The organism is Streptomyces sp. NPDC041068 (genome assembly GCF_040647455.1).
Lineage (GTDB): Bacteria > Actinomycetota > Actinomycetes > Streptomycetales > Streptomycetaceae > Streptomyces.
The window spans coordinates 210,017-263,766 of record NZ_JBEZCG010000016.1; the positions used below are offsets into that span (position 1 = coordinate 210,017).

42 protein-coding genes, 1 tRNA gene and 1 riboswitch are annotated in these 53,750 nt (G+C 71.2%); of the genes, 30 read left to right on the forward strand and 13 right to left on the reverse strand.

The genetic code is table 11. The features are described from left to right. The 3 genes from AB0B50_RS33075 to AB0B50_RS33085 all read left to right on the forward strand — a co-directional run. Positions 1–1,269 (forward strand): SUKH-4 family immunity protein (locus AB0B50_RS33075; protein ID WP_362339494.1); only part of this gene is annotated, 1,269 nt, incomplete at its 5' end. 166 nt (positions 1,270–1,435) lie between these two features. Beyond that, on the forward strand, positions 1,436–2,425 hold the full coding sequence (locus tag AB0B50_RS33080; RefSeq protein ID WP_362339495.1) for an LCP family protein: 990 nt from the start codon (positions 1,436–1,438) through the stop codon (positions 2,423–2,425). A 119-nt stretch (positions 2,426–2,544) separates the two neighbouring features. Further along, positions 2,545–3,447 (forward strand): cellulose-binding protein, encoded by a 903-nt coding sequence (locus tag AB0B50_RS33085; RefSeq protein ID WP_362339496.1) that lies wholly within the window; start codon positions 2,545–2,547, stop codon positions 3,445–3,447. On the opposite strand, the gene AB0B50_RS33090 is transcribed toward AB0B50_RS33085, so the two are convergent. The 3 genes from AB0B50_RS33090 to AB0B50_RS33100 all read right to left on the reverse strand — a co-directional run bounded on the left by AB0B50_RS33090 (position 3,444) and on the right by AB0B50_RS33100 (position 7,126). Continuing rightward, positions 3,444–5,024 carry a cation acetate symporter gene (locus AB0B50_RS33090; protein ID WP_362339542.1) on the reverse strand — a complete coding sequence of 527 codons (1,581 nt, stop codon included), beginning with the start codon at positions 5,022–5,024 and terminating at the stop codon, positions 3,444–3,446. The genes AB0B50_RS33085 and AB0B50_RS33090 overlap by 4 nt on opposite strands. A 17-nt stretch (positions 5,025–5,041) precedes the next feature. Then, entirely contained in the window at positions 5,042–5,473 is a 432-nt protein-coding gene (locus AB0B50_RS33095) for a DUF485 domain-containing protein (RefSeq protein ID WP_362339497.1), read from the reverse strand. Positions 5,474–5,584: 111 nt separating this feature from the next. Further along, complete coding sequence (locus AB0B50_RS33100; RefSeq protein WP_362339498.1) at positions 5,585–7,126, reverse strand: MFS transporter; 1,542 nt, start codon at positions 7,124–7,126, stop codon at positions 5,585–5,587. Between the two features lie 396 nt (positions 7,127–7,522). Here AB0B50_RS33100 and AB0B50_RS33105 point away from each other — a divergent pair, with 396 nt between their 5' ends. Further along, on the forward strand, positions 7,523–8,311 hold the full coding sequence (locus tag AB0B50_RS33105; RefSeq protein ID WP_362339499.1) for an ABC transporter ATP-binding protein: 789 nt from the start codon (positions 7,523–7,525) through the stop codon (positions 8,309–8,311). Next, on the forward strand, positions 8,308–10,896 hold the full coding sequence (locus tag AB0B50_RS33110; protein ID WP_362339500.1) for an FtsX-like permease family protein: 2,589 nt from the start codon (positions 8,308–8,310) through the stop codon (positions 10,894–10,896). Before AB0B50_RS33105 ends, AB0B50_RS33110 begins: the two co-directional genes overlap by 4 nt. Positions 10,897–10,988: 92 nt before the next feature. Here the strand turns inward: AB0B50_RS33110 and AB0B50_RS33115 are convergent, their stop codons facing one another. Continuing rightward, positions 10,989–12,473: a DUF2079 domain-containing protein gene (locus AB0B50_RS33115; protein WP_362339501.1), complete on the reverse strand. Its 1,485-nt coding sequence runs from the start codon at positions 12,471–12,473 to the stop codon at positions 10,989–10,991. Between the two features lie 102 nt (positions 12,474–12,575). Between AB0B50_RS33115 and AB0B50_RS33120 the strand changes: the two genes are divergently transcribed. Beyond that, positions 12,576–13,778: an RNA-guided endonuclease TnpB family protein gene (locus AB0B50_RS33120; protein ID WP_362339502.1), complete on the forward strand. Its 1,203-nt coding sequence runs from the start codon at positions 12,576–12,578 to the stop codon at positions 13,776–13,778. Between the two features lie 214 nt (positions 13,779–13,992). Further along, the gene (gene mfd, locus AB0B50_RS33125) at positions 13,993–17,523 is read left to right on the forward strand and encodes a transcription-repair coupling factor (RefSeq protein ID WP_362339503.1); all 3,531 of its coding nucleotides are present in this window, start codon (positions 13,993–13,995) and stop codon (positions 17,521–17,523) included. Between the two features lie 6 nt (positions 17,524–17,529). Here mfd and AB0B50_RS33130 read toward each other — a convergent pair whose 3' ends face one another. Next, complete coding sequence (locus tag AB0B50_RS33130) at positions 17,530–17,970, reverse strand: nuclear transport factor 2 family protein (protein WP_362339504.1); 441 nt, start codon at positions 17,968–17,970, stop codon at positions 17,530–17,532. 134 nt (positions 17,971–18,104) lie between these two features. After that, complete coding sequence (locus AB0B50_RS33135) at positions 18,105–18,290, reverse strand: antitoxin (RefSeq protein WP_362339505.1); 186 nt, start codon at positions 18,288–18,290, stop codon at positions 18,105–18,107. Between the two features lie 150 nt (positions 18,291–18,440). Here AB0B50_RS33135 and AB0B50_RS33140 point away from each other — a divergent pair, with 150 nt between their 5' ends. From AB0B50_RS33140 to AB0B50_RS33150, 3 genes are all read left to right on the forward strand, one after another. Next, the gene (locus AB0B50_RS33140; protein WP_362339506.1) at positions 18,441–19,142 is read left to right on the forward strand and encodes an MOSC N-terminal beta barrel domain-containing protein; all 702 of its coding nucleotides are present in this window, start codon (positions 18,441–18,443) and stop codon (positions 19,140–19,142) included. Between the two features lie 62 nt (positions 19,143–19,204). Next, the gene (locus AB0B50_RS33145; RefSeq protein ID WP_362339543.1) at positions 19,205–19,876 is read left to right on the forward strand and encodes an HNH endonuclease family protein; all 672 of its coding nucleotides are present in this window, start codon (positions 19,205–19,207) and stop codon (positions 19,874–19,876) included. A 121-nt stretch (positions 19,877–19,997) separates the two neighbouring features. Continuing rightward, on the forward strand, positions 19,998–20,747 hold the full coding sequence (locus tag AB0B50_RS33150; RefSeq protein ID WP_362339507.1) for an N-acetyltransferase: 750 nt from the start codon (positions 19,998–20,000) through the stop codon (positions 20,745–20,747). Positions 20,748–20,754: 7 nt separating this feature from the next. On the opposite strand, the gene AB0B50_RS33155 is transcribed toward AB0B50_RS33150, so the two are convergent. After that, positions 20,755–21,549, reverse strand: a complete 795-nt coding sequence (locus AB0B50_RS33155) for a hypothetical protein (RefSeq protein WP_362339508.1) — start codon at positions 21,547–21,549, stop codon at positions 20,755–20,757. 175 nt (positions 21,550–21,724) lie between these two features. Between AB0B50_RS33155 and AB0B50_RS33160 the strand changes: the two genes are divergently transcribed. The 15 genes from AB0B50_RS33160 to AB0B50_RS33230 all read left to right on the forward strand — a co-directional run bounded on the left by AB0B50_RS33160 (position 21,725) and on the right by AB0B50_RS33230 (position 40,713). Beyond that, positions 21,725–23,860 (forward strand): N-6 DNA methylase, encoded by a 2,136-nt coding sequence (locus AB0B50_RS33160; RefSeq protein ID WP_362339509.1) that lies wholly within the window; start codon positions 21,725–21,727, stop codon positions 23,858–23,860. 100 nt (positions 23,861–23,960) lie between these two features. Continuing rightward, entirely contained in the window at positions 23,961–24,596 is a 636-nt protein-coding gene (locus AB0B50_RS33165; RefSeq protein WP_362339510.1) for a hypothetical protein, read from the forward strand. A 47-nt stretch (positions 24,597–24,643) separates the two neighbouring features. Then, a complete protein-coding gene (locus AB0B50_RS33170; protein ID WP_362339544.1) occupies positions 24,644–26,167 on the forward strand; it encodes a serine/threonine-protein kinase in 1,524 nt (507 codons plus the stop codon). A gap of 202 nt (positions 26,168–26,369) precedes the next feature. Next, the gene (locus tag AB0B50_RS33175; protein ID WP_362339511.1) at positions 26,370–27,038 is read left to right on the forward strand and encodes a SurA N-terminal domain-containing protein; all 669 of its coding nucleotides are present in this window, start codon (positions 26,370–26,372) and stop codon (positions 27,036–27,038) included. A gap of 111 nt (positions 27,039–27,149) precedes the next feature. Beyond that, positions 27,150–28,169 (forward strand): nucleoside triphosphate pyrophosphohydrolase, encoded by a 1,020-nt coding sequence (locus tag AB0B50_RS33180; protein WP_362339512.1) that lies wholly within the window; start codon positions 27,150–27,152, stop codon positions 28,167–28,169. 42 nt (positions 28,170–28,211) lie between these two features. Next, positions 28,212–30,020: a hypothetical protein gene (locus AB0B50_RS33185; protein ID WP_362339513.1), complete on the forward strand. Its 1,809-nt coding sequence runs from the start codon at positions 28,212–28,214 to the stop codon at positions 30,018–30,020. Beyond that, positions 30,017–31,318: a cytochrome P450 gene (locus AB0B50_RS33190; protein WP_362339514.1), complete on the forward strand. Its 1,302-nt coding sequence runs from the start codon at positions 30,017–30,019 to the stop codon at positions 31,316–31,318. Before AB0B50_RS33185 ends, AB0B50_RS33190 begins: the two co-directional genes overlap by 4 nt. Positions 31,319–31,467: 149 nt before the next feature. Continuing rightward, entirely contained in the window at positions 31,468–32,577 is a 1,110-nt protein-coding gene (locus AB0B50_RS33195; protein WP_362339515.1) for a transglycosylase family protein, read from the forward strand. Between the two features lie 194 nt (positions 32,578–32,771). Further along, positions 32,772–32,920: riboswitch (cyclic di-AMP (ydaO/yuaA leader) on the forward strand. A 4-nt stretch (positions 32,921–32,924) separates the two neighbouring features. After that, entirely contained in the window at positions 32,925–33,653 is a 729-nt protein-coding gene (locus AB0B50_RS33200; RefSeq protein ID WP_362339516.1) for a transglycosylase family protein, read from the forward strand. 345 nt (positions 33,654–33,998) lie between these two features. Further along, the gene (eno, locus tag AB0B50_RS33205; RefSeq protein ID WP_306338692.1) at positions 33,999–35,285 is read left to right on the forward strand and encodes a phosphopyruvate hydratase; all 1,287 of its coding nucleotides are present in this window, start codon (positions 33,999–34,001) and stop codon (positions 35,283–35,285) included. A 119-nt stretch (positions 35,286–35,404) separates the two neighbouring features. Continuing rightward, the gene (locus AB0B50_RS33210; RefSeq protein ID WP_362339517.1) at positions 35,405–35,884 is read left to right on the forward strand and encodes a septum formation initiator family protein; all 480 of its coding nucleotides are present in this window, start codon (positions 35,405–35,407) and stop codon (positions 35,882–35,884) included. Between the two features lie 23 nt (positions 35,885–35,907). After that, positions 35,908–36,441, forward strand: a complete 534-nt coding sequence (locus tag AB0B50_RS33215; RefSeq protein WP_362339518.1) for a DUF501 domain-containing protein — start codon at positions 35,908–35,910, stop codon at positions 36,439–36,441. After that, the gene (locus AB0B50_RS33220; RefSeq protein WP_362339519.1) at positions 36,438–37,379 is read left to right on the forward strand and encodes a Ppx/GppA phosphatase family protein; all 942 of its coding nucleotides are present in this window, start codon (positions 36,438–36,440) and stop codon (positions 37,377–37,379) included. The genes AB0B50_RS33215 and AB0B50_RS33220 overlap by 4 nt, the downstream gene beginning before the upstream one ends. 380 nt (positions 37,380–37,759) lie before the next feature. Next, positions 37,760–39,163: an NAD(P)/FAD-dependent oxidoreductase gene (locus tag AB0B50_RS33225; protein WP_362339520.1), complete on the forward strand. Its 1,404-nt coding sequence runs from the start codon at positions 37,760–37,762 to the stop codon at positions 39,161–39,163. Between the two features lie 239 nt (positions 39,164–39,402). Then, positions 39,403–40,713: a cyclopropane-fatty-acyl-phospholipid synthase family protein gene (locus tag AB0B50_RS33230; protein ID WP_362339521.1), complete on the forward strand. Its 1,311-nt coding sequence runs from the start codon at positions 39,403–39,405 to the stop codon at positions 40,711–40,713. Positions 40,714–40,775: 62 nt separating this feature from the next. On the opposite strand, the gene AB0B50_RS33235 is transcribed toward AB0B50_RS33230, so the two are convergent. Further along, positions 40,776–43,295 (reverse strand): FtsX-like permease family protein, encoded by a 2,520-nt coding sequence (locus AB0B50_RS33235; protein ID WP_362339522.1) that lies wholly within the window; start codon positions 43,293–43,295, stop codon positions 40,776–40,778. 114 nt (positions 43,296–43,409) lie between these two features. Next, positions 43,410–44,180: an ABC transporter ATP-binding protein gene (locus AB0B50_RS33240; RefSeq protein ID WP_362339523.1), complete on the reverse strand. Its 771-nt coding sequence runs from the start codon at positions 44,178–44,180 to the stop codon at positions 43,410–43,412. Positions 44,181–44,567: 387 nt separating this feature from the next. Here AB0B50_RS33240 and AB0B50_RS33245 point away from each other — a divergent pair. Next, a tRNA-Leu gene (locus AB0B50_RS33245) sits at positions 44,568–44,650 on the forward strand. A gap of 92 nt (positions 44,651–44,742) precedes the next feature. Here AB0B50_RS33245 and AB0B50_RS33250 read toward each other — a convergent pair. Beyond that, positions 44,743–46,497 (reverse strand): IclR family transcriptional regulator C-terminal domain-containing protein, encoded by a 1,755-nt coding sequence (locus tag AB0B50_RS33250; RefSeq protein WP_362339524.1) that lies wholly within the window; start codon positions 46,495–46,497, stop codon positions 44,743–44,745. A gap of 167 nt (positions 46,498–46,664) precedes the next feature. Here AB0B50_RS33250 and AB0B50_RS33255 point away from each other — a divergent pair, with 167 nt between their 5' ends. The 3 genes from AB0B50_RS33255 to AB0B50_RS33265 all read left to right on the forward strand — a co-directional run bounded on the left by AB0B50_RS33255 (position 46,665) and on the right by AB0B50_RS33265 (position 50,246). After that, complete coding sequence (locus AB0B50_RS33255; protein ID WP_362339525.1) at positions 46,665–47,852, forward strand: 4-hydroxybenzoate 3-monooxygenase; 1,188 nt, start codon at positions 46,665–46,667, stop codon at positions 47,850–47,852. 15 nt (positions 47,853–47,867) lie between these two features. After that, complete coding sequence (locus tag AB0B50_RS33260; protein ID WP_362339526.1) at positions 47,868–49,244, forward strand: MFS transporter; 1,377 nt, start codon at positions 47,868–47,870, stop codon at positions 49,242–49,244. Positions 49,245–49,310: 66 nt separating this feature from the next. Continuing rightward, positions 49,311–50,246: a Bax inhibitor-1/YccA family protein gene (locus tag AB0B50_RS33265; RefSeq protein WP_362339527.1), complete on the forward strand. Its 936-nt coding sequence runs from the start codon at positions 49,311–49,313 to the stop codon at positions 50,244–50,246. Between the two features lie 134 nt (positions 50,247–50,380). Here AB0B50_RS33265 and AB0B50_RS33270 read toward each other — a convergent pair whose 3' ends face one another. After that, entirely contained in the window at positions 50,381–50,611 is a 231-nt protein-coding gene (locus AB0B50_RS33270) for a DUF4287 domain-containing protein (RefSeq protein ID WP_362339528.1), read from the reverse strand. A 102-nt stretch (positions 50,612–50,713) separates the two neighbouring features. On the opposite strand from AB0B50_RS33270, the gene AB0B50_RS33275 reads away from it, so the two are divergent. After that, positions 50,714–51,025: a hypothetical protein gene (locus AB0B50_RS33275; RefSeq protein WP_362339529.1), complete on the forward strand. Its 312-nt coding sequence runs from the start codon at positions 50,714–50,716 to the stop codon at positions 51,023–51,025. Positions 51,026–51,113: 88 nt separating this feature from the next. On the opposite strand, the gene AB0B50_RS33280 is transcribed toward AB0B50_RS33275, so the two are convergent. Together AB0B50_RS33280 and AB0B50_RS33285 are read right to left on the reverse strand one after the other, a co-directional pair. Continuing rightward, the gene (locus AB0B50_RS33280; protein WP_362339530.1) at positions 51,114–51,962 is read right to left on the reverse strand and encodes a hypothetical protein; all 849 of its coding nucleotides are present in this window, start codon (positions 51,960–51,962) and stop codon (positions 51,114–51,116) included. 271 nt (positions 51,963–52,233) lie between these two features. After that, the gene (locus tag AB0B50_RS33285; protein WP_362339531.1) at positions 52,234–53,454 is read right to left on the reverse strand and encodes an acetyl-CoA C-acetyltransferase; all 1,221 of its coding nucleotides are present in this window, start codon (positions 53,452–53,454) and stop codon (positions 52,234–52,236) included. Positions 53,455–53,750: the final 296 nt, after the last annotated feature.

Sequence of the window (53,750 nt, forward strand, 5' to 3'; positions counted from 1 at the left end):
GTGCACCATGCCGCGACGATGCTCGCCGACCCGAGCCTCGGCGGTGGGCTCAAGCCGCCGGGTGCGCCCGGTGCTCCGCAGCCGCCCGGTCCCCCCGGCGCTCCCGGTGGCGGCGCCACGCCGCCTCCCGGTGGTGGTGTCCACCACGCTGCGACGATGCTGGCCGGACCCGCGGTCGGCGGTCCCGGCGCGCCCGGCATGCCTCCGCCGCCCGCTCCGGGGCAGCCGGGACCCGGTGCTCCCGGCGCTCCCGGTGGTCAGCCGCCGTACGGCTATCCGCAGCCGCCCACCGGCCAGCCCACCGTCGGCCCCGGCTACCAGGCCGTGCTGCGCTACCGCGCGGCCGACGGCTCCGAGCAGCAACTCATCCGCCGCTCGGCGCCCGGTACCCCGCACCCGGAGTGGCAGATCCTGCACGAGCTGCGCGGCATGAACGTGCCGCCGCAGCAGGTGCTCGAACTCCACACGGAGCTGGAGTCCTGCGAGCTGCCGGGCGCGTACTGCGCCCGCATGATCCGCGAGACCTGGCCCCAGGCGCGGATCACGTCCATCGCCCCGTACGGCAAGGACCACGCGTCCCGCCAGGGCGGCATGCAGCAACTCCTGGCCCACCAGGGCGAGTTGCACCAGGTCGCGGACGGTCCGGCACGCCCGGCCCCCGTGCGCGCCCCGCTGCAGCAGGTGCCGCCCGCCCCGGCGATCCCGCCGGAGGGCATCGCGCAGGAGCTGGCCGCGGCCTTCGGTCCCGGCATCTTCCGCTTCGACCAGCGCGCCGTCTCCCGCCAGGGCGTGCCGGACATCGTGGCGCACACCCTCGTGGTGGCGGGCCTGCCCGTCGACTTCGGCCCGTTCTTCTGGGCGCAGGCCCAGCCGGGACGCCCGGTGCCGACGCTGGCCGAGCTGGCGCAGGAGCGCGGTGTGCAGCCGGCGTCCGACGCGGGCTCGTACCTGGTCATGGGCAGCGACTTCGGCCGCGCGCTCTGCGTCCAGTACGGCACGGCGAACATCGTGGCCGTGCCGGTGGAGGAGGGGCCCGGCGGGGCGCCTGTGCCGCCGCAGTTCGTGAACACGGGGTTGCCCGAGTTCGCGCGGTGCATGGCGTTGCTGGGTCGTATGTGGCGTCTGCGGTTCGGGTTGAACCAGGAGCAGGCGGGGCGGTGGACGGTCGACTTCCAGAGTCAGCTGGCCGCGCTGGACGCTGCCGCGTTGGCTTCGCCGGAGAGCTGGTGGTCGGTGTTGCTGGAGCAGATGTGGGACGGGTTGCTGTAGGTCTTCGGGCGCGGGTTGCCTGTGGCTGGTCGCGCAGTTCCCCGCGCCCCTAAAGACCTGCGCAGTTCCCCGCGCCCCCGAAAAGATTGCGCAGTTCCCCGCGCCCCTTGGGCAGGGGCGCGGGGCTCGAGCTGCGTGAGAGTCTTCGTGGCACGATCATGCGGGCATGGCAGACAGGGGTTCGAGGACGGGTAGGCGGCGGTGGCCCAAGCGGCTCGCGCTGAGTCTGCTCGCGTTGGTTCTCGTCGTCGCCGCATACGGAACCGGCCTGTATTTCTGGGCCGGTTCGCGGGTGCGGACCACCGACGCGTTCACGGAGTACGAGAGCAGGCCCGGCCAGGGCAAGGGCACCGACTGGCTGCTCGTCGGCTCCGACAGCCGCTCCTCGCTCACCCCCGAACAGCGCAAGGAGCTCCACGTCGGCAACGACCAGGGGCTGAACACCGACACGATCATGGTCCTGCACTACGGAGACAGCGGGCCCTCTCTCGTCTCGATCCCGCGTGACTCGTACGTCGCCATCCCCGGGCACGGCAAGGGGAAGATCAATTCGGCGTACGCGCTCGGCGGCGCCCCGCTGCTGACCCAGACCGTCGAGCAGGCCACCGGGCTGCGCGTCGACCACTACGCCGAGGTGAACTTCCTCGGCTTCGTCGACGTGGTGGACGCGCTGGGCGGCGTCTCCATCTGCGTACCCGAGGGCGGTCTGCGCGACGAGAAGTCGGGGGCCGACTTCGACGCGGGCTGTCAGGACATGGACGGGGTGCAGGCGCTGCGGTACGTGCGGGCCCGCTACTCCGACCCGCAGGGCGACCTGGGGCGGGTCAAGCGGCAGCAGCAGCTGGTGAGCGCGGTCGCGAAGAAGGCCGTGAGCCTCTCGGTGCTGTTGCCGCCGTGGAACCTGATCCCCTTCCTGAGCGCCTCGCTCGACGCGCTCACCGTCGACAAGGACACCGGCGTGGGGGCGCTGGCCCATATGGGGATCGAGATGGAGGGGCTCTCCAGCGGCTCGGGGGCCACCACGACCGTGCCGGTGGCGAGCGAGCCGGAGATCGCCGGGGTCGGCGATGTCGTCGAGTGGGACCAGGTCAAGGCCGATCGGCTCTTCGAAGCGCTCAGAAATGACACCCCGATTCCGACTTCTGCCGCCAATTGACGCATCCTTGACCGGGTGGGGTGGGCGGAGTGTCGCGTTATGAGCGCTTCCGCTTGATCCATCAAGATGTGCGCCAATCGCGTTGTACGCGCGTGGTACGTCGGAGAGGGGATCCAAGGATGAGCAGCAGCGGTGCACCGTCGTCGCCGCACGGCTTCGTCACCGTGCGCGGACGCGGCTACCGTCCCGCGCAGGTGGAGGCGTACGCCGCCGGTCTTTCACAGGAGCGGGACGGCGCGTGGGAGCGTGCCGCCCGGCTGACCGTCCTCGCCAAGAACATGGAGGTGGAGGCCGAGCACCTGCGGGACGTGGTGTCGCGGCTCGCCCCTCAGACGTACGAGACGCTCGGCGCGCGGGCCCAGGAGATCCTCGCGCTCGGCGAGGCCGAGGCCGCCGCCGTGCGCGAGGCGGCGCGGGACGAGGCGCAGCGGCTGACGGAGGCCGCCGAGGCCGACGCGCGCGAGATGCGCGATGCCGCGCGCGCCCATGCGGAGCGGGTCGGCGCCGATGCCGACGAGCGGGCGAGGCAGCGGCTGCTCGCGGACAGGACCACGGCCGACGAGGCGAGGATCGCCGCCCGGCGCGACGTGAAGGAGTGGCGCGGCGAGGCGCTCGCCGCGCTGCGCGAGATGCGGCAGCGGTGCGAGGCGCTGCTCGCCGACCAGGAGAAGGAGCAGGGCGAGCGCTGGGAGGCCGCGGAGCGCGAGGCCGCCGAGCGCGAGGCGGCGTCGGACGCGCGGGACGCGGAGCGGGTGGCCGCCGCCGAGGCCCGGCTCTCCGAGGCCAAGCGGGCTCTCGCCGAGGCGGAGGAGTCCGCGCGGCACCGGCAGGAGGACGCGGAGGCGCGGGGCGCGGAGCTGGTCGCGGAGGCCGTCCTGGTCGAGGAGCGCCTGGCCCGCGAGACCGAGCGGGTGCTGCGCGAGCACGGCGAGGAGTGGGACGAGGTGAGGGCGCACATGGACCACGTGCGCAGCAGCCTGGCCGCGCTGACGGGCCGCGCGCCCGCGGAGGACACCCCCTAGCCGCGCCGCCGTACCGCCCCCGCCAGGATCTGTCCCTCCACCTCCTCGTACTGCCTGCGTTGGTCCTGGGCGCCCTTGCGGTCCGACAGGTGCGTGCCGAGCCAGCCGAGGAGGAAGCCCAGCGGGATCGAGGCGATGCCCGTCGTGGTGAAGGGGAACCACGCGAAGTCGTGGTTCGGCAAGGCCGCGCCGGGGCTGCCGGAGACCAGGTTCGTGCCCGTCATCAGGACCGTCGCGCCGAGCGTGCCGCCGAGCAGGGTGCAGAGCAGGCCGGTGCGCGTGTAGCGGCGCCAGAAGAGGCCGTACACCAGGGCGGGGGCCAGGGCGGACGCGCCCAGGCAGAAGGAGAGGGTGGCCAGGGGCTGGAGGCTGTGGTCCTTGACCAGGACCGCGAGGAGGATCGCCGGTACCCCTGTGGCAAGCGCGGAGACGCGGGCCAGCGTCATCTCGCGCCGGGGCGAGGGCGGGCGGCTGCCGTGCGCGAAGACGTCGTGCGCCAGGGAGTTGGCGCAGGCGAGGATCATGCCGGCCACCGAGGCGAGCAGCGTGAGGAACAGCGCCGTGGTGACCGTCGTGAAGAGCAGCGTCTCGGCGGTCGAGCTGTGGGCGCCGAACGCCGCGCGGGAGCCGAGCAGATAGGCGGTGTTGCCCTGCGGGTCGTCCTTCGCGATCGCCGCGCCGCCGACCAGCGCGGCCGCGCCGAAGCCCACCACGGTGATGATCAGGACGAAGAGGGAGACCGACGAGACCGCCCAGGACATGGAGCGCCGTATCTCGCGGGCGTTGCGCGCGGTGTACATCCGCATCGTGACGTGGGGGAGCGCCGCGCCGCCGAGGACCACGGTCAGCTCCGAACTGATCATGTCCAGGCGGGGGTTGGGGCTGTGGGCGAACTGCAGCCCGGAGTGGAGGAAGGCGGGCCCCGCCCCGCTGCCGCGCTGTGCGGCGGCGAGCAGGGCGCCGGGGTCCCAGTCGAAGCGGCGCAGTATCAGTACGGCGACCACCGTGCCGGAGCCGAGGAGCATCACGATCTTCAGGATCTGGATGAGGGCGGTGCCCTTCATGCCGCCGATCGCCGCGTAGCTGATCATCAGGGCGCCGAGCGCGACGATGCAGCCGGTCTTCAGGCCCTCGTCGGAGAAGCCGAGGATGAATGCCAGCAGATCGCCCGCGCCCGCCAGTTGGACCAGCATCAGCGGGAGCAGCGCCGCCAGGGTCGCCACGCACACGGCGATGCGGACGGCGCGGCCCGGCATGCGGCGCGCCAGGACGTCGCCCATGGTGAACCGGCCCGCGTTGCGCAGGGGTTCGGCCAGCAGGAACATCAGCAGGGTCAGCGAGAGCGCCGTGCTCAGGGCGAGGACCACGCCGTCGTACCCGAGGAGGGCGATCACGCCCCCGGTGCCGAGGACGGTGGCCGCCGAGATGTAGTCGCCCGCGATGGCCAGGCCGTTGCGCATCGGGGAGAGCGCGCCGTAGCCGGTGTAGAACTCGTCGAGGTCGTCCCGGTCGGGCACGGTCAGGACGCACAGCAGCAGCGTGAGGGTGACCACGGCGGTGAAGGCCACCAGGGACATGGTCTGCGCTTCGTCGCTCACGCGTGGCCCCCGCTCGCCCGCGCCGCCGCCGACTCGGCCTGTTTGCGCAGCCGTTCGGCCAGCGGGTCCAGGCGACGGCGCGCCGTGCGCTCGTACAGGACGAGGGCGAGACAGGTGACCGGGAGCTGGCACAGGCCCAGCAGCAGGCCGGTGCTCAGGCCGCCGGAGACGGTGCCGGTCATCAGGGACGGCGCGAAGGCGGACAGGACGAGGAAGAGCGTGAAGTAGCCGAGGGCGGTGAGCGTGGCGACGCGGCGCTGTCCGCGGTAGGCGACGCGCAGTTTGCGCAGGTCGCTGTGGCGGCCGGGTGCCGGACGGCGGGGTAGGCGGGGCGTGGGCACGGGCGGGGGCGGCGGCAGCCAGGGGTAGGTGAGATGCGGCTCGTGCGGTGGGAGCGGGGGAGGTGCGTCGTACGGAGGGTGGGTCATCCCGGTTCTCCTTGCGCGGCTTCCGGTCCGGTGGTGCGGACCGCAGGGAGCGAGGGGAGCCGAGACGTTACTTGTAAGTAGGGGTGGTGTGTGGGGTTTTCGACAAACCGATCAGTCGGCCTGTTGCGTGGGTGACAACTGGTCCTGCTGTGGGGTCTGTTGCTCCTCCTGGAGCACGGGGAAGCGCCGTGGCGCCACGAACAGGAGCACCAGCAGGGCCGCGACGGCCGCGCACCCCGCACCGACGTACACCCAGTCGACCGCCGCGTCCACCGCGCGCCGCAGCCGCTCCGGGTCGGCCACGGACGTCGGGTCGTCGAGCGAGCGGGCCACCGAGTCCAGCGAGCCCGCCCCGCCGAGGCGCGAGGCCAGCACGCCGTTGGCGACCGCGCCGAACAGGGCCGCGCCCGCGGTCTGGCCGATCTGCCGGCAGAAGAGGACGGAGGCGGTGGCCGTGCCGCGCTCGGACCAGCCGACCGTGGACTGCACGCCGACGATCAGCGGGAGTTGGAAGAGGCCGAGGGTCGCGCCGAGCAGCAGCATGAGCAGGGCGGGCTGCCACGCGCTGCCGGGGTAGGGGAGCAGCGGGAAGGCGAAGAGGGTGAGGGCGGCCGCCGCGATGCCGAGCACCGCGCAGTTGCGGAACCCGATCCGCCGGTAGACGTGCTGGCTCAGGGCAGCCGACACCGGCCAGCTCAGCGTCATCGTGGAGAGCACGAACCCGGCGGCGACCGGCGCGAGTTGGAGCACCGACTGGGCGTACGTGGGCAGGAACACCGTCGGGGCGACCATCAGCAGGCCGAGCGCGCCGAGGGCGAGGTTGACGGCCGCGATGGTGCGCCTGCGCCAGACCCAGCCGGGGATGATCGGGTCCGCGGCCCTGCGCTCGACGAGCACGACGACGGCGACCAGGGCGAGGCCGGTGCCGAAGAGCGCGAGGGAGGGTGCGGAGAGCCAGTCCCAGGCGACGCCGCCCTGGACGAGCGCGGTGAGCAGTACGCCGCCGCAGGCGAAGACGGCGAGCGCGCCGGGCCAGTCGACGCGGCCGAGGGGGACCCTGACGCGGCTCGGCTCGTGCAGGTGCCGCACGATCAGCCAGAGCGCGACGGCGCCCACGGGCAGATTGATGAGGAAGATCCAGCGCCAGTCCGCGTACGAGGCGAAGAGCCCGCCGAGCGCGGGGCCCGCGATGGCCGAGCCCGCCCACACCGTCGACAACTTCGCCTGGATCTTGGGGCGTTCCTCGAGCGGATACAGGTCGGCGGCGAGCGTCTGCACGGTGCCCTGGATGGCGCCGCCGCCGAGGCCCTGGACGACGCGGAAGGCGATGAGCGACGCCATGTCCCAGGCGCCCGCGCACAGCGACGAACCGAGGAGGAAGAGGACGCTGCCCGCGATGAGGACCGGCTTGCGGCCGAAGGTGTCGGAGAGCTTGCCGTAGACGGGCAGGCTGACGGTCACCGCGAGCAGATAGCCGGAGAAGAGCCAGGAGAAGACGGAGAAGCCGCCGAGGTCGCCGACGATCTGCGGCACCGCGGTCGCCACGATCGTGGAGTCCAGGGCGGCCAGCGCCATGGAGAGCATCAGCGCGGCGACGACCGCGCCGCGGCCCCGTATCGCGTCCCGCCCGCTCGCGTCCGCGCGCACGTCCACCGAGATCCCTTCCCCCTGCACCAGTTGCTGAGGGCCACTTTCCCACCCTGCGAGGGTGGAGGGCAGGGGGTGGACGACCCTGAGTTGATCTCCACCAGCGGGTGGAGACCCCCTAGGGGAGCCTCCGCACTACGGACCGGGGGGCGTTCGTCCCGCCGGATGATGAGACGGGCCGGGGCCGGTCCTTAAATGGTTCTTACGCGCCGGACACGGGGCCGGCACGGACAACCGCACCACGGGGGTGGGGTTTTCCCCCGCAAAAGACTGCGCCGAGCACCAGCGCGCGGGACCCCTTCACGAGACCAGACTTGAATCGCGCGGCGAACCCCTGCGAACCCACACATGTGTGGGGCGGGCACCCGCGACTCACTGCATGACCGACATAGGAGAAATACCGTGACAACGGCTGTTACCACACCCAGGCACGGGGGCACTGGCGGGCGAACGGCCGTGGCAGCACGGGCGCGCCAGGTCGTGAAGGCGTACGGCTCGGGGGAGACCCGCGTCGTGGCGCTCGACCACATCGACGTGGACATCGTCCGCGGGCAGTTCACCGCGATCATGGGTCCCTCAGGCTCCGGCAAGTCCACCCTGATGCACTGCCTCGCGGGCCTCGACACGGTCAGCGGCGGGCAGATCTTCCTCGACGAGACCGAGATCACCGGCCTCAAGGACAAGAAGCTCACGCAGCTGCGCAGGGACCGGATCGGCTTCATCTTCCAGGCGTTCAACCTCCTCCCCACCCTCAACGCCATCGAGAACATCACGCTCCCGATGGACATAGCGGGCCGCAAGCCCGACCGCGGCTGGCTCGACCAGGTCGTGGAGACCGTGGGCCTGGCCGGGCGCCTCAAGCACCGCCCGACCGAGCTCTCCGGCGGCCAGCAGCAGCGCGTCGCCGTGGCCCGCGCGCTCGCGTCCCGCCCCGAGATCATCTTCGGTGACGAGCCGACCGGAAACCTCGACTCCCGTGCGGGAGCGGAAGTGTTGGGCTTCCTGCGCCGTTCGGTGACCGAGCTCGGCCAGACCATCGTGATGGTCACGCACGACCCGGTCGCCGCCTCGTACGCGGACCGTGTGCTGTACCTGGCCGACGGACGGATCGTCGACGAGATGCACCACCCGACCGCCGACCAGGTCCTCGACCGGATGAAGTCGTTCGACGCCCGGGGGCGCACGTCATGACCGTCCTCAAGACCTCCATGCGCAACTTCTTCGCGCACAAGGGCCGCATGGCGCTCTCCGCGGTGGCCGTGGTCCTCTCGGTGGCGTTCGTGTGCGGCACGCTCGTCTTCTCCGACACCATGGGCACCACCTTCGACAAGCTCTTCGCCGCGACCGCCTCCGATGTGACGGTCACCCCCAAGTCCGCCGACGACGCGGACGGTTCGCCGCGCAGCGGCAAGCCCGAGTCGATGCCCGCGTCCGTCGTCGAGCGGGCGAGGAAGGCCGACGGCGTGAAGTCCGCCGAGGGCTCGGTCAGCAGCGAGAGCGTGACCGTCGTCGACGCGAAGAACAAGAACCTCGGACCCACCAGCGGCGGCCCGACCATCGCCGGCAACTGGACGCGCAACGACCTGCGTTCGATGGACATCACCTCAGGCCACTCCCCGCGCGGCCCCACCGAGGTGATGGTCGACGCCGACACCGCCGACAAGCACGACCTGAAGATCGGCGACGAGCTGCGCACCATCACGGCCGCCGGCGACCGCACCGCGAAGATCTCCGGCATCGCCACCTTCAAGGTGACCAACCCCGGCGCCGCGATCTTCTACTACGACACGGAGACCGCCCAGCGCCAACTCCTCGGCGCCACCGGCCGGTTCACGCACGTCAACCTCACCGCCGACGCGGGCGTCAGCGACGCGCTGCTGAAGCGGAACGTCACCAAGGCCTTCGGCGACTCCGTGTCCACGTACGACATCAAGACGCAGAAGGAGAGCACGGACGACAGCCGCAAGGACGTCGGCGGCTTCCTCGACGTCATGAAGTACGCGATGCTCGGCTTCGCCGGGATCGCCTTCCTCGTCGGCATCTTCCTCATCATCAACACCTTCTCGATGCTGGTCGCCCAGCGCACCCGCGAGATCGGCCTGATGCGCGCCATCGGCTCCAGCCGCAAGCAGGTCAACCGCTCCGTGCTCGTCGAGGCGCTGCTGCTCGGCGTGTTCGGCTCGGTCCTCGGCGTCGGCGCGGGCATCGGACTCGCCGTCGGCCTGATGAAGCTCATGTCCGGCATGGGCATGAAGCTCTCCACCGGCGACCTCACCGTCACGTGGACGACCCCCGTGGTCGGCATGGTCCTCGGCATCGTCGTCACCGTCCTCGCCGCCTACCTCCCCGCACGACGGGCCGGCAAGGTCTCGCCGATGGCCGCCCTGCGCGACGCGGGCACCCCGGCCGACGGCAGGGCGAGCGCGCTGCGCGCGGTGATCGGCCTGGTCCTCACCGGTACCGGGGGCTACGCCCTCTACACCGCCTCGCAGGCCGACAAGGCGAGCGAGGGCTCGCTCCTCCTGGGCGGCGGCGTCGTCCTGACCCTCATCGGCTTCGTCGTCGTGGGACCGGTGCTCGCCTCCGGCGTGGTCCGCGTCATCAGCGCGGTCCTGCTGCGGATGTTCGGCCCCGTGGGGCGGATGGCCGAGCGCAACGCCCTGCGCAACCCGCGCCGCACCGGCGCCACGGGGGCGGCCCTGATGATCGGCCTCGCGCTGGTCGCCTGCCTCTCCGTCGTCGGCTCCTCGATGGTCGCGTCGGCCACCGACGAGCTCGACAAGTCGGTCGGCGCGGACTTCATCGTCCAGCCCACCCAGCCCGGCATCTCGATCACCCCGAAGGCCGCCGCGGCCCTGGAGAAGGCCGACCACATCGGCCACATCACGCGGCTCAAGCAGATCAACGCGGACATGACGGCGCCCGACGGCAAGACCGTGGACGGCGTCGGCCTGAGCGCCGCCGACCCGACGTACGTCAAGGACCTGCGCCGCGAGACGACCGCGGGCACGCTGAGCGCCGCGTACGGCAAGGACGCCATGTCGGTGGGCGACGACTTCGCGAAGAAGCACGGTCTGAAGGTCGGCGACGAGCTGAAGATCGCGTTCGACCACGGGAAGACGGCGAAGCTGAGGCTCGCGGCGATCACCTCGGACGAGGGCGCGGTCGACAAGGGCTCGATGTACCTGAACATCACGACCCTGAAGGACTACGTCCCCGCGGACCGGATGCCGCAGGACGACATCATGTTCGCCACGGCCGACAAGGGCCAGGAGGACGCCGCGTACGCATCCCTCAAGGACTCCCTGGAGGCGTACCCGCAGTACAAGGTGATGGACCAGACCGACTTCAAGCAGACGCTGAAGGACCAGGTCGGCCAGATGCTCAACATGGTCTACGGCCTGCTCGGCCTCGCGATCATCGTCGCGATCCTCGGTGTGGTGAACACCCTGGCCCTCTCGGTGGTGGAGCGCACCCGCGAGATCGGCCTGATGCGGGCCATCGGCCTCTCGCGCCGCCAGCTGCGTCGCATGATCCGCATGGAGTCGGTGGTCATCGCCCTCTTCGGCGCGCTGCTCGGCCTCGGCCTCGGCATGGGCTGGGGAGCGACGGCCCAGAAGCTCCTCGCCCTGGAAGGCCTGAAGGTCCTGGAGATCCCGTGGCCGACGATCGCGGCGGTCTTCATCGGGTCGGCGTTCGTGGGCCTGTTCGCCGCCCTGGTCCCGGCCTTCCGGGCGGGACGGATGAACGTCCTGAACGCCATCGCCACCGAATAGCCACCGCCACGGGGGAGCGGGGGAGCCGGCCCCGGCGGGAGCGCGCTGCGCCCGCCGGGGCCGACACCTGTCCGGGCCCGGCCCCGTTCTCGCTACTCCTTGCGGAGCAGGACGTAGCCGTACGCGTTGGCCTCCGCGACGTAACGGGTCCCGGGGTGCAGCTGGCCGGCGTACGCGACCGGGTCCTTCGTCCAGCCCGAGCGGACGTCGAGGGCGAGGTAGTCGGGGACGACCGGGCGGGCCGCACCCACCCAGAAGACACGGGCGCGGGAGGTGAGCCTGCTGATCGGCCCTATGTTCGCCTCGACGGTGGCGCCGTCCGGGACGCGGTCGAGCAGCCGCTCCCTGGCGGTCACCTGCCGGCTCTTCTCGTACGTCGCCGACTCGGTGAGGCCGGCCAGCGGCAGGGTGGTCGTCAGGGCGAGCGCGGCGGCCGCGACACAGGCGGGAAGCCGGTCGGCGTACGTGCGCAGCCACGGCTTCTCGCTGCGCCGCGCGATGTCGACGGCGTCGACGAGGGCGAGGGCGACGACCGGCATCAGGACCGCGCTGTAGTGCCAGTCGGTGCCCCAGTAGTGGTCGTCGCCGGAGAGGAAGCGCCAGCCGAGGGTGGGCAGCGCGACCAGGAGCAGCGGCGAGCGCAGGGCGAGCAGCCCGGTGGTGGGGAGCAGCAGCCACAGCAGGGTGCGCAGCTTGGTGTCGAGCCCCTCGAAGAGCCCGGCGGTCGCGCCGCCCTCGCCGACCTTGTTCCAGTAGTCGTACGAGCCGACCGAGTTGAAGGCGGGAATGATCAGGGTCAGCGTCACGAGGGCGGCGACGGCACCGAAGGCGGCGACGCCGAGGGCGTAGGGCAGGGCCTTCGGGTCCTGGCGGCGGCACCGGATCGCCACGACGACGGCGAGCGCGGCGAGGGTCACGCCCAGGTCCTCCTTGACGAGGACGAGGGGCAGCGCCCACAGCAGGGCGGCCCGCCACCGCTGCCGCAGCAGCGCCTCCAGGGAGAAGGCGATCAGCGGTACGGCGAAGCAGATCTCGTGGAAGTCGAAGTCGACGGCGCGCTGGATGCCCCAGGACAGCCCGTACGCGACTCCGACGGCGAGGCCGCAGGCGCGGCCGAGCAGCCGGGTCGCGGCGCGCGTCACGGGGATCGCGGAGACGGCGAAGAGCAGCGCCTGGGCGACGAGCAGCGTGACGGGCGAGGGAAAGACCCGGTAGGCGGGGGCGAGGAGCGCGGTGACGGGGCTGAAGTGATCGCCGAGGATGTTCGCCCCAGGACCCTTGAGATCGGCCACCGGAACCTGGAGGTGCGCGTAGGCGCGCACGGCCTGCTCGAAGATCCCGAGGTCCCAGGAACGGCTCTCCATGCGCCGGAACCGGCAGACGGACACCAGGGCGTACGCGACGAACAGCGCGGCGGCGAGGAGGTAGGGGGCGCGGTCCCAGAGACGGTCTCCCGCACGGCCCGCGGAGGCCGGGGAGCTCTGGTCCCGCGCGGTTATCCGCTCGGGCACGCTCCCCGCGACGGACTCGTCGGCGACGGCCTCGACGGCGGGGGCATCGGACTGGGGTCCGGACATGGGGTGGCTTTCTGATCGGACTGTTTTGCAGGCCATGGTCTCCTGAGGGGAGATCGCAGAAAACACCGCATGGCTCACATCCGCAGCTCTAGGATGTGAAACGTGAAGACCGAGTGCGTGAAGCGGGCTTTCAAGTACCGCTTCTATCCGACCGAGGAGCAGGCGGCGGAGCTGTCGCGCACCTTTGGCTGCGTGCGCAAGGTCTACAACATGGCGCTGGATGCCCGGTCGCGGGCATGGACGGTGGAGCACCGGAGGATCTCCTACGTGGAGACCTCGTCGATGCTGACGGAGTGGAAGAAGAGCGAGGATCTGGCCTTCTTGGGCGAGGTGTCCTCGGTGCCGTTGCAGCAGGCGCTCAGACATTTGCAGAGCGCCTTCACGGGCTTCTTCGCCAAGAGATCCGCGTACCCCCGCTTCAAGTCGAGGAAGAAGTCACGAGCGTCGGCGGAGTACACCCGCTCCGCCTTCCGCTTTCGTGGTGGACGACTGACACTCGCGAAGATGAGCGAGCCGCTGGACATCGTTTGGTCGAGGCCTCTCCCGAGGAACGCCGAGCCGACCTCCGTCACCGCATCCCGGGACAGCGCGGGCCGCTGGTTCGTCTCGATCCTGGTCGACGATCCGTCGGTGAAGCCGCTTGCTTCCACCAGGGGCCATGTCGGTATCGACGCGGGCCTGACCAGTCTGGTGACGCTCTCCACTGGCGAGAAGATCAGCAATCCGAAGTTCGGGAAGCAGGATCGGGCACGTCTCGCACGCGCGCAGCGTGATCTGGCGCGTAAGGAGCGAGGGTCCAAGAACCAGGAGAAGGCCCGACAGCGTGTCGCGCGCATCCATGCACGGATCACCGACCGGCGTCGGGACTTTCTGCACAAGCTGACCACTCGACTCGTCCGCGAGAACCAAGCGGTCGTGATCGAGGATCTGACTGTCCGCAACTTGCTCGGCAACCGCATGCTCGCGCGTGCCATCGCTGACGCCTCGTGGACGGAATTGCGCACCATGCTGGAGTACAAGTGCGTCTGGTACGGGCGCGAGCTGATTGTGGTGGACCGGTTCTTCCCGTCGAGCAGGACCTGCTCGACGTGTGGGCTGATTCGCGGAAGGTTGCCCTTGCACGTCCGGGAATGGATGTGCAAGGGGTGCGGCACCCGGCACGATCGGGACGTGAATGCCGCGAAGAACATTCTGGCCGCCGGGCTGGCGGTGTCGGCCTGTGGAGCCGGTGTAAGACCTCAACGGAGCACCTCCGGGCGGGCATTCGGCAACGAAGCAGGAAAGCTCCGAAAGAGCACCGCGTAGCGGCGTGGAGTCGGAGAACCCGCTCCTTTAGCGGAGGGGGGATGTCAACAGATACACCTGCCCGACTCGCTTGAGTACTCGCTCCAGGGACTGCCGGGCCGCGCCGATCAGCCCGGAGTCGTACGCTGGAGACCCCCGGCCCGTGCGACGTGCCGGGCGTCTCGCGTTGCCCACCCACCCCCGGTCACTCCGGTACCTGGACGGAAAGCCTTCCATGAGCCTGCACGGTCTGCTCGACGCTGTCGTCAAGGACTCCGCACTCGCCGAAGCGGTCAAGGCCGCGACCGACGGCCACCGCATGCACGTCGACCTGGTCGGCCCGCCCGCGGCCCGGCCCTTCGCCGTGGCGGCGCTGGCCCGCGAGTCCGGCCGCACCGTCCTCGCCGTGACGGCCACCGGCCGCGAGGCCGAGGACCTGGCGGCGGCGCTGCGCACGATCCTGCCGCCGGACGGCGTCGCCGAGTACCCCTCCTGGGAGACGCTCCCGCACGAGCGCCTCTCGCCCCGCTCGGACACGGTCGGGCGCCGTCTCGCGGTGCTGCGGCGCCTGGCCCACCCCAGCACGGACGACCCGGAGACCGGCCCGGTCTCGGTGATCGTCGCGCCGGTCCGCTCGGTGCTCCAGCCGCAGGTCAAGGGGCTCGGCGACCTGGAGCCCGTGGCCCTGCGCCCGGGGCAGACCACTGACCTGAACGAGACGGTCGAGGCGCTCGCCGCAGCCGCGTACTCCCGTGTCGAACTGGTCGAGAAGCGCGGCGAGTTCGCCGTGCGCGGCGGCATCCTGGACGTTTTCCCGCCGACCGAGGAGCACCCGCTCCGCGTGGAGTTCTGGGGCGACGACGTCGAGGAGATCCGGTACTTCAAGGTCGCCGACCAGCGCTCCCTCGAAGTCGCCGAACACGGCCTGTGGGCGCCGCCCTGCCGTGAGCTGCTGCTCACCGACGAGGTCCGCGAGAGGGCGGCCGCCCTCGCCGAGTCCCACCCGGAGCTGGGCGAACTGCTCGGGAAGATCGCGGAGGGCATCGCGGTCGAGGGCATGGAGTCCCTCGCCCCGGTCCTGGTGGACGACATGGAGCTGCTGCTCGACGTCCTGCCCAAGGGCTCCATGGCGGTGGTCTGCGATCCGGAGCGGGTGCGCACGCGCGCGGCCGACCTGGTGGCGACCTCGCACGAGTTCCTGCAGGCAAGCTGGGCGGCGACGGCCGGTGGCGGCGAGGCGCCGATCGACGTGGGCGCGGCGTCGCTGTGGGGCATCGCGGACGTCCGCGACCACGCGAGCGACCTCGGGATGATGTGGTGGTCGGTGAGCCCCTTCGCAGCCGACGTCGATCTTGACGACGACACCCTCAAGCTCGGCATGCACGCCCCGGAGACGTACCGCGGCGACACCGCGAAGGCCCTCGCGGACACCAAGGGCTGGCTCGCGGAGGGCTGGCGCACGGTCTATGTGACCGAGGGCCACGGCCCCGCGACCCGCACCGTCGAGGTCCTCGGCGGCGAGGGCATCGCGGCACGCCTCGACGCGGACCTCACTGAGCTGACCCCCTCCGTCGTGCACGTCTCCTGCGGCTCGATCGACTTCGGCTTCGTCGACCCCTCGCTGAAGCTCGCCGTGCTCACCGAGACCGACCTCTCCGGGCAGAAGGCGGCGGGCAAGGACGGCCAGCGCATGCCGGCCCGCCGCCGCAAGACGATCGACCCGCTCACCCTGGAATCCGGCGACTACATCGTCCACGAGCAGCACGGTGTGGGCCGCTACATCGAGATGGTGCAGCGCACCGTCCAGGGCGCCACGCGCGAGTACTTGGTCGTGGAGTACGCCCCCGCCAAGCGCGGCCAGCCCGGCGACCGGCTCTACATCCCCACCGACCAGCTGGAGCAGATCACCAAGTACGTGGGCGGCGAGGCACCGACCCTGCACCGCCTGGGCGGCGCCGACTGGACGAAGACGAAGGCGCGCGCGAAGAAGGCGGTCAAGGAGATCGCCGCGGACCTCATCAAGCTGTACTCCGCGCGCATGGCGGCGCCCGGCCACAGCTTCGCCCCCGACACCCCCTGGCAGCGCGAGCTGGAGGACGCCTTCCCGTACGCGGAGACGCCCGACCAGCTCACCACGATCGCCGAGGTCAAGGAGGACATGGAGAAGACGGTCCCGATGGACCGCCTGATCTGCGGCGACGTGGGCTACGGCAAGACGGAGATCGCGGTCCGCGCGGCCTTCAAGGCGGTGCAGGACGGCAAGCAGGTCGCGGTCCTGGTCCCCACGACGCTCCTGGTCCAGCAGCACTTCGGTACGTTCTCCGAGCGGTACTCCCAATTCCCGGTCAACGTGCGGGCGTTGAGCCGCTTCCAGACCGACACCGAGTCCAGGGCGACGCTGGAGGGCCTGAAGGACGGCTCGGTCGACATCGTCATCGGCACGCACCGCCTCTTCTCCTCCGAGACGAAGTTCAAGGACCTGGGCCTGGTCATCGTCGACGAGGAGCAGCGCTTCGGTGTGGAGCACAAGGAGCAGCTGAAGAAGCTCCGCGCGAACGTGGACGTCCTGACGATGTCCGCGACGCCGATCCCGCGCACCCTGGAGATGGCGGTGACCGGCATCCGTGAGATGTCGACGATCACGACGCCCCCCGAGGAGCGCCACCCGGTCCTGACCTTCGTCGGTCCGTACGAGGAGAAGCAGATCGGCGCGGCCATCCGCCGCGAGCTGCTCCGCGAGGGCCAGGTCTTCTACATCCACAACCGCGTCGAGTCGATCGACCGCGCGGCGGCCCGCCTGCGCGACATCGTCCCGGAGGCGCGCATCGCGACGGCCCACGGCCAGATGTCCGAACAGGCCCTGGAGCAGGTCGTGGTGGACTTCTGGGAGAAGAAGTTCGACGTCCTGGTCTCGACGACGATCGTCGAGTCGGGCATCGACATCTCCAACGCCAACACCCTGATCGTCGAGCGCGGTGACAACTTCGGCCTGTCCCAGCTCCACCAGCTGCGCGGCCGGGTGGGCCGTGGCCGCGAGCGCGGTTACGCCTACTTCCTCTACCCGCCGGAGAAGCCGCTCACGGAGACGGCCCACGAGCGCCTCGCGACGATCGCCCAGCACACGGAGATGGGCGCGGGCATGTACGTCGCGATGAAGGACCTGGAGATCCGCGGCGCCGGAAACCTCCTGGGCGGCGAGCAGTCGGGCCACATCGCGGGCGTCGGCTTCGACCTCTACGTCCGCATGGTGGGCGAGGCGGTCGCCGACTACCGCGCGTCCCTGGAGGGCGGCGTGGAGGAGGAGCCGCCGCTGGAGGTCAAGATCGAGCTCCCGGTGGACGCGCACGTCCCGCACGACTACGCCCCCGGCGAGCGCCTGCGCCTGCAGGCCTACCGCGCCATCGCCTCCGCGAACACGGAGGAGGACGTCAAGTCCGTGCGCGAGGAACTCACCGACCGCTACGGCAAGTTGCCGGAGCCGGTGGAGAACCTCCTCCTGGTGGCGGGCCTGCGGATGCTGGCGCGCGCGTGCGGCGTCGGCGAGATCGTCCTGCAGGGCAACAACATCCGCTTCGCCCCGGTGGACCTGCGCGAGTCCCAGGAACTGCGCCTCAAGCGCCTCTACCCGGGCACGGTCATCAAGCCGGCCGCGAACCAGGTCCTGGTGCCCCGCCCGAAGACGGCGAAGGTGGGCGGCAAGCCACTGGTCGGCCGCGAACTCCTTGGCTGGGTGGGGGAGTTCCTGGCGTCGATCCTGGGGTCGTGACGGACCTCAGGGGGTGCACGCAGCCGCGATCGACAGGCTGTTCTCGTAGAGGTGGTGGCGGGTGATGCGGCCGTTCTCGGCGGTCAGGCGCAGGGCGAAGGGGCCCTCGAAGGACTTGCCCGTGGCGCGGACGGTTCCCCAGAGGCGGCCCATCAGGACGGCGTCGGTGCCGTCGACGAGGAAGGTGTCGACCGTGGCACCGGAGTTCTCGGCGACCGTGTACTCGGCCATCTCCGCGGACTGGACGGCGCATTCGGCGCCGGTCGTGCGCGGGCGGATCCACGGGACGACGGGGTTCTCGGCGAGCAGCCAGTCGACGTCGTCGGCGAAGATCTCGGTCATGCGGGTGACGTCACCGGCCAGCCGTGCGGTGAGGAACTCCTGGACGGTGGCGCGGGTGGCGTCGGCGAGGGAACCCGTGGTGGCGGAAGGGGAGTTGGCAGTCATGGTGCTCTCCTCTGGTGATCGGCCCGGCGTGGGCTCCGTTCGATGTGCATGAGCTTGCCGGGTCGGGGGAGAGCGGTCGATTACCCCAGGGGTAATGCCCCTGGGGCAATCGACGGTGTGCGCGGGGCCGGGAACTACTGCTGCTGGTCCTCCGGCTTGTCCTCGCCGAGGCCCAGGCGTTCGTGCGCCTGCTGCTGGACCTTGTCGACCTTGTCCGCGTACTTGTCGCCGGTCTTCTCGTTGATCTCTTCTTCCGCGGCGTTCGAGATGTCCTTGGCCTTGTCCTTGGCCTGGTCCTTGAACCTGTCGAAGATGCCCATGCGGAGAACTCCTTGCGGGCGTGGGAGGGGGACTCACGATCGACGATACGTCCGGTCTTTCCGATTTGCTCGCTGAGGCGAGATATGGTCTGGACCACTTGGTCGCTACGGTGGTGGCCGCGAGAGTTTGCCCAGGGGAGGGAGAGCGCCGTGCCGCTCAAGGTCGTGGGTCTGAACCGTTTTCCGGTGAAGTCGATGCTCGGCGAGGAGCACGACCGGCTGGAGTTCGACGGGACCGGCGTCGTCGGTGACAGGCTGTGGGCTCTGCGGTTCCCCGACGGCAAGCTGGCCAGCGGCAAGAACCACGCCCGCTTCCGCCGCGTCCCCGGACTCCTGGAACACCTCGCGACGTACGACGATGACGGCCTGCCCGTCGTCACCGCGCCGGACGGCGCGGCACTGCGCCCCGGCGACCCACGCATCCCCGAACGCTTCGGCGAGGGCGTCGAGTTGGTCCGCGCGGGCGAGGAGAGCCACAAGGACGTCTCCGACGTCTCCGTCATCGGCACCGCCTCGCTCCGCGCGCTCGGCGACCTGCTCGGTGACGCCGACCCCGTCGACGTACGCAGACTGCGCAAGAACATCGTCGTGGAGACCGACGAACCATGGATCGAGGAGAGCTGGGTGGGTCGCGAGATCGTCCTCGGCGGCGGCGCCGGGGGAGCGCTGCGGCTGCGCGTCATCAAGCGTGTGAAGCGCTGTGTCATGGTCACCCAGGCCCAGACCGGTCTCGCCGTGGACAACCGCGTCCTGAAGACCCTCACCGCCGCCCGCGGCATGTGCATCGGGATCCACACGGAGATCGTGACGCCCGCGCCCCTCGCCCTCGGCGACACGGTGGTCGCCCGGTGAACCGTCGCACCACCTCACGCGCCACCGCGGCCCTGCTCGCCCTGGTCGCCGCCCCCGCGCTCCTGACCGGCTGCGAGTTCGGCACGAAGGACAAGGCGGAGAACGGCGCCGGCGGCCCCGACGCCAAGGCGGGCTCCGCGCTCGCCGCCGTCGACACGCTCACCGTCAAGGGCCGCGCGCCCAAGACCGGTTACGACCGCGGCCGGTTCGGCAGCGCCTGGGCCGACACGGACTCCAACGGCTGCCCCACCCGGGACGACATCCTCAAGCGGGACCTCGAGGGCGTCAGGTTCCAGGGCGGCGACTGCAAGGTCGCCTCCGGGAGGCTCGCCCCCGACCCCTACAGCGGCAAGGACGTGACGTTCCGGCGCGGCCGCAGCCAGGTCGACATCGACCATCTCGTCGCCCTCTCGGACGCCTGGCAGAAGGGCGCCTTCCAGTGGGAGCCGAGCAAGCGCATCGCCTTCGCCAACGATCCGCTCAACCTCCTCGCGGTCGACGCGGGCCCCAACCGCAGCAAGGGCGACGGCGACACCGCGACCTGGCTGCCGCCGAACAAGGCGTACCGCTGCACGTATGTGGCCGGGCAGGTCGCGGTGAAGAAGAAGTACGGGGTGTGGGTGACGGGCGCGGAGCGGGACGCCATGAAGAAGGTGCTGTCCACGTGCCCCGACGAGAAGCTGCCGTCGGGCCAGGCCCCGACCATGGCTCCGCCGCGCTTCCACGCGCGCTGAACCGGGACCCCAAGGGGCCCGAAGGGGCCCTTTCGGGGGCGCGGGGAAGTGCGTGACCAGCCACGACGCACCCGTAGAAAACCGATACCGCACACCCCGCGTGATGCGTACCGTGCGCGGCATGAACCTCAAGATCACGACTCTCGCCGAGCGGCCCGAACTGGCGGGCCCGCTCTGGCGCATGGCCGAGGACTGGCCCGAGTTCATCCTCCACGACCCCGTCGGCTGGTCCCTGATCGGACGGATCGTCGCGGACCTCCCCGAGTACGTCCTGGTCGCCACCGACGAGGACGCCGGCGGCAAGGTCGTCGCCCGCGCCTTCAGCGTGCCGCTGGCACTGCGCGCCCGCGGGGACGGCGAACTCCCCGACGGCGGCTGGGGCCAGGTCCTGCTCTGGGCCTTCTCCGACCTGCGGCACGGCAAGGAGACGGACACGGTCAGCGCCATCGAGATCACCGTCGACGAGACGGCGCGGGGCAAGGGCGTCTCGGGGCGGATGCTCACGGCCGTGCGGGACAACGCGCGCGCCCGCGGCTTCGCCGAGGTCGTCGCGCCCGTGCGCCCCAACGCCAAGCACCTCGAACCGGCCGCGCAGATCGACGAGTACGCGTACCGCACCCGCGAGGACGGCCTGCCGCACGACCCGTGGCTGCGGGTGCACGTACGGGCGGGCGGCGTGATCGAGAAGGTCGCGCACGCCTCCATGACCGTGTCCGGCTCGGCCGCGCAGTGGCGCGAGTGGACGGGGCTCCCCTTCGACCAGGAGGGTTTCGTCGAGGTGCCGGGCGCGCTGGTGCCGGTCCACTGCGAGCTCGCCCGCGGATACGCGGTGTACGTCGAGCCGAACGTGTGGGTGCGGCACGCGTTGTGACCTGCGGTCAGCTGCCGAGCTTGTCCAGATCGAGCACGTCACCGGTGGGTGCCGTCGCCTTGACCGGCTTGTCGTAGTCGGTGAAGGCGAGGCTCTCCGGCTTCCCGCCGGAGGCCTTGTCGACCTTCAGCAGATACGGCTTGCCCTTCGTGGCGACGTAGATCGTGTACTTGTCCTTGCCGTCGCTCTCGGTGAGCTCGATCGCGGGGGTGCCGTCGACCGTGGTCGTCCCGCCCCTGCGGGCCGCGGAGCCGGTTTCCTTGAACTCGGCGAGCAGGGAGTCGAGGTCGCAGAACCCGGCGATCTCCTTCGCGTCGGCGCTCGTCACCTTCGTCTTCACCCAGCGGTCCGCCATCATGTCCACGCCCGCCTGGACGTCGGCCGCCGGTTCGCCCTTGCTCTGTGAGCGCAGGAACTTCTCGTCGTACTTCATGTAGGCGGTGTCGCCCGGGATGATCAGCTCGATCGAGCCCTCCTCGGCGGTGCCCATCGTGCCCGCGCACCTGCCCTTGGTGTCGAGGGCCAGGTCCATCCGAAGCAGGCCGGACGCCTCGTCGGTGACCTCGCCCTTGACGCGGAGCGACGAGGCGTCGGAGGTCGCGTCGAGGGCCTTGTCGGCGATCTCGCCGCCGGACAGTCCGGCGAACGGCTCCTTCGCCGCCGCGGACCCGCCCTTGTCCGACGTGCCCGCGGCCCCGTCCTTCTTCGTCTCGGAGCCGCAGGCCGTGAGGCCGAGGGTCGCGGCGGTGGCCAGGCAGACGGCGGCGATCGCGGTACGGCGCAGGCGCAAGTGATGACGCATGGAAATCCCCCAGGGAAGTCGTTCGATGGAGACATCACAGCAGGAGTCTGTGAACCGAGTCAACACGTTCATCTGTGAATCATGAGTTAACGGCCGTGAAGCAGTGCGTTCCGCTGATCCCTGGGTATGCTCGACCGCGCGCGACTGACCCCGCGCGATCGAGGGGAGCAACCACATGACGGCGCCGGACGACGCCACCGAGGTCACCGCCGCCGGGATCGCCCGGCTCGCCGGAGTGGGGCGCGCCGCCGTCAGCAACTGGCGGCGCAGACACGGCGACTTCCCCCGCCCCGTCGGCGGCACCGAGACCAGCCCCTCCTTCGCGCTCGCCGAGGTCGAGCGCTGGCTGCGCGCCCAGGGCAAGCTCGTCGAGGTCCCCCTCCGCGAACGCGTCTGGCAGCAGCTCGCGGGACACCCCGCGGGCCCCGTCGCCGCTCTGCTGCACGCCGGGTGCGCCCTGCTCCTGGTCCGCGACAGGGCGCCCGCCTGGCTCGCGCTGAGTGCCGTGTCCGACGAGCGGATGGCGCAGCTCCTGCCCGACGAGCTCGACGAGGTCGTCGCGATGCGCTTCGGCGTACGGCGAAGGCGTGCCGTCCGCGTCCCCGAACCCGCCGAACTCCTGCCCTCCGTACCGCTGTTGCGCGGCGTCGCCGATCTCGCGGCCGAGCTGGGCGCGAAGCAGACGTACGAATTCCTGCTCGGCCGGCACACCGACGCCAACCCCCGCCAGTACACGCTCACCCCGGCGGGCCCCGCCGAGCTGATGGCCGAGCTCGCGGGGGGCGCCGAGCTCGCGGGGTGCACCGGGAGTGCGGGGGGTGCCGGGGGTTCGGGGGGCGCCGGAAGTGCCGCGCCCGCCCGCACCGTCCTCGACCCCGCCTGCGGCACCGGCGCCCTGCTCCGTGCCGTCCCGCCGCGCCCCGACCAGTACCTGTACGGCCAGGACAGCTCCCCGGAACTCGCCGCCCTCACCGCGCTGCGCCTGGCCCTGCACTCCGACGCGACCGTGCGCACCATGGCCGCCGACACCCTGCGCGCCGACGCCTACGACGACCGCAGGGCCGACGCCGTGCTCTGCCACCCGCCGTTCAACGAACGCAACTGGGGCCACGACGAACTGGCCTACGACGCCCGCTGGGAGTACGGCTTCCCGGCCCGCGCCGAGTCCGAACTCGCCTGGGTCCAGCACGCGTTGGCCCGCCTCACCGACGACGGCACCGCCGTCCTGCTGATGCCGCCCGCCGCCGCGTCCCGCCGCTCGGGCCGCCGCATCCGCGCCGACCTGCTGCGCCGCGGGGCCCTGCGCGCGGTCATCGCCCTGCCGGCCGGTGTCGCGCCGCCGTACAACCTGCCCCTGCACATCTGGGTGCTCCGCAGGCCCGCCCCCGCGGCGCGGCCCGCGCCGCCCGAGCTGCTGCTCGTGGAGGCGGCGGGGATCCTGGCCGCCGACGGCCGCGACAAGCAGCTGTGGCCCGCCGTGCGGGACGCCGTGCTCGACGTCTGGCGGGCCTTCGACATCCGCGGCACGTTCGACGAGCGCCCCGGCATCGCCCGCCGCGTGCCGGTGCTCGAACTCCTCGACGACGAGGTCGACCTGGCACCCGCGCGCCGACTGCCGCCGCCCACCGCGGGCGGCGGCGCGACGGAGCTCGCGACCGTGCGCGAGGGCCTGGGCGAGGCGCTGCGCAGGGCCGCCGACCTCACTCCGCCCCTGGCCGGGCGGGACGACGCCGACGACCTGCCGCACGCCCCGCTGACCACCGTCGGCGAACTGGCCCGCGCGGGCGCCCTGTCCCTGCACACCGGCGGCGCGGCGGGCGGCGGCCTGCCCGTCCTCACCGATCACGACGTCCTGACCGGCGGTGCCCCCTCCGGAACTCCCCACGAAGGCACGGCGGACGACACCTCCGTACGCACCGAGATCGGCGATGTGGTCGTCCCCGTCCTCGGCGGCGGCGCGGTCGCCCGCGTGATCGACGAGGCCACCGCGGGCGCGTCCCTGGGGCGCGGCCTCGCCCTGCTGCGCCCCGACCCCGCCGTCCTCGACCCGTGGTTCCTCGCGGGCTTCCTGCGCGGCACCGCGGGTCACCGCAGGGCGAGCAGTTACGCGTCGACCTCCGCCCGGCTCGACGTCCGCCGCCTGCGGCTGCCCCGCCTCCCCCTCGCAGGTCAGCACGACTACAGCGAACGCTTCCGGCAGCTGGCCGCCTTCGAGGACGCCTTGCGCCACGCGTCCCTGCTCGGCGAGCGACTGGTGCGGGGCATGCACGACGGACTGACGGAAGGAACCCTTCCGCCGGGCTCCGCGTGATCCGAACGACAACGGTTCGATACAACCCGGGACCGGCCGCGGCGGTCGGCCTATACGCTCGAATCCTCATCCGTTCGTTCATCAGGCACCAGGAGCAGCCATGCACGGCCACGGCTACGCGCCGCAGCAACCGCAGCCTCCTTCAGGGGGTACGCATGTGACGCTGCGCGTGTTGTTCGTGGTGCTCGCGGTGATCACATGCGGCCTGCTCGCGTGGGCCGCGATGCTCCGGCTCGCCTACGTGACGCGCAAGTCGTACGACTGGGTCCTCTTCGGCCTCGTGACGGCACTCGACGTCACCGCCCTCGTGCTCATCGGCGTCGACCCGGGCGAGGAGGAGTTCCAGAGCACCGGCAACGCCGGCATGGTGATCATGCTCTGCACGATGGTGGCCGCCCTCGCCTATTACCTGTACGCGGACATACGTCACTTCAGCCCGTACCGCCAGCGGCAGTTCACCGGTCACCTACCGCCGCAGACGCAGCCCGCCTACGGCTACCCGCAGCAGCCCGCTCCCGCACCCGGTCCCCTCCACCAGCAGCCGACGCGGCCGCCGTTCCAGCCCGCCCCGCCCGCCCAGCAGACTCCGCCCCCGCACGGCCACCAGACTCCGCCCCCACACGCCCACCAGACTCCGCCCCCGCCCACGCGTCCCGCTCCCGCCCGCATCAACCAGGTCCGGGCCGAGCTCGACGAGCTCAGTGACTATCTGCGCAAGCAGGAAGGCGGCAGCTGACCGTGACACCGGGGACGTCGCCGGGGACGGGGGCGACGGGCGGCCGCATCGTCGCCGGGCGCTACGAACTCGCCACCCTCATCGGCCAGGGCGGCATGGGCCAGGTCTGGACGGCGTACGACCAGCGTCTGGACCGCCGCGTCGCCGTGAAGCTGCTCCGCCCCGACCGGGTCGCGGGCGCCGAGGCCGAGGAGCTGCGCCGCCGCTTCGTGCGCGAGTGCCGCGTCACCGCGCAGGTCGACCATCCGGGCCTGGTCACCGTGCACGACGCGGGCAGCGAGCCCTCCCAGGACGGGGCGCTCTTCCTCGTCATGCAGTACGTCGACGGCGCGGACCTCGGCGACCATCTCGCCGAGCACGATCCCTACCCCTGGCAGTGGGCCGTGGCCGTCGCCGCCCAGCTGTGCGCGGTGCTCTCCGCGGTGCACGCCGTGCCGATCGTGCACCGCGACCTCAAGCCGCGGAACGTCATGGTCAAGCAGGACGGCACGGTCTGCGTCCTCGACCTCGGCATCGCCTCGGTCATGGACACCGACACCACCCGCCTCACCCACACCGGATCGCCGATCGGCAGCCCCGCGTACATGGCGCCCGAGCAGGCGATGGGCGGCGCGGTCGGCCCGTACACCGACCTCTACGCCCTCGGCGTGCTGATGCACGAACTCCTCAGCGGCGACGTGCCGTTCTCCGGATCCACCGCCCTCGGCGTCCTCCACCGCCACCTCTACGAACCGCCGCTCCCGGTCCGCCGCCTGCGCCCCGAGGTGCCGGAGGCCCTGGAGTCCCTCGTTCTGCGGCTGCTCGCCAAGGACCCCCAGCACCGCCACTCCAGCGCCCAGGAGGTCTACGAGGAGCTGGCACCGCTGCTGCCCGCCCGCGGTATCCCCTCGGGCCGCCCGCTCGACCCCACGCGTCCCTTCCTGCGCCCGCACGCCCCGTGGCCGGACCGCGCGGCGACGCCCGCGCCCGCCCCCGACATGCCGACGCAGCCGCCGAGTTCACCGCCCCAGCAGGACGTCGCCCGCGCCGTCGACGACGTCAAGCGGCTGCTCGGCGAGGGCCGCATCACCCAGGCCGTGGACATCCTCGGCGCGATCCTGCCGGCCGCCGCCGCCAAGCACGGCGAGCACTCGCCGGTCGTCCGCACCCTGCGCAAGCAGTACGCCGCCACGCTCATGGACGACGGCCAGTACCGCCGCGCCCTGCCCGAGCTGCGGCGCCTCGCCGACGAGCGCGCCGCCGAGTCGGGCCAGGCCGACCCGCACTCGCTCCAGTTCAGGTACGAGGCCGCGCAGTGCCTGGAGCAGCTCGGCGAACCGGCCGCGGCCCTCGCCGAATACCGCGCGCTGCTCCCTTATTACGAGAACCACTACGCGACGGACGACCGCCAGCAGCCCCTGGAGATCCGCCGCCGCATCGGCCACCTGCTGCTCGCCCTCGGCGACCGGGCCGCCGCCCACGACACCCTGGTCCGCCTCCTGCACGACGCGGAGCGGCTGCACGGCCCCGGCCATCCCTTCCCCGAGGAGATCCGGCGCACCCTGCAGTGGCTCGGACAAGTGCGCGGCTAGCGCTCGTTCGGCGGGGCCGGGGGTACCCCAACTCCCGCGAAATCGTTGGTCGAATAGGTGTCGAATGGCTGGCCGAGAAGACGGCCACTGCCTACCATCGATCACCGCAAGACTTTGTGCGCCCGCCCGTCGCCCACCACCACCCCAGGTGGAGGCGCTTGCGCGCCACAGTGATTTGCACAATCTCCAACGGGAGGCTTCCTTGCACCGCCATCGTCGCACCGCGCTCATCCTCTCCGCCGCCACGATCGCCGCGGCCCCCCTCCTCACCGCCTGCGGCAGCAAGGCGCACCCCGGTGCCGCGGCCGTCGTCGGCGGCGACCGCATCACGGTCGCGCAGCTGGAGAGCCGGGTGAACGAGGTGCGGGACGCGCAGCGGGCCGCCATCCCCGACGACGCGCAGTACTCCCAGGCCATCGCCAAGTCCGGCACCCTCACCCGCAGCACGCTGCACACGATGGTCCTGGACGAGGTCCTGCACCGCGCGGCCACCGACGCAGGGGTGAGCGTGACGCGCCGCGACATCCAGACCATGCGGGCCGGCCTGGAGCAGCAGGCGGGCGGCCGCAAGGCCCTGGAGCAGGGCTGGCTGCAGCAGTACAGCGTCGCTCCTGCCCGCCTCGACGACAGCCTGCGTACGGAGATCGAGGCGCAGAAGCTCGCGAAGAGGCTGGGCGCGGACATGAACTCCCCCCAGGGCCAGGCGCTCTTCTGGAAGGCCCTTTCCGCCGCCTCCAAGAAGCTCGACATCGACCTCAACCCGCGGTACGGCACGTGGGACGTCGACAAGAACAAGCGGGCGGACAGCAAGACGCCGTGGGTGCGCGAGGTCAGTGACTCCGGGGCGGCGGCGCAGGAGCAGCAGGCGTAGCGGGCGTCGCGGCGACCGGCGGGTGCGGCGGGGCCGGGTGACGGTGGCGGCTCTGTCGGTGGGCCGGGTGACGGTGGCGGCAATGTCAGTGCGCCGGGTTACGTTCGACAGGTGAACGACACCGAGACCACGCCCCCGGCCGACGCCACCGACCCCTCCGAGGGGGCCGTCGGTCGCGTCATCCTGCTGACCACCAGCCATCGCGTCGCGCCCGGCCTGCTGTCCTGGCCGGCCTGGCAGGCGCTGCACGGCGCGGACGAGGTGCTGTGCGCCGACGCCACGCACCCCCAGCTGCCGTATCTGCGCGAGGCGGGCGTGCGTGTCGAGCAGGCGGCCCCCACCGCCCAGGAACTGGTGGACGCCTGCGCGGGCGGGCGCACGGTACTGGTCGTCGCCACGGCCGAGGGCGACCGCGCGCTCACGGACGGGCTCGCCCGCCTCGCGGGCTCGGGCCGCGTGGCCATGCCGGACTTGGAACTCCTCCCCGCCTCGTACGACCTGCCGGGCGCCCGCCTGCTCGACCTGGTCCAGGTCATGGATCAAATCCGCGACGAGTGTCCCTGGACCTCGCAGCAGACCCACAAGGGCCTCGCGAAGTACGCGCTCGAAGAGGCGTACGAACTGGTCGAGGCGATCGAGGAGGGCGACAGGAAGGAGCTGCGCGAGGAGCTCGGCGACGTCCTGCTCCAGGTCGTCTTCCACGCGAGGATCGCCGAGGAGGGCGGCCCCGGCGACGAGGACGAGCCCTTCTCCATCGACGACGTGGCGGGCGGCATCGTCGAAAAGCTCATCCACCGCCACCCGCACGTCTTCGGGGACGACTCGGCGCAGACCCCCGAGGACGTGAAGGCGCACTGGCTGCGCACCAAGGCCGAGGAGAAGCGGCGCACGTCGGTCACGGAGGGCATCCCGCTCGGCCAGCCCGCCCTTGCCCTCGCCGCGAAGCTGGGGTCACGGGTGCGGACGGCGGGGCTTGAGGTGGCGGTGCCGACGGGGGAGGGCGTGGGATACGAACTGCTCGCCTCGGCCCTGCGGGCCGAGGCGGAGGGCGTGGACCCGGAGGCGGCACTCCGCGCGGCCGCGCGGGCCTATCGGGACGCGGTGCTTTCGGCCGAGGGCGCGGGGGCTTAGTACGGTTGCTCCCCAAGGTGGCGTGATGACCAGGGGGCTTGTGTGGAGCGGGAGTTGGAGGAGCTGGCGGACTTCGCCGCGATGGCGCTGGCGAGGTCCATGCGTGCCGAGGACTGGGACGTGCGGGAGCTGCGCTTCCGGGACTGCTTCGCCGAGGCGGGTGTGCGCGATGGGTTCGCCCGGGAGCTCGCCCGGGACCACCGCCTGCTGGTTTCGGGGGAGATGACCACCCCAGGGACGCAGCGCGTCTGGTGCGCTCGAATCCGGGGCCTGCTCCAGGCGCGTCCCCTGCTGGCCGATGCGTTCCGTGAGCTGACCGCCGAGCTCATGCCGTCGCCGCGCGCGACGGTCGGCAACACCATCTCAGGCGGCACCGTCGACAACGCGGTCATGGCGGGCTCCATCGGTTCGGTCATGATCAACAGCGGCGCGGCGCACGGCGGGGTGCCCGCGACCGACGGCTGGCCCCGTGCCGACCAGCTCCGCCGCCTCGGCCTCGGCGTGCGCCCCACCCGCAGGACCGTCGGCGCGACGGCCCTGCCTCCCTACGTCGCCAGGGACTGTGACGACGAGCTGTCCGTTCTACTGAGGCAGGCCGCGCACTACGGCGGCCTCGTCATCGTCACGGGCGGACCCTTGTCCGGAAAGACCTCGACGGCATGGGCGGTCCTGCGGGCGAGTGTGGCGGAGGACTCCCGGGTCTTCGTCGCGGGCGGCGGAACGGACCTGCGCGACCTGCCGGACCAGCTCAGGGACCGCGCCACCGGAGGCACCCACGTGGTGTGGCTCGACGACCTCGACGCTCACCTCGCGGAGCCCGGCACCCCCGGTGTCCTCGCCCGGCTCACCCATGACCGTGTTCTGGTCCTGGCGACGATGCGGGACGAGGCGTACGACCGCCACCGCTTCGGGCACCACCCCGCCGCCCGCGCCCTGAGCGTCGCCCAGACCGTCGAGGTCCCCACGGAGTGGAGCGAGGCGGAGCTGGCGCGCCTCGCGGCGGTGGAAGACGCGCGCCTCGCGGACGCGGTCCGCTGGCGCGGGGACCTCGGCATCACGCAGTTCCTCGCGCTCGGCCCCGACCTGTGGGAGGAGTGGCGCAGGGCGCGGCGCGGACGGCGGCTTGGCCACCTTCTGGTGCGCGCGGCGATCGACCTCGCCCGGCACGGGATCACCGAGGCGATGCCGCTGGAGGCCCTCATCGAGGTGGCGGACGAGTACGCGGAGCAGCCCATGGAGAGGGAGGAGACGTACACGGATGCGCTGGCGTGGGCCGCCTCACTCCGGACAGGCGCCGCCGGACTGCTCCTACCGGGAGCGGAGGAGGAGACGTGGCGGGCCTGCGGCACGCTCGTGGCGGACGCCCTGCGCGCGCCGGGCTTCCCGGCCGCCGACCAGTACGTCTGGTGGGCCATGGTCAAGGCGGCGCGGCAGCACCGCCCGGCGGAGCACGGCTCGATGCTGGCGGCGGCCAGGTCCGACCTGCGGGCGCGTGCGGAGGCGGGTGACGGCGACGTGATGCGGGCCCTGGGGGAGTTCGCCGGTAGCGCGGGGGACATCGCGGATGCCAGGCACTGGTACGGCAGGCTGGTGGACCTCGACCGGGGCAGCGCGCTGCCCGTCGGCGAGGACCTCCTGGAACTCGGCGAGTACACCGAAGCCGCCCGGTACATGGAGATGGCCGCGGCCGACGGCAGCCGCTGGGCGGCGAGCGCACTCGCCCGGCTGCACCTCGACCGCGCCGAGCACTGGCTCGCGCGCGCCGCCGAGCAGGGCGACGAGAAGGCCGCCGCCACCCTCGCTCACCTGCGGTCCGGCCCGGAGAGGAAGCCGGATACCGTCAAGGAGTGACCGAAAAGACCGTCCCGTCCGCAGCCGCGGACGACCCGGAGACCCCGCCCGAGGCCCAGGGGCCCGAGCTCTTCACCTGGGAGTTCGCCACCGACCCCTACCCCGCTTACGCCTGGCTCCGGGAGAACGAAGCCGTCAGCAAGCAGCGGCTGCCCAGCGGGGTCGAGGCCTGGCTCGTCACTCGGTACGCGGACGCCCGGCAGGCCCTCGCCGACCAGCAGCTCAGCAAGAACCCGGCCCATCACGACGAGCCCGCGCACGCGAAGAGCAAGACCGGCATCCCGGGTGAGCGCAGCGCCAACCTGATGACGCATCTGCTCAACATCGACCCGCCGGACCACACCCGCCTCCGGCGCCTCGTCTCCAAGGCGTTCACCCCGCGCCGCGTCGCCGAATTCGCACCACGGGTACAGGAGTTGACGGACGACCTCATCGACCGGTTCGTCGAGGAAGGCACCGCCGACCTCATCCACGAGTTCGCCTTCCCCCTCCCCATCTACGCCATCTGCGACCTGCTCGGCGTCCCGCGCGAGGACCAGGACGACTTCCGCGACTGGGCGGGCATGATGATCCGGCACGGCGGGGGCCCGCGGGGCGGTGTCGCGCGGTCCGTGAAGAAGATGCGCGGCTATCTCGCCGAGCTGATCCACAGGAAGCGCCTCGACCCCGGCGACGACCTCATCTCCGGCCTCATCCGCGCCTCCGACCACGGCGAGCACCTCACCGAGAACGAGGCCGCCGCGATGGCCTTCATCCTTCTCTTCGCCGGGTTCGAGACGACCGTCAACCTCATCGGCAACGGCATGTACGCCCTGCTCACCCACCCCGAGCAGCGCGAGCGGCTGCAGAAGGCGATCCAGGAGGGCGACACCGCACTCCTGGAGACCGGTGTGGAGGAACTGCTCCGCTTCGACGGGCCCGTCGAGCTCGCCACCTGGCGCTTCGCCACCGAGCCGCTCAGCATCGGTGGCCAGGACATCGCCGCGGGCGACCCCGTCCTCGTCGTGCTCGCCGCCGCCGACCGCGACCCCGCCCGCTTCGACGACCCCGACACCCTCGACCTGTCGCGCCGCGACAACCAGCACCTCGGATACGGGCACGGAATCCACTACTGCCTCGGCGCCCCGCTCGCCCGACTGGAGGGTCAGACCGCCCTCGCGACACTCCTGCGGCGCCTCCCCGATCTGCAACTCGCGGCGGATCCTGCCGATTTGCGGTGGCGTGGGGGACTGATCATGCGGGGACTGCGCACGCTGCCCGTGGAGTTCACAACCGCACAGAAAACGACGTCCGATTGACGCCGAACTGACGGGCCATCACGGATGTGACTTTTACGTGATCTCCGCTGCATCGACTTGTGACAAGCGTTCGACTGCGGCTACGTTCACGACGACTTGAGCGCCCCGGCGCCTCAAGTCGTCGCAGCAGTCTCCTGAAAGGCAACCGCATGCTCTCCGGCAATGGTCGTCACCGACGCCCCCGCCAGGCCCCGGCCCTCATCGTCGCGGCAGGAGTCACCGGATCAGCCATCGCCATCCCGCTGCTCGGCGCGACCAGCGCCAGTGCCGCCGAGACCACGACGTGGGAGAAGCTCGCCGAGTGCGAGAGCGGCGGCGCGTGGAGCGCCAATCCCGGCAACGGCTACTACGGAGGGCTCCAGCTCTCCCAGGAGACGTGGGAGCAGTACGGCGGCCTCGCGTACGCGCCGAGCGCCGACCAGGCGAGCCGCTCGCAGCAGATCGCCGTCGCCGAGCAGATCCTCGACGACCAGGGCACCGCCGCCTGGCCGAGCTGCGCCCCGATCGCGGGCCTCACTCAGGACGGCGCCGCGGCCGACGTCGACCCGGGCGCCCCGGTCACGCCGCAGCCCTCCGACACCTCCGACCCGTCCGGCTCGACCGGCTCCGGGGGCTCCGAGGACTCCAAGGACTCCAAGAACTCGGAGAAGGAGAAGGGCAAGGAGAAGGACAAGGGGAAGGACAAGGAGGAGGAGGGCTCCGGCAAGGCCGGCGGGTCGCCGGACGAGCCGTCCGACGAAGCCTCCGACTCCGCCGACCCCTCCGGCGACGCGAGCGACACGCCCGGCACGGGCGACAAGTCCCGAGACAAGAATCACGACGAGTCCGGCGACAAGGGCAGCAAGGAAGACAAGGGCGGGAAGGGCGACAAGGCCGACGGCAAGGGCGACTCCGGCAAGTCCGGCCAGAAGGACACCACTTCGCCCGAGCCCGAGGACTCGACCGAGCCCTCCGACTCTTCCGACGGCTCCAAGGACTCCGCGTCCGGCCGCCACCGCGGCGACCGCGCGGACGAGAGCCCGTCCGCCGGTGGTGAGGGTGACCGTCCCGGGCGGCACGCGTCGCGCGGCGGCGACCGCACGGACGAGGTCGCCGACGGGACGTACACGGTGCGCTCCGGGGACAGCCTCTCGGTCATCGCGCACGACCTCGACGTCGACGGCGGATGGCACGAGCTCTACAGCGAGAACAAGAAGACCGTCGGAGCCGACCCGGACCTCATCCTCCCCGGTCAGAGCCTCGATCTGGGCGAAAAGTAACGGAAGTTGACGAAGAGTCGGGCGGGGTCTTCGTGCCGAATGTCCGGTTTGGCGCGAGTGAGAGATGGGTCTCAGAAGACCTGATCGTCTTTGAAATTCGGTGGATTGCGTGGCTACGGTCGTGACCGCTCGCCACTGCGGGCCCCGCCGGTCGGTACGCCGAATCCTGCCAACGGCCGGACGGGAACAGTCGTCGCTCAAGAGCGCCGTAGGCAGGAGCGGGGGACCCAAGGTAAGTGCCGGAAACGGCTAGGGGTGAAGTCGCGCTCTAGGAAGCGCGGCCGGGCAACCACATCGGCCCGAACCCGACAGCTCACCTCGCAGGCGTCGGTGTAGGGGATCAACTCATGCTGCTTTCCGGCAAGGGCAAGCACCGTCGCCCGTCCAAGGCCACCCGTGTCGCCACGCTCGTCGGCGTCACCGGCGCGGCCGTCGCCGCCCCGCTGATGGCGGCCGGTTCGGCCAACGCCGCCACCGGTGCCGAGTGGGACGCGGTCGCCCAGTGCGAGTCCGGCGGCAACTGGGCCATCAACACCGGCAACGGCTACTACGGCGGCGTGCAGTTCTCCGCCTCCACCTGGGCCGCGTACGGCGGCACCAAGTACGCGCCCACCGCCGACAAGGCCACCAAGGCCCAGCAGATCGAGATCGCCGAGAAGGTCCTCGCGGGTCAGGGCAAGGGCGCCTGGCCGAGCTGTGGCGTCGGCCTCTCGGGCGCCGCGTACAACGGCGGCGGCTCGCAGCAGGAGACCCAGCAGCCGCAGCAGCAGACCAAGCCGCAGCCGCAGAAGACGCAGCAGCAGGCCGCTCCGCAGCAGCAGGCCCCGCAGCAGCAGGCCGCGCCGAAGCCGCAGCCGACGCCGCAGACCGAGACCAAGAAGACCGTCGAGACCCCGACCGGCAAGACGGTCAAGAAGGGCGACGGCGAGTACAAGGTCAAGACGGGCGACACCCTGTCCAAGATCGCCGAGGACCACAAGGTCAAGGGCGGCTGGCAGAAGGTCTACAAGCTCAACGGCGACATCATCGACGACGCCGACTTCATCTACCCGGGCCAGCAGCTGCACCTCAGCTAAAGGCCCCACCCCGGCCGTGCCTCGGCGGACGCACGGCCGGCCCCCGTCCCCACGGGCTCCCGGCCCCGGTGCGCGTATCCCCCGTACGCACCGGGGCCGGGCCATGTCCGCCCCCGAAATGCCGGAGCCCCCGGCCCCCCGCAGCCCGGCCCCGTGTTCGCCCCTAGCGAGCTACCAGTCAGTAGAAACGCGGCCTTCCGTCCCGTTTCCCAGGTATTTGGGCCCTTGGCCGTCCCACGGGACGGGCGGTCGGCTGGCCGAAGCTCCGGAGCCCGTTAGGCTCAGGAGACGCAGGGCCGAAGCGGCCTGCGTCATCGCGTATTCGCGTCACACTCCCAGAAGGAGATGCTCGTGCCGTCCATCGACGTCGTCGTAGCCCGGGAAATCCTGGACTCCCGAGGCAACCCCACGGTCGAGGTCGAGGTCGGCCTCGACGACGGCAGCACGGGTCGTGCCGCCGTTCCGTCCGGTGCCTCCACCGGTGCCTTCGAGGCCATCGAGCTCCGCGACGGTGACCCGAACCGTTACCAGGGCAAGGGTGTCGAGAAGGCCGTCCTCGCCGTCATCGAGCAGATCGGCCCGGAGCTCGTCGGCTACGACGCCACCGAGCAGCGTCTGATCGACCAGGCCATGTTCGACCTGGACGCCACCGACAACAAGGGCTCGCTCGGCGCCAACGCCATCCTCGGCGTCTCGCTCGCCGTCGCGCACGCCGCCTCCGAGGCCAGCGACCTGCCGCTGTTCCGCTACCTCGGCGGCCCGAACGCGCACCTGCTGCCCGTCCCGATGATGAACATCCTGAACGGTGGGTCGCACGCCGACTCCAACGTCGACATCCAGGAGTTCATGATCGCCCCGATCGGCGCGGAGTCCTTCTCCGAGGCCCTGCGCTGGGGCACCGAGGTCTACCACACCCTCAAGAAGGTCCTGAAGGACAAGGGTCTGTCGACCGGCCTCGGCGACGAGGGCGGCTTCGCCCCGAACCTGGACTCCAACCGCGCCGCCCTCGACCTCATCCTCGAGGCCATCAAGCAGGCCGGTTACGTCCCCGGCGAGCAGATCGCGCTCGCCCTCGACGTCGCCGCGTCCGAGTTCTACAAGGACGGCAAGTACCAGTTCGAGGGCAAGGAGCGCTCGGCCGCCGAGATGACCGAGTACTACGAGGAGCTCGTCGCCTCGTACCCGCTCGTCTCCATCGAGGACCCGCTGTTCGAGGACGACTGGGCCGGCTGGAACGTCATCACCGAGAAGCTCGGCGACAAGGTGCAGCTGGTGGGCGACGACCTGTTCGTCACCAACCCGGAGCGCCTGGCCCGCGGCATCGAGGAGAACTCGGCCAACGCCCTGCTCGTCAAGGTCAACCAGATCGGTTCGCTGACCGAGACCCTGGACGCCGTCGAGATGGCCCAGCGCAACGGCTTCAAGTGCATGATGTCCCACCGCTCCGGCGAGACCGAGGACGTCACCATCGCCGACCTGGCCGTCGCCACCAACTGCGGCCAGATCAAGACCGGCGCCCCGGCCCGCTCCGAGCGCGTCGCCAAGTACAACCAGCTCCTGCGCATCGAGGAGATCCTCGACGACGCCGCGGTCTACGCCGGCCGCAGCGCCTTCCCGCGCTTCAAGGGCTGATCAAGCGCGAGGCCCGGTCGTGACGCCGGGTTACCTACGTCCCCGCACGCGGTCCCGTACCGTGTGCGGGGACGTAGGTACGTTGAGGCGCCGGCGCGCTGCACTGGGGAGGCGGAACCATGGCCAAGGCCGGGACCAAGGACCGGTTCTCCACGGCGACCCGCCTCAAGCTGCTCGGCGAGCAGACCGCCGAGCGGGTCTACCGCTCGCAGACCAAGCGCCAGGCCCGCCGCTCCCGGCTCACCGGGCGCGCGGCCCTCCTCGCGCTCGTGCTCTGCTCCCTCGTCGTCGCGCTCGCGTACCCGATAAGGCAGTACGTCTCGCAGCGCGCCGAGATCGACGACCTGCGCCGGCAGAAGGCCGAGCGCCAGGAGGACGTCGAGAAGCTGCGCGACGAGAAGGCCCGCTGGCAGGACGACGCGTACGCGGAGCAGCGCATCCGGGACCGGCTGCACTACGTGATGCCGGGCGAGACCGGATTCACGGTGATCGACCCCGCGGCGGCGAAGAGCCGGCGCACGGACCAGGGGGCGGCCACACGCCCTTGGTACTCGAACGTCTGGGACGGCGTCGACAAGGCCGACCGCCCCGACGACTGACCCACGGACATGGAAAGACAGGCATGGAAACGCCCCCGCCGAGCACCCCGCGCACCGAGCCCACCGACGCCGACGTCGAGGCCTTCAAGCAGCAGCTCGGCCGCCCGCCGCGCGGCCTGCGGGCCATCGCGCACCGCTGCCCCTGCGGACAGCCGGACGTCGTCGAGACGGCGCCGCGCCTCCCGGACGGGACGCCCTTCCCGACGACGTACTACCTGACGTGCCCGAGGGCGGCCTCCGCGATCGGCACGCTGGAAGCCAACGGCGTCATGAAGGAGATGTCGGAGCGCCTCAAGACGGACCCCGAGCTCGCCGCCGCCTACCGCAAGGCCCACGAGGACTACATCGCGCGCCGCGACGAGATCGAGGTCCTGGAGGGCTTCCCGAGCGCGGGCGGCATGCCGGACCGCGTGAAGTGCCTGCACGTCCTGGTCGGCCACTCGCTGGCCGCGGGCCCCGGCGTGAACCCGCTGGGCGACGAGGCCATCGCGATGCTGCCCGAGTGGTGGGCCAAGGGGGCGTGCGTCACGCCGTGCGCCACCGAGGGCGCCGAGTGACCCGCGTCGCCGCCATCGACTGCGGCACGAACTCGATCCGCCTCCTGGTGGCGGACGCGGACCCGCTGACCGGTGAACTGGTCGACCTGGACCGGCGGATGACGGTCGTGCGGCTCGGCCAGGGCGTGGACAAGACGGGCCGCCTCGCCCAGGAGGCGCTTGACCGCACCTTCGCCGCCTGCCGCGAGTACGCCGCCGTCATCAAGGAGCACGGCGCCGAGAGGGTCCGCTTCGTGGCGACCTCCGCGTCCCGCGACGCCGAGAACCGCGAGGACTTCGTCCGCGGCGTCCTGGAGATCCTGGGCGTCGAGCCCGAGGTCATCTCCGGCGACCAGGAGGCGGAGTTCTCCTTCACGGGCGCGACCAAGGAGCTGACAGGCCGAGACGACCTCGCCAAGCCCTACCTGGTCGTGGACATCGGCGGCGGCTCCACCGAGTTCGTGGTCGGCACGGACCATGTGCGGGCGGCCCGCTCCGTCGACGTCGGCTGTGTCCGCATGACCGAGCGCCACCTCGTACGCGACGGGGCCGTCACCGATCCGCCGGCCCGGGAGCAGCTCGACGCGGTCCGCGCCGACATCGAGGCCGCCCTGGACCTGGCCGAGGAGACGGTGCCGCTCAAGGAGGCCCGTACGCTCGTCGGCCTCGCGGGCTCCGTGACCACCATCGCCGCGATCGCGCTGGGCCTTGAGACCTACGACTGGCAGGTCATCCACCACTCCCGCATCTCGTACGAGCAGGTCAGCGAGATCGTGAACGGCCTCGCGCACGCCACGCACGACGAGCGCGCGGCGATCCCGGTGATGCACCCGGGCCGCGTCGACGTCATCGCGGCGGGCGGGCTCGTCCTGCTCGCGATCATGGAGCGCGTCGGTGCCCGCGAGGTCGTCGTGAGCGAGCACGACATCCTGGACGGGATCGGCTGGTCCATCGCCTGAGAAGGTGTCCCGAGGGGGCCGAAAGGCCTCCCGGCGACACGGCGTCGGAAAAGTTCGTGAAGTTCTTCACAAGGAATTCGGCCCTGATGGGCGAGGTTTGAGGGCTCTGGACCCCCGAAAGGGGGGTCCGGGGGCTCTTTCCTCTGTGACCGGGATGCTTCGGGCGCGTGGCCGGAGTGTGTCGCGGCCCGGTGGTCCACTCCCCGCGAGGCCCCAGAGCGGCAGCTCACAAGGGGTGAGCAACGACTCGCGTTACACCGTGGTTCCCGTGCGACGCCATGACCTCCGTCACGTGGGCGGCGAAGTGTAGCAGAGCCCCTCTCCATCCTTGTGAAGGGGCGCACGAGCGACCCCCGGCGGGCAGGTGGATACTCGATGGCATGAGCACCACGGAGCGTCCCAGGATCCTCGTAGTAGGCGGTGGGTACGTAGGCCTGTACGCAGCTCGGCGCATCCTCAAGAAGATGCGCTACGGCGAGGCGACCGTCACGGTCGTCGACCCCCGGTCGTACATGACTTACCAGCCCTTCCTCCCCGAAGCCGCCGCCGGCAGCATCTCGCCTCGGCACGTCGTCGTCCCGCTGCGACGCGTTCTGCCGAAGGCCGAGGTTCTCACCGGCCGGGTCACCACCATCGACCAGGACCGCAAGGTCGCCACGATCGCCCCCCTCGTGGGTGAGGCGTACGAGCTGCCTTTCGACTACCTCGTCATCGCGATGGGCGCGGTCTCCCGCACCTTCCCGATCCCCGGCCTCGCCGAGCAGGGCATCGGCATGAAGGGCATCGAGGAGGCCATCGGCCTGCGCAACCACGTCCTCGAGCAGCTCGACAAGGCTGACTCCACGACCGACGAGGAGGTCCGCCGCAAGGCGCTGACCTTCGTCTTCGTCGGCGGTGGCTTCGCGGGTGCGGAGACCATCGGCGAGGTCGAGGACATGGCCCGCGACGCGGCCAAGTACTACAACAACGTGAAGCGCGAGGACATGCGCTTCGTGCTCGTCGACGCCGCGGACAAGATCCTCCCCGAGGTCGGTCCCAAGCTCGGCCAGTACGGCAAGGAGCACCTGGAGGGCCGCGGGGTCGAGGTCTACCTCTCGACGTCGATGGACTCCTGCGTGGACGGCCACGTCGTCCTCAAGAACGGCCTCGAGGTCGACTCCAACACGATCGTGTGGACCGCGGGCGTCAAGCCGAACCCGGCGCTCTCGCGCTTCGGTCTGCCGCTCGGCCCGCGCGGCCACGTCGACACCCAGGCGACCCTCCAGGTCCAGGGCACCGACTACATCTGGGCCGCGGGCGACAACGCCCAGGTCCCGGACCTCGTCGGCCGCAAGGCCGGCAACGAGAACGCCTGGTGCCCGCCGAACGCCCAGCACGCGCTGCGTCAGTCGAAGGTCCTCGGCGACAACGTGATCTCCGGCATGCGGGGCTTCCCGCAGAAGGAGTACAGCCACGCCAACAAGGGTGCGGTCGCCGGTCTCGGCCTGCACAAGGGCGTCGCGATGATCGTCATGGGCAAGATGAAGATCAAGCTCAAGGGCCGTCTCGCCTGGTACATGCACCGCGCGTACCACGGCATGGCGATGCCGACGTTCAACCGCAAGATCCGCGTCTTCGCGGACTGGACGCTCGGCATGTTCCTCAAGCGCGAGGTCGTCTCCCTGGGCGCCCTCGAAGCCCCGCGCGAGGAGTTCTACGAGGCCGCCAAGCCGGCCCCGAAGCCGCCGGTCGCCGCCGAGCCGTCGCCCGCGGTGAAGGCCGAGGAGAAGGCCAAGGCCTCCTGACCTCGCGTCACTGATCCACCCCGAAGGGGGCCGTCCGCCATCCGTGGTGCGGGCGGCCCCCTTCGGCGTACCCGGAAGCAGGTAGGTGCCCCCGGCATCTATTTTGCCGATCCGTGACGCGGCAACGGGACTGCGCGCGCGGTTCTTTGGTGTTTACGTGGTGTTGGACCGTTCCAGGATGATTCCCCGAGCTCTCGACTCCGTTCGAGCAGGGGAGACCCCATTCGGAGGTGTGCGCCATGCAGGACGCCGCACAGCGGCTGAAGAACCTTGCCGAGCAGCTCATGGGAGCCCCGCTGCCGGTACGTATCCGGGCCTGGGACCGGTCGGAGGCGGGGCCGCCCGGTGCGCCCGTCCTCGTGGTGCGCAACCGCCGCGCACTGCGCCACCTCCTGTGGAAGCCGGGTGAACTGGGCCTGGCGCGCGCCTGGGTGGCCGGCGACCTGGATGTCGACGGGGATCTCTACGAGGTCCTCGACAAGATGGCGGAGTTCATCTGGGAGCGAGGCCCGCGGCAGGAAGGGGACGCCAGGGACCTGCGACAGTCCCTGCGCGATCCGAAGGTCCGCGCCGCCGCCCGCTCGCTGTTCGCCCTCTCCGCGCCGTTCCTGCCGCCGTCCCCGCCGCCGGAGGAGATGCGCAGACACGGCCGCCTCCACCTGCACACCAAGGGCAGCGACCGGCAGGCCATCAGCCACCACTACGACGTCGGCAACGACTTCTACGAGCTGGTGCTCGGCCCCTCGATGGTCTACTCGTGCGCCTACTGGGACTCGCCCGATGCCGCCCTGGAGGGCGCCCAGCGCGACAAGCTCGAACTCGTCTCCCGCAAGCTCGCGTTGAAGCCCGGCATGCGCCTGCTCGACGTCGGCTGCGGCTGGGGCTCGATGGCGATCCACGCGGCGCGCGAGCACGGCGTGAGCGTCGTCGGCGTCACCCTCTCCCAGGAGCAGGCCGCCTACGCCAGGAAGCGGATCGCCGATGAGGGCCTCACGGACCGGATCGAGATCCGCGTCCAGGACTATCGCGACGTACGCGACGGACCGTACGACGCCATCAGCTCCATCGGGATGGCCGAACACGTCGGCTCCGAGCGCTACTTGGAGTACGCGAACGATCTGTACGCCCTGCTCAAGCCCGGCGGGCGGCTGCTCAACCACCAGATCGCGCGGCGCCCGCAGGCCGACGAATCGGCGTACACGGTCGACGAGTTCATCGACGCGTACGTCTTCCCCGATGGCGAGCTCGCGCCCGTGGGAACCACCGTCGACCTCCTGGAGCGTGCCGGGTTCGAGGTGCGCGACCTGGAGTCCATACGGGAGCACTACGCCCTCACGCTGCGCCGCTGGGTCGCGAACCTGGAGGCGAACTGGGACGAGGGGCAGCGGCTCACCTCGCCCGGCCGCGCCCGCGTCTGGCGGCTCTACATGGCGGCCTCCGCGCTGGCCTTCGAACGCAACCGCATCGGCGTCAACCAGGTCCTCGCCGTGAAGACCCCGGAGAGCGGCGAGTCGGGGATGCCGCTGAGGGCCAGGGACTGGCGCGCATAGCCGTACGTGTACGCGAAAGGGGCCCCGGACGGCGATCCGTCCGGGGCCCCTTCCTCGTACCCCTACTCGCTCTTGATGGCCTGCAGCGGGTTCAGCCGCGCGGCGCTCCGCGCCGGCCACACCGCCGCGAGGACGCCGACCAGGGCCGCGATGCCGAGGAAGATCGCGATACGGCCGACCGGGATCTCCATCGCGTACGTCGAGACCGTGTTGGCGATGGAGCCGCCCGCGATCCAGCCGAGGAACAGGCCCAGGCCGATGCCGAGCACCGCGCCGAACAGCGAGATGATCACCGCTTCGAGGCGCACCATCTGCTTGACCTTCGCGCGGTCCAGGCCGATCGCCCGCAGCATGCCGATCTCGTGCTTCCGCTCGAAGACCGACATCGCCAGGGTGTTGATGACGCCGAGCACCGCGATCAGGATGGCCATCGCCAGGAGGCCGTACAGCATGTTCAGCAGCATGTTGATGGCGCCGCCGACCTGGTTGCTGATCGCGTCCTTGTCCTGGATGGTGATCGCCGGGTTGTCGCCGAGGGCCTTGACGATGGAGTCCTCGGCGGTGTCGGACGCGCCGTCCTTCATCTTCACCAGGACCTGCTTGTCGACGACCTTGTCGAGGTGCGGGTCGACGACGGAGGTGGCGGCGAAGACGCCGCTGAGCATCTCGTTGCCCTCGTAGACGCCGCCGACCTTCAGCTGGACCGTCTTGTTGTCGTCCTCGAACTTCACCGGGACGGTGTCGCCCGTCTTCAGGCCCTTGTCCTTGGCCATCTCACGGTCGATGAGCACCGAGTCGCCGCCCAGGCCCTCGATCGAGCCGTTGTCGAAGTCGAGACCGATCAGCTTGTCGATGGCCTTGGGGTCGACGCCGGAGATGGTGGTGAACGAACCGTCCGCCTCGCCGTAGGCGCTGCGCATCGGGCTGCTCGCCTCGACGCCCGGGAGCGCGGCCAGCTTCTCGCGGACCTCGGGGGTCAGCGGCTGGAAGTTCGCCATGGAGACCGAGTAGTCGGCCTTCAGGGAACCCGCGGCCATCTTGTTGATGGCCGTGCTCATGGACGTCGCGACGACCGTCATCGCCGTGATGAGGGTCAGGCCGATCATCAGGGCAGCGGCGGTGGAGGCGGTACGGCGCGGGTTGCGCACCGAGTTGAGGCGGGACAGCTTGCCGGTGACGCCGAACGGCTTCAGGAGCGGGGCCGAGGCGGCGATGAACGGGCGGGACAGGAGCGGCGTGAGGACGATGACGCCGACGAGCACGACGCCCGCGCCGCCGGACTTCACGTAGTTGTCCTCCATGAAGAGCATGAGCACGCCGAGGGCGACGATGATCGAGCCGATGGTGTTGCGGACGATCAGGCCGCGCGTGGTCGGCGTCGCGTGCACGCTGTTCATCGCGGCGACCGGGGGGATCCGAGCGGCGCGGCGGCCCGGCAGCCAGGCGGCCAGCATGGTCACGACCACGCCGATCAGGAGTGCGACCACGATGGTCGTCGGGGCGATGACCAGCGGCCCGTCGGGCAGCGAGGCACCCGCGGAGTTCATCAGGGACTCCAGGCCCACGGCCACGCCGATGCCGAGCGCGAAGCCCGTGACGGCGGCGACCAGGCCGACGAGGAACGCCTCGATGAGCACCGAGCGCGTCACCTGGCGGCGCGATGCGCCCACGGCCCGCATGAGCGCGAGCTCCTTGGTGCGCTGGGCGACCAGCATGGTGAAGGTGTTGGCGATGATGAAGATGCCGACGAAGAGCGCGATGCCGGCGAAGATCAGCAGGACCTGGCTCATGGAGCTGGTCTGCTGCTCGATCATCCGGTCCTGGTCGTCGGAGAGCTGGGAGCCGGTGACGGCGTCCGTGTCCTTCGGCAGGATCTTGTCGACCGAGTCCTTGAGCGCCGACTCGGAGGTGCCGGCGGCGGCCTTCACGTCGATCTCGTCGTACTCGGTCTTGTTCAGCGCCTTCAGCGCGGTCTTGTTGTCCAGGACCACCAGGCTGCCGCCCGCGACGACATTGCCGTCGGAGGTGTCGAAGACGCCGCTGACCTTGGCTTCCTTCACCGGTCCGTCGGTGGAGTAGCGGACGGTGTCGCCGACCTTGAAGCCGGTGCGCCCGGCGGTGCGCGAGTCCAGGGCGATCTCACCGGCGGACTTCGGGGCGGCGCCCTCGGCGAAGTCGTAGCGCGGGTCCTTGCCGTCCTTGCCCGGGTAGTAGTTGGCGCCGGTGGTGCCCCACTCGCCGCCCACCAGCTTGCCGTCCTTGTCGGCGAGCGCGGTGAAGCCGGAGACGGACCCGATGGCGGAGTCGGCGCCGGGCAGGCCCTCGGCCTTCTTCAGGAGGCCGTCGGTGAGGCGGCCGGGCTGCTTGGTCTCGCCGTCGCCGGAGGAGGAGCCGCCGTCGGACTGGATGGCGACGGAGACGTGGTCGAAGCTCTTCGCCGACTTGTTCTTGTAGGCGTTGCCGAAGGTGTCGGTGAAGACCAGGGTGCCGGAGACGAACGCGACGCCGAGCATGACGGCGAGCACGGTCATCAACAGCCTGGCCTTGTGCGCGAGCACGTTGCGCAGGGCGGTACGGAACATGGGTGTGAGTCCTGGTGGAAGATCGGGCCGGAGCTGGCGCGCCCCGAAGGGGCGCGGGGAACTGCGCGACCAGCCACTGACGGCCCGCAGTAGAAGAACGAAGCGGCAGAGCGGTTAGCTCGTCCGCCCCTTGGCATCGAAGTGCTTCATGCGGTCCAGCACGCCATCCGCCGTAGGCCGGTGCATCTCGTCCACGACCCGCCCGTCCGCAAGGAAGATCACGCGATCCGCGTACGACGCGGCCACCGGGTCGTGGGTGACCATCACGACGGTCTGCCCGAGGTCCCGCACGGAGTTGCGCAGGAAGCCGAGGACCTCCGCGCCGGAGCGCGAGTCCAGGTTTCCGGTCGGCTCGTCACCGAAGATGATCTCCGGCTGGGAGGCGAGCGCACGGGCCACAGCCACGCGCTGCTGCTGGCCGCCGGAGAGCTCGGTGGGCCGGTGGCTGAGCCGCCCCGAGAGGCCGACCATCTCGATGACCTGCTCCAGCCACTGCTTGTTCGGCTTGCGGCCCGCGATGTCCATCGGCAGCGTGATGTTCTCCAGTGCCGTCAGGATCGGCAGCAGGTTGAACGCCTGGAAGATGAAGCCGATCTTGTCCCGGCGGAGCTTGGTGAGCTGCTTGTCCTTGAGCGTGGACAGCTCGGTCTCGCCGATCCGCACGGATCCCGAGCTGAAGCTGTCCAGGCCCGCGACGCAGTGCATCAGCGTCGACTTGCCGGAGCCCGAGGGGCCCATGATCGCGGTGAACTCGCCCTGCCCGAAGTCGACGGAGACGCGGTCCAGGGCGACCACCTGGGTCTCGCCCTGTCCGTACACCTTGGAGAGATCCGTGGCACGCGCGGCCACGGCGGTGGCGCGGGCGGCGAAGGGGGTGGTGGTCACGGGACGGTGCTCCTGTCGGGACGACGAGTGGGGACGTACTCCATCGTCCTGGCCGATCAGCGTCCTGGAGTCAGCCGCTGTTCCGGTTCCGGGGGCCCTCTCGAGTCGGACCCGGGGGTCGGTTGTCATACCTGGGGATGACGTCCGTCCCCGAGGGGAGAGGGCCGGAGGGCGGGAACGTACGGGCGGCTAAATTCCGTCATTCCGTACGGAGACACTCACGACGGGACCGGAGGGGGGAAAGGCCTCCGGCAAGTACCGATGGACCGTACCTGCGGCTGATGCACCCTCAGACGTCAATAAAATAAGACAACATCGGGAAGTCCTTCCGCTGTTCGGGGGATGCCTCCCGATAGGGTCGAATCCTCGACGCGGAGCCCATGGCCTGCCCGGATGGTGGAATGCAGACACGGCGAGCTTAAACCTCGCTGCCCCTCGGGGGCGTGCCGGTTCGAGTCCGGCTCCGGGCACCTCCGCTGCTCCTCCGCCGCCCTCTCGTGTGCGGCCCCTCTCTCTTCCTGACGTTTCGTCAACTTCCGTTTCCGTGCGCGGTGTTGCTGTTTCAGGGCGTGTGTACGTGATGGAAGCGGGCCGCGGTGTGCAGGTCCGCCTCGATCGCCGCCGCCGTCGCGCGCAGCTCGGGGAGTAGGGCATCGCGGGTCTCGGCCAGGGGCGCCGTGCCCGCGTGCTGGGCGACGTTCAGGGCGGCGACCACCCGGCCCGCCGCGTCCCTGACCGGCACGGCGACCGAGCGCAGGCCCTCCTCCAGCTCCTCGTCGGCGGTGGCGTGGCCGTCGGCGGCGGCCCGCTCCAGGACGCGGGCGAGCTCGCCGGGGTCGGTCACCGTGCGCGGGGTGAGGGCGCGCGGCGGCGTCGACGCGAGCCGGCGGGCGCGCTCCGCCGCGGGGAGCCCGGCGAGCAGGACCCGGCCCATGGCGGTGGCGTACGCGGGGAAGCGGGTGCCGACCGTGATGTGGACGCTCATGACGCGGACCGTCGCCGCCCGCGCGACGTACAGGATGTCCGCCCCGTCCAGGACCGTGACCGATGCCGACTGGTGGACGCGGTCGGTCAGCGCGCGCAGATGCGGCTCGGCGAGCTCGGCGAAGGTGAGGCGGGACAGGGCGGCGTGGCCCAGTTCCAGGATGCGGGGGAGCGGGCGGTAGAGGCGGCCGTCGTGTGCCGCGTACCCCTCCAGGACCAGCGTGTGCAGGCAGCGTCGCGCGGTGGCCCTCGGCAGGCCCGTGGCCGCGGCGATGTCCGTGAGCGGCAGCCCGTCCCCGCGTGCCTCTCCCAGCGCGCGCAGCACGGCGAGACCGCGCGCGAGGGACTGCAGGAACTCGGGCCCGAGCTCGGCCTTGGCGGCGACGGGGTCGGCGGGTGAGGGCCGCTCCGGCACCGGCCTCTCCCGCTCCGGACCCACCCGCTCCGGACCCACCCGCTCCGGCCTCTCCCGCTCCGGCCTCTCCCGCTCCGGACCCTCCCGCTCCGGCCTCTCCCGCTCCGGACCCACCCGCTCCGGACCCTCCGGCACCGGCCCCTCCCGCCCGTCCAGCTCCTCCAGGTGCCTCGCCTCGGCGCGCAGCCGGGGCAGCATCGCCTTCGCCAGCCCGTCCGCGGTGTGCCTGCTGGTGTGGCTCACGACCGACAGGGCGTAGCGGACGCGGCCCGCGGTGTCGTGCACCGGGACCGCCACCGCGATCAGGCCCGGCTCGATCAGCTGGTCGTCCAGGGCCCGGCCCGTCTCGCGCGCGTGGGCGACGCGGGCCGCGAGGTCCGGGGCGTCCTTGGGCGCGGGCCCCGGCGGCAGCGCGGGAAAGTCGTCCTCCGCGGGCCCCTGGGCCACGCGCGCACGCCACGCGGCCCACTGCTCCTCGTCCCACGCGGCCGCGAACAGGGCTCCTGGCGCGCACCGCTCGGGCGGCAGCAGATCCCCGATGCGGAAGGCCACCGACATGGCGCGGCGCCGGGCGGCCTGCGTCACGAAGCGGACGCCGTCGCCGTCGGGCACGGCAAGCGACACCGACTCGTCGAGCTCGTCCGCGAGCCGTGCGGTGCGCGCCGCCACCTCGCCGGTCAGGCCGCTGGCCGCGAGGTAGGCGTTGCCGAGTTCCATCAGGCGCGGGGAGAGGTGGAGCTCCTGGCCGCGTACGCGTACGTAGCCGAGCCGGACCAGGGTCGCCACGACCCGGTCGACCGTGGAGCGGGCCAGGCCCGTGGCGCGCGCGAGGTCGCCGGCGCGGGCCCCGTCCGCCAGGGTGAGCGCGCGCAGCACGGCGAGGCCGCGCTGCAGGGGGCGTACGGACTCTTCCGGCACTGGGGCGCTCCTCGTCTCGCGAAATCGGGTGCCGCACGACCGTTGACAGCGCACGGCCGCGCCCAGAGACTCCCGTCAGCACATTATGAACGAAAGTTCACCAGGCGAACAAGCCGAGGCGAAGAGCCGGGACGAAGAGCCGGGACGAAGAGTTGAAGGGGCGATCGATGCGCACCACCGTCGGGATCATCGGGGCAGGACCGGCAGGTCTGCTCCTCGCCCGCCTCCTGCACAACGCCGGCATCGAATCCGTCGTCCTGGAGAGCCGCGACCGCGCCTACGTGGAGCGCCGCCAGCGTGCCGGGATCCTGGAGCAGGGCACCGTCGACGTCCTGCGCGAGGCGGGCGCGGGCGCCCGCATGGACCGCGAGGGCCTCCCGCACGACGGCATCGAGCTGCGCTTCGACCGCCGCAGGCACCGCGTCGACTTCCCCGCGCTGACCGGCGGCCGCTCCGTCAGGGTCTACGCCCAGACCGAGGTCTGCAAGGACCTCATCGCCCTCCGGCTCGCCGACGGCGGCCCGCTGCTCTTCGAGGCCGAGGCGCTGGCCGTGGAGGGCGCCGACAGCGGGAGTCCCCGCGTCCGTTTCCGGCGCGAGGGGCGCGAGGACACCCTCGTATGCGACTACGTAGTGGGCTGCGACGGCTTCTGGGGCGTGGCCCGCAAGGCGGTACCCCAGGCGCTCTCCCGGACCTTCGAGCGCACGTACCCCTTCGGCTGGCTCGGCATCCTCGCCGATGTGCCGCCCTCGCACGACGAGCTGGTCTACGCCCGCCACGACCGCGGCTTCGCCCTGCTCTCCATGAGGTCGCCGACCGTCACGCGCGCGTACCTCCAGGTTCCTGACGGCACGGACGCCGACGACTGGGGCGATACGGAGATCTGGGACGAGCTGGACCGCCGCCTGGAGACCGACGACCCGGCGTGGACGCTGCGGCGAGGTCCCGTCACCGCCAAGTCCGTCACGCCCATGCGCAGCTACGTCCACGAACCCATGCGCCACGGCCGGCTCTTCCTCGCGGGCGACGCCGCGCACATCGTCCCGCCGACCGGAGCGAAGGGCCTCAACCTCGCGGTCGGCGACGTCGTCACCTTCGCCCGCGCGCTGACCCTGCTCCGCGACAAGGGCGACGCGAGCCGCCTCGACGCGTACTCCGAGACCTGTCTGCGCCGCGTCTGGCAGGCCGAGCGCTTCAGCTACGCGATGACGACGATGCTCCACCGCGCGCCCGACGCCACCCCCTTCGACGACCGCATCCAGCGCGCCCGGCTCGACCGGATCACCACCGCGCGCTCCGCCGAGGCCGACCTGGCGGAGTCCTACACCGGATTTCCCTTCGACGAGCTCAGCTGAGAGGAAGCGCGCCCCGTGAATCCCCCGAACCCGGCAGGTCCGGCTCCCCGCGAACGCACCTTCAGATCCGTCGCACCCGTCATATCCCTGTGCTGGCTCGTGGTCTTCTTCGACGGCATGGACGTCAACATCTACGGCGCCGTGATGCCGCACCTCATCGACGACGACGGCCTCGGCTTCACCGCGTCGACCGCGGGCACCATCGGCTCCTGGACCACCTTCGGCATGCTCATCGGCGCGCTCGGCTGCGGCAGCCTCACCGACTGGGCCGGGCGCAAGCCGATGGTGACGGGCAGCGTCGTCCTCTTCTCGCTCGGCTCCGCGCTGTGCGCGCTCGCGCCGAGCGCCGCCGTCTTCGGCGCGGGGCGCTTCGTCTCCGGACTCGGGCTCGGCGGGCTCATGCCGATCGGGCTCGCGATCGTCGCCGAGTTCGCGCCGCCGCGCAGGGCCGCGCTCGCCACCGGACTGATGATGACCTCGTACCACGCGGGCGGCATGGTCGCGACGGGCCTCGGGCTCGCGCTCGGCCCCGACCACGGCTGGCGCGTCGTCTTCTGGTTCGGCGTGATCCCCGCGGTGATCGCCGTCCCGCTGGTTCTCAAATGGCTGCCCGAGTCGCCCGGCGTGCTGCTCGCCAAGGGGCGCACGGAAGCGGCCGAGGCCGTCGCCGCCCGCTACCGCCTGCCCGTCCCGACGTGCGCCGATGCCCCCGAGGCCGGTGCGAAGGGCCGCTTCTCCGCCGTCGCCTCGCTCTTCGGCCCCGGGCAGCGGCTCGCGACGCCGCTGATGTGGATCGCCTCCTTCGCCGGACTGCTCCTCGTCTACGGAGTCTCCACCTGGCTCCCCGAGCTGATGCGGGCCTCCGGCTACTCCCTCTCCTCCTCCGACACCTTCCTGATGGTGATCAACGCGGGCGGCATCCTCGGCATGCTCGTCGCCGGGCGCACCGCGGACCGCTTCGGGGCCGTGAAGGTCTCCGCGGTCTGGTTCCTGCTCACCGCGTGCGGTGCCTTCCTGCTCAAGGCCCAGCTGCCGCTCGGCGTCGCCTACGCCATCGTCTTCGTCACCGGCATCTGGCTCTTCTCGGCGCAGGTCATGGTGTACGCGGCCGCGCCCTCCGTCTACACGCCCGCCCAGCGCGCCACGGGGCTCGGCTGGGTCACCGGCGTCGGGCGGACCGGTGCGGTCGTCGGGCCGTGGCTCGGCGGGGCGGTCGTCGCGGGCGGGAACGCCTCGCTCGGCTTCACCACGTTCGCGGTGGCCGCGGTCCTCGGCGCGGTCGCCATCTCGCTGGTGCCACTCGCGCGGCGGAACGGTTCCGATCCGGGAACAGTGCGGCCGGTCCCGGGCGTTCTCCGTCACAGTGAGGGAAAGATCCTCCCCAAGCACTAGGCTCATCCCTTTGCCTACGCATTACTCTTGAACCAAAGCCACGCACGGTGGCCATGGAGGAGTGAAATGAGGAGCAGTAACCCGGTCTTCTCGCGACGGGGGTTCAGCCGCGACAACGGCTTCGCCGGCTTCGGCCAGCAGCCGCAGGCCGGGGGACCCGCAGGCGGCGCGACCCAGACCCAGCAGGGCAACCCGTACGCGCAGGGCAATCCGTACGCCGGAGGCCAGCAGGCCCCTGCGGGCAACCCCTACGCCACCAACCCGTACGCCCAGCAGGACGTGCAGTACGGCGCCCCCCAGGCGCCCGTAACGACCTCGGGCCGCATGACGATGGACGACGTCGTCATGCGCACCGCCACCACGCTCGGCACGCTCGTGGTCACGGCCGCGCTCGCCTGGGCGCTGCTGCCGGTGGACGACGCCAACATCAGCAAGTCGTACGGCATCGCGATCGGCGCCGGCCTCATCGCGATGGTGCTCGGCCTCGTCCAGGCGTTCAAGCGCAAGGCGTCCCCCGCGCTGATCCTGACGTACGCCGCTCTTGAGGGTGTCTTCCTCGGCGTCGTCTCCAGCGTCGTCGACAACCGCATCGCGAGCGGCGCGGCCATGCAGGCCGTGCTCGGCACGATGGCGGTCTTCATCGGCGTCCTCGTGGCGTACAAGGCGGGCTGGATCCGCGTCAACCGTCGCTTCTACGGCTTCGTGATGGCCGCGGCGATGGGCTTCCTGCTGCTGACCGCCGTGAACCTGCTGTTCATGGTCTTCGGCGGCGGCGACGGCCTCGGCTTCCGCAGCGGCGGCCTCGGCATCGTCTTCGGCATCGTGGGCATCCTGCTCGGCGCGTGCTTCCTGGCCCTGGACTTCAAGCAGGTCGAGGACGGCATCGCGTACGGCGCCCCGAAGGAAGAGGCCTGGCTCGCGGCGTTCGGTCTGACGATGACGCTCGTCTGGATCTACATGGAGTTCCTGCGGCTGATCGCGATCTTCTCGGGCAACGACTGAGACAGACGCTGAGGGGGGCGCCGCACAGGCGCCCCACCCACCGAAGGGCCCGTGGACCGGAATCGGTCCACGGGCCCTTCGCCGTGTGGTGTGAGGGAACTGGTGAAGGATGTTCGATGCTCGGGGGAACGTGGTCAGAGGAGCTTGCGGGCGGCCCGCCGTAGGTCGTACTCGTGGATGATCGCCTTCGCGTGGCCGTACGCGAGGTTGTGTTCTGCGCGGAGCCAGCTGACCTTCTCCTCGAAGCGGAAGAGAGAGGGGCCTTCGTCCACGGCGCGGAGCCAGTCGGAGACTTCACGACCGGTGCAGTGGGGGATTCGTTCGAGCAGGTTGCGGTGGGTCTCCTCGGAGAAGACTTGGGACATCGGCGCCTCCGGACGCGTCGCGATGTGTTCCGTCCTTCACGACACCGTGCCTGAGCGTTGGGGCGTTGGCAACAGTCCCGCAAAGGCGCATAAGGTCGCGGGGTGCTCGATACGACGCCTTTGACGGCCGCAGTGGACCATTTCGCCGACCGCCTGCGGGCCGCGCCGCAGAGCCGCCTTCAGCGCGGCGCCGCGGCCGAAGCGCTGGCTCTGGCCAGGGAGTTGGCGGTGCGGGCCCAGCGCATCGAGGCGCCGGCCGCCGAGCCGCGGGAGATGCCGGACGCCGGGATGTTCGCGGCGGCCGATCAGATCACCGTCGCGGGGCGGGATCTGGCTCTTGTGCTGGAGGATCCCGCCGGGCTCGCGGAGGCGCTGGAGCTTGTCGCCGAGGCGCAGAAGAGAGCGGGGGTGTAGGGGCGTTCGGCGTCCGCGGGTGCGTCGTTGCCGGTCGCGCCCACGCGGCGGAGCCGCAGATCGATACGGCCCCGCGCCCCTGACGGGGCTAGACCGACGCGATGACCCGGTCCGCCAGGATGTAGATGTTCTCCGCGCCGCACTCGAAGGTCAGGGCGTACGCGCCCGAGATGCCGGAGCCGCCGAGCAGGAACGGGGTCTGGCCCTCGCGCAGGGCGGTGGCGAGGAGCTCCGCGGTCTCGCGGTGGCCGGGCGTCATGCACAGTGTCGTGCCGTCCGCGAAGACGTACACGTCCAGGGTGCCCAGCGGTCCTGGGCGGACGTCGGCGAGGGCGGTGCGGGCGACGGCCAGCTCCTCCAGGCACGCCACGGTGCGCTCGTGGTCGCCGTGCGCCTCGGAGGTCGGCGCCTGCACCGGCACGAAGTCCGGGTGCGAGGGGTGACGGCGGCGGGCCGCGGCCAACTCCGGTGATTCACCGGCGAACTCATCGGTGGCCGCCGGGTCGGCGAAGGGCTCGATCACCGGCTCCAGGCTGTCCGACTCGATGCCGGCGAAGTCGGCCTGGCGCGGCAGGAACAGCTCGTCGGCGATGCCGTCGGGGATGCCGGGCAGTCCGGAGAGGAGCGAGGGCCCTTCCGAGCCGTCGCGGGCCTCCTGGGCGGCCCAGAAGGCGCGGGCCTCGGCCAGCTCCCGCTCCCGCTCCTCGGCGAGCGCCTCGGCCACGGCCGCGCGTATCTCGTCGGTGTCCACGTTGGTACGGGCGCCGGGCACCGCGGGGTGCGAGGCGCCGGCGGCACGGCTGTCGGCCAGCTCGGTGCGCAGGGCTGTGATCTCAGCGAGCTGCTTCCGCAGGCCGTGCACTGCGTGCAGGGCGGCGGCGCCCACGGCCGTGGCAGCGGCCGTGGAGAGCAGCAGGGCAAGAGGCAAGGCGCTCACTGACGTACTCCCGGTTTCAAGTCGACCCCCGACTTCCTACATCAGCTTGAAGCCTGCACGATCCACCTGTCAGTGCATTACGTCACGAATTGGACAGGTCTTTGGGCCCGGGGTTTATCCACAGATGTGCTCTGAGCTGGGCATATGTATCTCCCCCAGGAGATAGGTCACATCCTGGGGGAGATTGGGTCACGAACAGATTCAGAGACTGAGCGTCAGTTCTGGGAACTGTGTGTCAGCGGTGAACCCGGCCGGCCGAGGCGCCCGGTGACTAGCTGAGGCGCTCGATGACCATCGCCATGCCCTGGCCGCCGCCCACGCACATCGTCTCCAGGCCGAACTGCTTGTCGTGGAACTGGAGGGAGTTGATGAGCGTGCCGGTGATGCGGGCGCCGGTCATGCCGAAGGGGTGGCCGACCGCGATGGCGCCGCCGTTGACGTTGAGCTTGTCGATGTCGATGCCCAGGTCGCGGTAGCTCGGGATCACCTGGGCGGCGAACGCCTCGTTGATCTCGACCAGGTCGATGTCGTCGATGGTGAGACCGGCGCGCCGGAGCGCCTGCTTGCTCGCCTCGACCGGGCCGAGGCCCATGATCTCGGGGGAGAGGCCGGTGACGCCGGTGGAGACGATGCGGGCGAGCGGGGTCAGGCCGAGCTCGCGGGCCTTGGTGTCGCTCATGATCACGAGGGCGGCGGCGCCGTCGTTCAGCGGGCAGCAGTTGCCGGCGGTGACCAGTCCGTCGGGGCGGAAGACGGGCTTGAGGCCCTGCACGCCCTCCATGGTCACGCCCGCGCGCGGGCCGTCGTCCTTGCTGACGACCGTGCCGTCGGGGGTGGTGACCGGGGTGATCTCGCGCTCCCAGAAGCCGTTCTTGATGGCTTCCTCGGCGAGGTTCTGCGAGCGGACGCCGAACTCGTCCATGTCCTGGCGGGTGACGCCCTTGGCGCGGGCGAGGTTCTCCGCGGTCTGCCCCATCGCGATGTAGGCGTCCGGGATCAGGCCGTCCTCGCGCGGGTCGTGCCAGGTGGAGCCCTCGGACTTGGCGACGGCCTCGGTGCGGGCCTCGGCGTCGGCGAAGAGGGGGTTGTGGGTGTCCGGGAGCCCGTCGCTGGTCCCCTTCACGCTCCGGGACACCATCTCGACGCCCGCCGAGATGAAGACGTCGCCCTCGCCCGCCTTGATGGCGTGCAGGGCCATGCGGGAGGTCTGCAGCGAGGAGGAGCAGTAGCGGGTGATGGTGCAGCCCGGGAGGTGGTCCATGCCCATCTGTACGGCCACGATGCGGCCGAGGTTGTGCCCCTGCTCGCCGCCGGGCAGACCACAGCCCAGCATCAGGTCGTCGATGTCCTTGGGGTCGAGCTCGGGAACCTTGGCGAGGGCGGCCTCGATGATCGTGGCGGTCAGGTCGTCGGGGCGGAGATCCTTCAGCGAGCCCTTGAAGGCGCGGCCGATGGGGGTACGGGCAGCGGAAACGATCACGGCTTCGGGCATCACGCGGCTCCAGTGACGGGGGGCAGGACTCACTGGGAAGTTACCCGCACGTATTGCTGCGGGTCACTGGGTCGGGGCTGTGACGCGGGACGCATTTCTAAGCGGGCGCTCAGGCCGCGGGGTCCTGGGCGGGAGGGGTGCGTTTTCGTCTGGGGGTTCGCTGTGGTTGCTCGCGCAGTTCCCCGCGCCCCTTTCAGGGGAATACGGTGACGCTAGCTCCTGCGGCACACGTCGGCATGACTTAGGGGGTCCGGCCTTGCCCCGTGCGTACCTCACGGCCGTACACTGACCTTTTG

What these genes read in the sequence shown, in the direction of transcription:
- AB0B50_RS33080 (WP_362339495.1), top strand. Translation starts at nt 1,436, where the DNA reads ATGGCAGACAGGGGTTCGAGGACGGGTAGGCGGCGGTGGCCCAAGCGG.
- AB0B50_RS33085 (WP_362339496.1), top strand. Translation starts at nt 2,545, where the DNA reads ATGAGCAGCAGCGGTGCACCGTCGTCGCCGCACGGCTTCGTCACCGTG.
- AB0B50_RS33090 (WP_362339542.1), bottom strand. Translation starts at nt 5,024, where the DNA reads ATGTCCCTGGTGGCCTTCACCGCCGTGGTCACCCTCACGCTGCTGCTG.
- AB0B50_RS33095 (WP_362339497.1), bottom strand. Translation starts at nt 5,473, where the DNA reads ATGACCCACCCTCCGTACGACGCACCTCCCCCGCTCCCACCGCACGAG.
- AB0B50_RS33110 (WP_362339500.1), top strand. Translation starts at nt 8,308, where the DNA reads ATGACCGTCCTCAAGACCTCCATGCGCAACTTCTTCGCGCACAAGGGC.
- AB0B50_RS33115 (WP_362339501.1), bottom strand. Translation starts at nt 12,473, where the DNA reads ATGTCCGGACCCCAGTCCGATGCCCCCGCCGTCGAGGCCGTCGCCGAC.
- mfd (WP_362339503.1), top strand. Translation starts at nt 13,993, where the DNA reads ATGAGCCTGCACGGTCTGCTCGACGCTGTCGTCAAGGACTCCGCACTC.
- AB0B50_RS33130 (WP_362339504.1), bottom strand. Translation starts at nt 17,970, where the DNA reads ATGACTGCCAACTCCCCTTCCGCCACCACGGGTTCCCTCGCCGACGCC.
- AB0B50_RS33135 (WP_362339505.1), bottom strand. Translation starts at nt 18,290, where the DNA reads ATGGGCATCTTCGACAGGTTCAAGGACCAGGCCAAGGACAAGGCCAAG.
- AB0B50_RS33150 (WP_362339507.1), top strand. Translation starts at nt 19,998, where the DNA reads ATGAACCTCAAGATCACGACTCTCGCCGAGCGGCCCGAACTGGCGGGC.
- AB0B50_RS33155 (WP_362339508.1), bottom strand. Translation starts at nt 21,549, where the DNA reads ATGCGTCATCACTTGCGCCTGCGCCGTACCGCGATCGCCGCCGTCTGC.
- AB0B50_RS33160 (WP_362339509.1), top strand. Translation starts at nt 21,725, where the DNA reads ATGACGGCGCCGGACGACGCCACCGAGGTCACCGCCGCCGGGATCGCC.
- AB0B50_RS33165 (WP_362339510.1), top strand. Translation starts at nt 23,961, where the DNA reads ATGCACGGCCACGGCTACGCGCCGCAGCAACCGCAGCCTCCTTCAGGG.
- AB0B50_RS33195 (WP_362339515.1), top strand. Translation starts at nt 31,468, where the DNA reads ATGCTCTCCGGCAATGGTCGTCACCGACGCCCCCGCCAGGCCCCGGCC.
- AB0B50_RS33200 (WP_362339516.1), top strand. Translation starts at nt 32,925, where the DNA reads ATGCTGCTTTCCGGCAAGGGCAAGCACCGTCGCCCGTCCAAGGCCACC.
- eno (WP_306338692.1), top strand. Translation starts at nt 33,999, where the DNA reads ATGCTCGTGCCGTCCATCGACGTCGTCGTAGCCCGGGAAATCCTGGAC.
- AB0B50_RS33210 (WP_362339517.1), top strand. Translation starts at nt 35,405, where the DNA reads ATGGCCAAGGCCGGGACCAAGGACCGGTTCTCCACGGCGACCCGCCTC.
- AB0B50_RS33215 (WP_362339518.1), top strand. Translation starts at nt 35,908, where the DNA reads ATGGAAACGCCCCCGCCGAGCACCCCGCGCACCGAGCCCACCGACGCC.
- AB0B50_RS33225 (WP_362339520.1), top strand. Translation starts at nt 37,760, where the DNA reads ATGAGCACCACGGAGCGTCCCAGGATCCTCGTAGTAGGCGGTGGGTAC.
- AB0B50_RS33230 (WP_362339521.1), top strand. Translation starts at nt 39,403, where the DNA reads ATGCAGGACGCCGCACAGCGGCTGAAGAACCTTGCCGAGCAGCTCATG.
- AB0B50_RS33235 (WP_362339522.1), bottom strand. Translation starts at nt 43,295, where the DNA reads ATGTTCCGTACCGCCCTGCGCAACGTGCTCGCGCACAAGGCCAGGCTG.
- AB0B50_RS33255 (WP_362339525.1), top strand. Translation starts at nt 46,665, where the DNA reads ATGCGCACCACCGTCGGGATCATCGGGGCAGGACCGGCAGGTCTGCTC.
- AB0B50_RS33265 (WP_362339527.1), top strand. Translation starts at nt 49,311, where the DNA reads ATGAGGAGCAGTAACCCGGTCTTCTCGCGACGGGGGTTCAGCCGCGAC.
- AB0B50_RS33270 (WP_362339528.1), bottom strand. Translation starts at nt 50,611, where the DNA reads ATGTCCCAAGTCTTCTCCGAGGAGACCCACCGCAACCTGCTCGAACGA.
- AB0B50_RS33285 (WP_362339531.1), bottom strand. Translation starts at nt 53,454, where the DNA reads ATGCCCGAAGCCGTGATCGTTTCCGCTGCCCGTACCCCCATCGGCCGC.